Origin of the sequence: Buttiauxella cochleicola (genome assembly GCF_021282405.1) — a bacterium.
In the GTDB taxonomy this organism is placed as follows: domain Bacteria; phylum Pseudomonadota; class Gammaproteobacteria; order Enterobacterales; family Enterobacteriaceae; genus Buttiauxella; species Buttiauxella massiliensis.
The window spans coordinates 1-57,671 of sequence record NZ_JAJSOU010000011.1; the positions used below are offsets into that span (position 1 = coordinate 1).

At 50.3% G+C, this 57,671-nt stretch carries 53 protein-coding genes, 1 tRNA gene and 3 pseudogenes (1 of these 57 running past the window's edge); 21 read left to right on the forward strand and 36 right to left on the reverse strand.

The annotated features are described in order from the left end of the window. Positions 1–120: 120 nt before the first annotated feature. The 10 genes and pseudogenes from LVQ79_RS15180 to LVQ79_RS15225 all read right to left on the reverse strand — a co-directional run. Positions 121–873: pseudogene (locus LVQ79_RS15180) on the reverse strand (tyrosine-type recombinase/integrase); the annotation flags it as partial. 564 nt (positions 874–1,437) lie between these two features. Further along, entirely contained in the window at positions 1,438–1,758 is a 321-nt protein-coding gene (locus tag LVQ79_RS15185) for a TA system toxin CbtA family protein (protein WP_232865585.1), read from the reverse strand. 67 nt (positions 1,759–1,825) lie between these two features. Next, entirely contained in the window at positions 1,826–2,161 is a 336-nt protein-coding gene (locus LVQ79_RS15190; protein ID WP_232865586.1) for a type IV toxin-antitoxin system YeeU family antitoxin, read from the reverse strand. 13 nt (positions 2,162–2,174) lie between these two features. Then, positions 2,175–2,654 (reverse strand): RadC family protein, encoded by a 480-nt coding sequence (radC, locus tag LVQ79_RS15195; protein WP_232865587.1) that lies wholly within the window; start codon positions 2,652–2,654, stop codon positions 2,175–2,177. A gap of 406 nt (positions 2,655–3,060) precedes the next feature. Continuing rightward, positions 3,061–3,924: a ribokinase gene (locus LVQ79_RS15200; RefSeq protein WP_232865588.1), complete on the reverse strand. Its 864-nt coding sequence runs from the start codon at positions 3,922–3,924 to the stop codon at positions 3,061–3,063. A 1-nt stretch (position 3,925) separates the two neighbouring features. Further along, positions 3,926–4,783 (reverse strand): MurR/RpiR family transcriptional regulator, encoded by an 858-nt coding sequence (locus tag LVQ79_RS15205; RefSeq protein ID WP_134186396.1) that lies wholly within the window; start codon positions 4,781–4,783, stop codon positions 3,926–3,928. Then, positions 4,783–5,754, reverse strand: coding sequence for an ABC transporter permease (locus tag LVQ79_RS15210; protein WP_232865589.1), 972 nt, complete (start codon positions 5,752–5,754; stop codon positions 4,783–4,785). The genes LVQ79_RS15205 and LVQ79_RS15210 overlap by 1 nt, the downstream gene beginning before the upstream one ends. 31 nt (positions 5,755–5,785) lie before the next feature. Beyond that, positions 5,786–7,288 (reverse strand): sugar ABC transporter ATP-binding protein, encoded by a 1,503-nt coding sequence (locus tag LVQ79_RS15215; RefSeq protein ID WP_232865590.1) that lies wholly within the window; start codon positions 7,286–7,288, stop codon positions 5,786–5,788. A 20-nt stretch (positions 7,289–7,308) separates the two neighbouring features. Then, complete coding sequence (locus LVQ79_RS15220; RefSeq protein ID WP_134186390.1) at positions 7,309–8,349, reverse strand: sugar ABC transporter substrate-binding protein; 1,041 nt, start codon at positions 8,347–8,349, stop codon at positions 7,309–7,311. A gap of 50 nt (positions 8,350–8,399) precedes the next feature. After that, positions 8,400–9,380 carry a TIM barrel protein gene (locus LVQ79_RS15225; protein WP_134186387.1) on the reverse strand — a complete coding sequence of 327 codons (981 nt, stop codon included), beginning with the start codon at positions 9,378–9,380 and terminating at the stop codon, positions 8,400–8,402. Between the two features lie 259 nt (positions 9,381–9,639). Here LVQ79_RS15225 and LVQ79_RS22590 point away from each other — a divergent pair. Beyond that, positions 9,640–9,745: pseudogene (locus LVQ79_RS22590) on the forward strand (aldo/keto reductase); the annotation flags it as partial. Between the two features lie 131 nt (positions 9,746–9,876). Here the strand turns inward: LVQ79_RS22590 and LVQ79_RS15235 are convergent. The 7 genes from LVQ79_RS15235 to LVQ79_RS15265 all read right to left on the reverse strand — a co-directional run bounded on the left by LVQ79_RS15235 (position 9,877) and on the right by LVQ79_RS15265 (position 14,654). Continuing rightward, entirely contained in the window at positions 9,877–10,344 is a 468-nt protein-coding gene (locus LVQ79_RS15235; protein ID WP_232865591.1) for a YfjT/YkfB family phage-associated protein, read from the reverse strand. Between the two features lie 23 nt (positions 10,345–10,367). Further along, complete coding sequence (locus tag LVQ79_RS15240; protein ID WP_232865592.1) at positions 10,368–10,811, reverse strand: YfjS/YafY family lipoprotein; 444 nt, start codon at positions 10,809–10,811, stop codon at positions 10,368–10,370. Continuing rightward, positions 10,811–11,047, reverse strand: a complete 237-nt coding sequence (ypjK, locus tag LVQ79_RS15245) for a protein YpjK (RefSeq protein ID WP_042015432.1) — start codon at positions 11,045–11,047, stop codon at positions 10,811–10,813. The genes LVQ79_RS15240 and ypjK overlap by 1 nt, the downstream gene beginning before the upstream one ends. Positions 11,048–11,087: 40 nt before the next feature. Further along, complete coding sequence (locus LVQ79_RS15250; RefSeq protein ID WP_232865593.1) at positions 11,088–11,789, reverse strand: DeoR family transcriptional regulator; 702 nt, start codon at positions 11,787–11,789, stop codon at positions 11,088–11,090. 218 nt (positions 11,790–12,007) lie between these two features. After that, positions 12,008–12,829 (reverse strand): DUF932 domain-containing protein, encoded by an 822-nt coding sequence (locus LVQ79_RS15255; protein ID WP_232865702.1) that lies wholly within the window; start codon positions 12,827–12,829, stop codon positions 12,008–12,010. 91 nt (positions 12,830–12,920) lie between these two features. After that, entirely contained in the window at positions 12,921–13,784 is an 864-nt protein-coding gene (locus tag LVQ79_RS15260; RefSeq protein WP_232865594.1) for a GTPase family protein, read from the reverse strand. A gap of 117 nt (positions 13,785–13,901) precedes the next feature. After that, positions 13,902–14,654, reverse strand: a complete 753-nt coding sequence (locus LVQ79_RS15265) for a YagM family protein (RefSeq protein WP_232865595.1) — start codon at positions 14,652–14,654, stop codon at positions 13,902–13,904. A gap of 286 nt (positions 14,655–14,940) precedes the next feature. Here LVQ79_RS15265 and LVQ79_RS15270 point away from each other — a divergent pair, with 286 nt between their 5' ends. From LVQ79_RS15270 to queD, 4 genes and pseudogenes are all read left to right on the forward strand, one after another. Next, positions 14,941–15,519, forward strand: a complete 579-nt coding sequence (locus LVQ79_RS15270; RefSeq protein ID WP_153880691.1) for a YagK/YfjJ domain-containing protein — start codon at positions 14,941–14,943, stop codon at positions 15,517–15,519. 121 nt (positions 15,520–15,640) lie between these two features. Then, positions 15,641–15,847: a helix-turn-helix transcriptional regulator gene (locus LVQ79_RS15275; protein ID WP_232865596.1), complete on the forward strand. Its 207-nt coding sequence runs from the start codon at positions 15,641–15,643 to the stop codon at positions 15,845–15,847. 103 nt (positions 15,848–15,950) lie between these two features. Beyond that, positions 15,951–16,252 (forward strand): annotated as a pseudogene (locus LVQ79_RS15280) (DUF7828 domain-containing protein); the annotation flags it as partial. Positions 16,253–16,564: 312 nt separating this feature from the next. Next, the gene (gene queD, locus LVQ79_RS15285) at positions 16,565–16,927 is read left to right on the forward strand and encodes a 6-carboxytetrahydropterin synthase QueD (protein WP_232865597.1); all 363 of its coding nucleotides are present in this window, start codon (positions 16,565–16,567) and stop codon (positions 16,925–16,927) included. A gap of 35 nt (positions 16,928–16,962) precedes the next feature. On the opposite strand, the gene dpdD is transcribed toward queD, so the two are convergent. From dpdD to LVQ79_RS15355, 14 genes are all read right to left on the reverse strand, one after another. After that, complete coding sequence (dpdD, locus tag LVQ79_RS15290) at positions 16,963–19,134, reverse strand: protein DpdD (protein ID WP_232865598.1); 2,172 nt, start codon at positions 19,132–19,134, stop codon at positions 16,963–16,965. After that, on the reverse strand, positions 19,134–19,679 hold the full coding sequence (gene dpdK / locus LVQ79_RS15295) for a phospholipase D-like domain-containing protein DpdK (protein ID WP_232865599.1): 546 nt from the start codon (positions 19,677–19,679) through the stop codon (positions 19,134–19,136). The genes dpdD and dpdK overlap by 1 nt, the downstream gene beginning before the upstream one ends. Further along, entirely contained in the window at positions 19,676–24,190 is a 4,515-nt protein-coding gene (gene dpdJ / locus LVQ79_RS15300; RefSeq protein ID WP_232865600.1) for a protein DpdJ, read from the reverse strand. The genes dpdK and dpdJ overlap by 4 nt, the downstream gene beginning before the upstream one ends. Continuing rightward, complete coding sequence (gene dpdI / locus LVQ79_RS15305) at positions 24,190–24,927, reverse strand: protein DpdI (protein ID WP_232865601.1); 738 nt, start codon at positions 24,925–24,927, stop codon at positions 24,190–24,192. The genes dpdJ and dpdI overlap by 1 nt, the downstream gene beginning before the upstream one ends. Beyond that, positions 24,911–28,051: a protein DpdH gene (dpdH, locus tag LVQ79_RS15310; protein WP_370639861.1), complete on the reverse strand. Its 3,141-nt coding sequence runs from the start codon at positions 28,049–28,051 to the stop codon at positions 24,911–24,913. Before dpdH ends, dpdI begins: the two co-directional genes overlap by 17 nt. Positions 28,052–28,053: 2 nt before the next feature. Continuing rightward, a complete protein-coding gene (dpdG, locus tag LVQ79_RS15315; RefSeq protein WP_232865603.1) occupies positions 28,054–28,953 on the reverse strand; it encodes a protein DpdG in 900 nt (299 codons plus the stop codon). Further along, a complete protein-coding gene (dpdF, locus tag LVQ79_RS15320) occupies positions 28,953–31,403 on the reverse strand; it encodes a protein DpdF (RefSeq protein ID WP_232865604.1) in 2,451 nt (816 codons plus the stop codon). Before dpdF ends, dpdG begins: the two co-directional genes overlap by 1 nt. Before the next feature lie 12 nt (positions 31,404–31,415). Further along, complete coding sequence (gene dpdE, locus LVQ79_RS15325) at positions 31,416–34,466, reverse strand: protein DpdE (RefSeq protein ID WP_304502995.1); 3,051 nt, start codon at positions 34,464–34,466, stop codon at positions 31,416–31,418. A 307-nt stretch (positions 34,467–34,773) separates the two neighbouring features. Continuing rightward, entirely contained in the window at positions 34,774–35,901 is a 1,128-nt protein-coding gene (gene dbpB / locus LVQ79_RS15330) for a DGQHR domain-containing protein DpdB (protein ID WP_232865606.1), read from the reverse strand. Continuing rightward, a complete protein-coding gene (gene dpdA / locus LVQ79_RS15335) occupies positions 35,898–37,148 on the reverse strand; it encodes a tRNA-guanine transglycosylase DpdA (RefSeq protein WP_232865607.1) in 1,251 nt (416 codons plus the stop codon). The genes dbpB and dpdA overlap by 4 nt, the downstream gene beginning before the upstream one ends. Positions 37,149–37,220: 72 nt before the next feature. Next, a complete protein-coding gene (locus tag LVQ79_RS15340) occupies positions 37,221–38,177 on the reverse strand; it encodes a hypothetical protein (protein WP_232865608.1) in 957 nt (318 codons plus the stop codon). A 104-nt stretch (positions 38,178–38,281) separates the two neighbouring features. Then, positions 38,282–38,515, reverse strand: coding sequence for a hypothetical protein (locus LVQ79_RS15345; protein ID WP_232865609.1), 234 nt, complete (start codon positions 38,513–38,515; stop codon positions 38,282–38,284). Positions 38,516–38,635: 120 nt separating this feature from the next. Then, positions 38,636–39,880: a tyrosine-type recombinase/integrase gene (locus tag LVQ79_RS15350; RefSeq protein WP_232865610.1), complete on the reverse strand. Its 1,245-nt coding sequence runs from the start codon at positions 39,878–39,880 to the stop codon at positions 38,636–38,638. A gap of 186 nt (positions 39,881–40,066) precedes the next feature. Further along, positions 40,067–40,151 (reverse strand) — tRNA-Leu (locus tag LVQ79_RS15355). A gap of 249 nt (positions 40,152–40,400) precedes the next feature. On the opposite strand from LVQ79_RS15355, the gene LVQ79_RS15360 reads away from it, so the two are divergent. The 3 genes from LVQ79_RS15360 to sstT all read left to right on the forward strand — a co-directional run bounded on the left by LVQ79_RS15360 (position 40,401) and on the right by sstT (position 44,177). Beyond that, on the forward strand, positions 40,401–41,399 hold the full coding sequence (locus tag LVQ79_RS15360) for a Gfo/Idh/MocA family protein (RefSeq protein WP_232865611.1): 999 nt from the start codon (positions 40,401–40,403) through the stop codon (positions 41,397–41,399). Positions 41,400–41,667: 268 nt separating this feature from the next. Continuing rightward, positions 41,668–42,636 (forward strand): TerC family protein, encoded by a 969-nt coding sequence (locus LVQ79_RS15365; protein WP_232865612.1) that lies wholly within the window; start codon positions 41,668–41,670, stop codon positions 42,634–42,636. A 296-nt stretch (positions 42,637–42,932) separates the two neighbouring features. Further along, entirely contained in the window at positions 42,933–44,177 is a 1,245-nt protein-coding gene (sstT, locus tag LVQ79_RS15370; protein WP_232865613.1) for a serine/threonine transporter SstT, read from the forward strand. Positions 44,178–44,210: 33 nt separating this feature from the next. On the opposite strand, the gene LVQ79_RS15375 is transcribed toward sstT, so the two are convergent. From LVQ79_RS15375 to uxaC, 3 genes are all read right to left on the reverse strand, one after another. After that, positions 44,211–44,756 (reverse strand): YgjV family protein, encoded by a 546-nt coding sequence (locus LVQ79_RS15375; protein WP_064515943.1) that lies wholly within the window; start codon positions 44,754–44,756, stop codon positions 44,211–44,213. Between the two features lie 88 nt (positions 44,757–44,844). Continuing rightward, positions 44,845–46,332 carry a UxaA family hydrolase gene (locus tag LVQ79_RS15380; RefSeq protein WP_232865614.1) on the reverse strand — a complete coding sequence of 496 codons (1,488 nt, stop codon included), beginning with the start codon at positions 46,330–46,332 and terminating at the stop codon, positions 44,845–44,847. Positions 46,333–46,350: 18 nt separating this feature from the next. Continuing rightward, positions 46,351–47,760, reverse strand: a complete 1,410-nt coding sequence (uxaC, locus tag LVQ79_RS15385) for a glucuronate isomerase (RefSeq protein ID WP_232865615.1) — start codon at positions 47,758–47,760, stop codon at positions 46,351–46,353. Between the two features lie 490 nt (positions 47,761–48,250). Here uxaC and LVQ79_RS15390 point away from each other — a divergent pair, with 490 nt between their 5' ends. The 11 genes from LVQ79_RS15390 to LVQ79_RS15440 all read left to right on the forward strand — a co-directional run bounded on the left by LVQ79_RS15390 (position 48,251) and on the right by LVQ79_RS15440 (position 55,561). After that, positions 48,251–49,546 (forward strand): MFS transporter, encoded by a 1,296-nt coding sequence (locus tag LVQ79_RS15390; protein WP_232865616.1) that lies wholly within the window; start codon positions 48,251–48,253, stop codon positions 49,544–49,546. 126 nt (positions 49,547–49,672) lie between these two features. Continuing rightward, a complete protein-coding gene (gene exuR / locus LVQ79_RS15395; RefSeq protein WP_232865617.1) occupies positions 49,673–50,449 on the forward strand; it encodes a transcriptional regulator ExuR in 777 nt (258 codons plus the stop codon). A 338-nt stretch (positions 50,450–50,787) separates the two neighbouring features. Then, positions 50,788–51,450: a DedA family general envelope maintenance protein YqjA gene (gene yqjA / locus LVQ79_RS15400; RefSeq protein ID WP_034461333.1), complete on the forward strand. Its 663-nt coding sequence runs from the start codon at positions 50,788–50,790 to the stop codon at positions 51,448–51,450. Between the two features lie 11 nt (positions 51,451–51,461). Continuing rightward, positions 51,462–51,839 carry an EnvZ/OmpR regulon moderator MzrA gene (gene mzrA, locus LVQ79_RS15405; protein WP_034461332.1) on the forward strand — a complete coding sequence of 126 codons (378 nt, stop codon included), beginning with the start codon at positions 51,462–51,464 and terminating at the stop codon, positions 51,837–51,839. 170 nt (positions 51,840–52,009) lie between these two features. Continuing rightward, on the forward strand, positions 52,010–52,378 hold the full coding sequence (locus LVQ79_RS15410) for a DUF1090 domain-containing protein (RefSeq protein WP_232865618.1): 369 nt from the start codon (positions 52,010–52,012) through the stop codon (positions 52,376–52,378). Positions 52,379–52,413: 35 nt separating this feature from the next. Next, positions 52,414–52,719: an ElaB/YgaM/YqjD family protein gene (locus LVQ79_RS15415; RefSeq protein WP_034461328.1), complete on the forward strand. Its 306-nt coding sequence runs from the start codon at positions 52,414–52,416 to the stop codon at positions 52,717–52,719. Positions 52,720–52,721: 2 nt separating this feature from the next. Beyond that, positions 52,722–53,120, forward strand: coding sequence for a phage holin family protein (locus tag LVQ79_RS15420; RefSeq protein ID WP_064515930.1), 399 nt, complete (start codon positions 52,722–52,724; stop codon positions 53,118–53,120). Beyond that, positions 53,117–53,407 (forward strand): YqjK-like family protein, encoded by a 291-nt coding sequence (locus LVQ79_RS15425; protein WP_064515928.1) that lies wholly within the window; start codon positions 53,117–53,119, stop codon positions 53,405–53,407. The genes LVQ79_RS15420 and LVQ79_RS15425 overlap by 4 nt, the downstream gene beginning before the upstream one ends. Positions 53,408–53,607: 200 nt before the next feature. Then, positions 53,608–54,000 carry a DoxX family protein gene (locus LVQ79_RS15430; RefSeq protein WP_064515925.1) on the forward strand — a complete coding sequence of 131 codons (393 nt, stop codon included), beginning with the start codon at positions 53,608–53,610 and terminating at the stop codon, positions 53,998–54,000. Positions 54,001–54,079: 79 nt separating this feature from the next. Next, the gene (locus LVQ79_RS15435; protein ID WP_232865619.1) at positions 54,080–55,072 is read left to right on the forward strand and encodes a glutathione S-transferase family protein; all 993 of its coding nucleotides are present in this window, start codon (positions 54,080–54,082) and stop codon (positions 55,070–55,072) included. A 105-nt stretch (positions 55,073–55,177) separates the two neighbouring features. After that, a complete protein-coding gene (locus LVQ79_RS15440; protein ID WP_151993985.1) occupies positions 55,178–55,561 on the forward strand; it encodes a DUF805 domain-containing protein in 384 nt (127 codons plus the stop codon). A gap of 62 nt (positions 55,562–55,623) precedes the next feature. Here the strand turns inward: LVQ79_RS15440 and LVQ79_RS15445 are convergent, their stop codons facing one another. Next, positions 55,624–56,514 (reverse strand): LysR family transcriptional regulator, encoded by an 891-nt coding sequence (locus LVQ79_RS15445; RefSeq protein ID WP_034461321.1) that lies wholly within the window; start codon positions 56,512–56,514, stop codon positions 55,624–55,626. 106 nt (positions 56,515–56,620) lie between these two features. Here LVQ79_RS15445 and LVQ79_RS15450 point away from each other — a divergent pair, with 106 nt between their 5' ends. Then, positions 56,621–57,322 carry a pirin family protein gene (locus LVQ79_RS15450; RefSeq protein WP_232865620.1) on the forward strand — a complete coding sequence of 234 codons (702 nt, stop codon included), beginning with the start codon at positions 56,621–56,623 and terminating at the stop codon, positions 57,320–57,322. 33 nt (positions 57,323–57,355) lie between these two features. Beyond that, positions 57,356–57,535, forward strand: coding sequence for a protein YhaL (locus tag LVQ79_RS15455; RefSeq protein WP_232865621.1), 180 nt, complete (start codon positions 57,356–57,358; stop codon positions 57,533–57,535). 35 nt (positions 57,536–57,570) lie between these two features. Here LVQ79_RS15455 and LVQ79_RS15460 read toward each other — a convergent pair whose 3' ends face one another. Then, positions 57,571–57,671, reverse strand: the 3' portion of a protein-coding gene (locus LVQ79_RS15460; protein ID WP_232865622.1) for an AAA family ATPase. 997 nt of this gene lie beyond the right edge of the window; only the last 101 of its 1,098 coding nucleotides appear in the window; its start codon lies off the right edge, out of view; it ends in the stop codon at positions 57,571–57,573.

Below are 57,671 nucleotides of genomic sequence, written 5' to 3' on the forward strand. Positions count from 1 at the left end.
GTTTTAAGACCTTTAGCCAGTTCAGCCGCAAGGGCTTTAAGTTTCTTTTCGTCCATAATTTGCCTGTCTCCGTTGTTGGAGTGAACATATCAAAAACAGGCAGATACACAATTTTAATTACAGTCTCGTCCAGCGAGCAAAACGTAACTCGCTCGAACGGATGAAAACTAGTAACGTCAAATCCACAGCTAGCCGCGTTAATGGTCTGCCGGTGTAGTTATCAATACGATGGAGTAACTCAGGAATGCGGTTGAGATCTAGCGCAGCGCGATGCTTTCGTTTAGCTGTTGCGATCGCACCAGCGATCTCTTGTGCAGGATTGTAATCAATTAAGCCGTTCTGTACCGCAAAGCGCATTATTGCCGTTGTCCGCTGTTGAAGACGCGCAGCTACTTCAAGACGTCCTGACTTCTCCACGGCTTTAATTGGAACCAGTAAATCGCGAGTACCAATATCTACTAAATTTCGCTTCCCTACTGCGGCAAATAAATTGTCTTCCAGACTTTTCAACACTCGAGCACTGTGCGATGGAGACCACTTTTGATTGCTGGCATGCCAGTCTCTGGCGACCACTTCAAAAGTTATCGCCTCTTGCTCTTGTTCTACCTTAACAGCTTTCTTATTCTCACTGGGATCGACTCCATTAGTTAAATGCTTGCGGGCTTCTTCACGTCGTACCCTGGCATCAGCCAATGACACTTCAGGATATTTCCCCAATGCCAGCATCTTTTCTTTCCCGCCGAAGCGATAACGCAGCCGCCAATATTTAGAACCGTTCGGGTGAACCAGCAACACCATGCCGTCACCATCAGTCAGCTTATAAGCTTTTGCTTCCGGCTTAGCAGTACGAACCTTCACATCACTCAGAGCCATATTGAGTATCCTTTCAAGGGTTCTGTGTGGGTACAAACATTATCGAACCGGGATATACCCACATTTGTACCCGCATCAGTAAGTTGATGTAGATTGAATCAGGTTGACTTATGTTGACTGAAAAAGCGAGAGGAGCCTTGCGGGGACTGGATTTTAGGCATAAAAAAAGACCTCAGTTGAGGTCTATTTACATACTAATGGTGCGAAGGCCGGACTCGCACATAATAATTAATCCTTTGATTTAAAAGCAATAAAAAATAGCATTTAGATAATGTACCAACATCGATACCAACACATTAAATCGTTGATTTTGGGACTCGAATCGGGGCAAAAACCAAGGCGTTGATCCAACCAGATTCTAACATGATGACAGCATCCCCGATTAATGCTTCTCCAAAATATCATTCATCCGTTAGTTGAATTCGCTTAATACGTCGGGTTCTGTTTGCATCGTCAATCATCCATAAAAGCAAACACGCCTGCCGTAAGTGGCAGGCGCATTATGCGATGAATAAAAAGAGAGGAAAGTGCAGAGGTAAAAATCAGGAATGAGGCTCGAAGAATTTACGTATTCATTAATCCGGTAGCTCGCCTTGCTCTGAGAATATCGGTAGCGGTCAGGAATGGCGTCTGCTCCTGCCAGGTGAATCCCTTGCGGTCGGTGCGCACCAGCTCATAGCGTTCCACAAGGAAATTCACCGCATCAGCAAGCGTGATACCAGCCTCGATATGTTCCTCAATGGCCGCATCATCATGGAATGGCGTGTCGTTGAGTGTCAGGCCGTAATGCTGCTCCAGCAGATACGTTAACAGTTGTTGCCACACCTGGACGGGCGACAGGCGTGACGGAACCGGCACCGTGGCCGGTACAGTTGAGATTTGCATATGTTGAGTCTCTTAAATAAAGGAACGGAAGATTTGATGGCTTACAAAGCTAAGACGATGCTGAGGATCAGTCTTTAACCTGATTTGAGGGATAAATTGCGATATACACATACCCATGACTGCCCAGCGTATCTGCTTCACAGGTCAGCCCGTTACGATACAGCGTGACACAGTGCGCGTACCGGGGATTCAGCTCGCAGGAGAGCAGCATCAGCTCCAGATGTGCGACAAAATGTGGGAAGGCTTCATCCAGATGTCGGGCCTGCATCTCGCTGAATGAGCCGGTGAAACCAGCACGGTCCGCCAGAAAATGCAGACGATGGCCTTCCTGCACCAGCCGTGCTCCAAAACACGGTGTGATATCTCGTTTAAGCCCCCAGGTTTGGGTAGCGTCTTTGTTCATAATTTTATTCCTGTTAAAGAAGACCATGTTCGGCGAATGAGAATATTTGCCTACCGCCGACAATCAGGTGGTCGGGGACCCGGATCTCCACCAGCATCAACGCCTGTACCAGTCGTTGGGTGATGGCTTTGTCTGCCTGGCTCGGAGCAACCTCCCCTGAGGGGTGGTTATGGGCAAATATCACTGCTGCCGCGTTAAAGTACAGGGCGCGTTTCACCACCTCGCGGGGATGAACTTCAGTGTGACTGATAGTGCCGGTGAACAGCGTTTCATGGGCAAGCAGTTGGTTCTGGTTATTGAGGTACATCACGACAAATTCTTCCCGCTCAAGGGTACCCATCTTCAGCCTGAGCCAGTCGCGTGCGGCCTGTGTGGAGGTAAATGCCACACCCGGTTCGCGCAGGTGATGGTCTAGCAGACTCAGGGCACGTTTGATGGTGCGCAGTGAGGTCAACGGCAGTTCTGGCGTAAACAAGGTCAGTTGTTTCTCCATGGCAAAACTCCTAATCAATGGTAGTAAGGATGGCACTGGATTCGGTACGGAGACGTAATGGGTGTATTCGAGCAGGCAGATGGCAATACCTGTGCGAAATGCATGAGGAAACGAAGCCAGCAATGACCCAGTGACTCACACCCATTCACAGTGTTAAAAATAAAAAATCCCGCAATCCAGTGAGGATGCGGGAGAATGCATAGGGATAATATCTATCTGTAATTATTTAGAAAAATGGATATTTATCGAATTCTATAATGAGATTTATCACTACAAATACTTCTTGGATATGATCGTCCGCCTTGTGCTGTGAGTTCAACCCATGGATTCAATATTCAGTTTTTGGAAAATCTTGAAATGTAAGTGATGCAATAATGCGGTGTCCGGATTGACCACCGCACTAAAATTACTCGGTAATACGTGACACATGTTCCGCTGCAGCTTCATTCGCGCGTTGACAAGCTTGCGCCAGACTTTCACCTTGTGACAGTGCGTTGCACAACACGCCAACAAAACAATCCCCCGCTCCGTGAGTACTGACTAATACGACAGGAATCGCTGAAAGGGAGCTGGCGGGCTCGCCCTTCAACCCAAATGCCACACCGTGCTCACCGGCAGTAACCACCACTGCAGGAAAACGTTCGCACAATTTCTCCGTCGCGGTACGTGCAGAAGCCAAATCAGTCACGTCAATTCCGCTCAAATCCCGTGCTTCGACGCCGTTAACAACCAGAATATCGATGTTACTTTCCAATTCCTGGTTCATCATTCGCGCGGGAGCAGCATTCAGACACACCAGAACATCATGATGATGGGCTTGTTGTGCGGCGCGAACATTTACAGATTCAGGCACTTCATTTTGCAAAATGAGCAGTTGAGTCTGATCCCATAATGCTGAATCACAAAAAGTGCTTTCAGGAATATGATTGTTAGCGTTAGAAACCACCACTGCGCCATAATCTCCTTCGGCATCACTAATGGCGACACTCATTCCAGATGGAACCTGTTCAATGGTTGCCAGTCGACTGATATCAATGGCATTGTCCTTGAGGATATCGCTTAAAAATATTCCATTAGTATCAGCCCCAACCGCGCCTACAAAAGCCACCTGTGCGCCGGCCCTTGCAGCGGAAACAGCCTGGTTCCCACCTTTACCGCCGAATTTATAGTGGCAACCACTGCCAATAACGGTTTCACCTTTTTCCGGGCGATGGTGCGCCTGTAACATAATGTCGTAATGCAGACTGCCTGTGACTACTATTTTGCTCATGCTAGTACTCTCTTAAATCCTTGACCGCTTGCTGCGTTTTCATCAGGTTTCTTTCCGCTTTCTTCAAATCCTTTTTGGCGATAGCGACAAACAGCGCGTCCAGGATATTGAGCTGCGCAATACGCGATGCGGCATTTTCCCCGAGCAGATGCGATCCTTGTGATGTGGAGTTGAGCACCACATGCGAATTGTGCGCAATAGGTGACTCAGCATAGTTAGTAATGGCAATTGCTTTGGCACCGTTGCGGGTAGCCAGTTTAATCGGGTCATTCACGGCACGTGTGGCACCGGAGTGACTAATTGCAATAACCACATCATCGTCAGACAAAATAGCAGCAGACATCAGCATGGTATGAGCATCGTCATGCACTGACGATTTAATACCAATTTTCAGAAGCTTATGCGACAGGTCACGTGCGACGGTGGCCGAACCACCGACGGCGTACATATCGATATAGCGCGCTTTGAATATGATATCAGCCGCACGATCGAAAGCCGCAATATCGAGTATTGAACTGGTTTCCTCGATTGCCTGGATTGATGTCCGAAACACTTTTGCCAATAATTGTTCCGACGAATCCTCAGGCTCAATTTCCGCATGTAGATTAGCTACTTCAGAATGGTTGTAATAAATCAAACTGCTTCTGAAATCACGAAAACCGGAAAAGTTAAGTTTCTTGGCAAGTTTTACTACCATCGCCTCAGAAACATTATTCTCCTGAGCAATTTCTTTTAACGACGTTTGCTCAGATAAATTGGTTTTTAGCGTGATTGACTCCACAACCTTTTTCTCCAACGGAGTCAGATGGGGCAATCTCATACGAATTTGAGCACCAATCGCTCGTGGGTCCAGGTTCATTATTTGCCTCGTGTCGCTCTGTCAATCAACATCGCTATGATAATAATAAGGCCTGTAGCAAGCAATTGATAAAAAGCCTGGATATTCAACAATGTCAAACCATTACGCAATGCCCCGAGAATTATTGCCCCGATAATTGTACCGAGTACGCTACCTTTACCTCCCATTAATGAAGCACCACCAATCGCAGCCGCAGCAATAGCATCAAGCTCCCATAAATTTCCTAACGTAGGTTCAGCAGCCCCCAGGCGTCCAATTAAAATAAGTGCAGCGAGTGAAGCTAATACACCAGAAAGAACATATACAGTGACTTTTGTTCTTTTTACCGGCACGCCTGCCACACGTGCAGCTTCTTCATTCCCACCCACCGCAAGAATATACTCACCCAAAGGGGTCTTATTCATAACCACCCATAAAATAAGCGCAATGGCCACCACAATAATAATTGGCATGGGAATACCAAACACCAGTCCATTTATGACATTGCGGAACTCCACTGGAATACCAAATATTGGGTTACCATCGGTGAAAATCAGTGCAATAGCACGAAACAGTGACAAACCACCCAGAGTTACAATAAAGGGTTGTAAGCCAGCATAAGCGACAAGTGTTCCGCTGAATACTCCACATAATGCGCCGATACCTAACGTCGCCATTACGGCTAACGGAACCGGAACACCCGCGACCATCAGTGTAGCACCCAGCACTGCTGATAGTGCAGCTGCAGGGCCAACTGACAAGTCGATACCTCCTGAGATGATAACCAGCGTCATGCCGAGAGCGATAATGGCGTTAATTGACGACTGTTGCAGAATGTTAAGAAAATTGGGTAAAGTAAAAAATACCGGTGATAGAAAAGAGAAGGTGACAATAATAATTAATAAACCAATAAGCGTCCCGGCATCACGCACGTTAAATTTAAAATGTGATGTAACTGGGGTCGCTGGCTGTGTATTACCTTGTGTCATCATGATGAGTAACCTTAAAGATAAAAGGGAGAAATTAATTTTTTACGTCCAGATCGTTGATGGCGAATCGGGCAATATTTTCCTCTGTAATATCCTTGCCATGTAATTCTCTGGAAATTCTACCTTCGCGCATAACCAATACGCGGTCAGAGATGCGGATTATTTCTGTCATTTCAGATGAGACAACTATTATCGCCTTTCCCTGCTGAGCCAGCTTTTCAATCAGATTATAAATTTCTGATTTGGCACCAATATCGATACCTCGGGTAGGCTCATCAAAAAGAAATACTCTGGCGTCGGCGGCAACCCAGCGACCAATAATCACTTTTTGCTGATTGCCTCCGCTTAGTGTGCCAATCGGCTTTTCAATATTCAGCGGGCGTAACTTTAAGTCAGTCATTACATCAGTCGCGACCTGATTTAATTTACTTTTCTTAATCAGCCCACCTACAGTGAATTTTCGCATTGACGGTAGGGCGACATTCATTTTGACCGCACGTTCTTTAATGATGCCTTCCTTTTTGCGGTCTTCTGGTACCAGCCCGATACCAGCACGAATGGCATTAGCGATAGAGAGTTTTCCCAGCACTTCGCCTTCTATTGCTATCTGCCCACTGGTGGATTTATCGATACCGGCAATCAGCTTCAAAAGCTCAGTGCGTCCAGCTCCAACCAGTCCGGCAATGCCCAACACCTCGCCCGCGTTAACCTTAAAACTGGCATTGACGACGGCTTTATCTCGACCAAGGTTTTTGACTTCCAGCACCAGCTTTTCAGTAGCATAAGAATTGTGCTGTACCTTCTCAATTTTACGTCCCACCATTTTGGTGACGATGGTCTCTTCCGTTTCATCGCAAATGTTAACCACGCCGACCTGCCTGCCATCACGCATAATGGTTGCACGGTCGCAGACTTTAAAAATCTCATTCATTTTGTGCGACACGTAAATCAGCGCCACATTCATAGATTTGAGATCGGAAATCAGCTCCGCCAGCCGGTCAAATTCACGTGGTGTCAGGCTGGATGTTGGTTCATCCATGGCGATGATTTTCGCATCATCAAGCAGTGCGCGGGCAATTTCCACGATCTGCTGTTGGGATACTTTGAGATTCTTAATCGGTTCGTTGGGATCGATCGTGGGATCGAGGCGTTTAAGAATCGTCATCGCCCTTGCGTACTGGGCTTTCTTGTTAACGAACAAACCTTTGTATCTGGTTAATGGTCGGCCTAAAAACATATTCTGCGCAACGGAGAGTTCAGGAACGTGCTGCAATTCCTGGTGGATCATGGCAATACCAGCATGGCGCGCAGACAGCGGGCTTTTCATCTGAATAACCTGACCTTCAACACAGATCTCACCGCTATCCGCAGCCCTGACGCCGGACAGGATATTGAGCAATGTCGATTTCCCGGCGCCATTTTCGCCAATTAGCGCATGTACTTCCCCACGTTTAACTGAAAAATCAACGTCCTGAACAGCAATGGCATTGCCATAGGTTTTGGTGATACTGCGCATCGTTAAACAAAACTGTTCCATACACCCTCCGTTGCCTGGCTTTATTGCTGTTTCAGCAGTTCACGTAGTTTGTTGTTATCTTTGGTGGAGAATGCATCTGCATTTTCTTTAGTGATGAGCGCCTGCGGAGTTGAAACTACACGAGAGATTTTCTGCCCATCAATCAGACGCAGCATCACTTCCATGGCAACTTCGCCCGTCAACACCGGGAAGCTATCCACCGTGCCAGTCAACTCACCGCGCTTGATGGATGCATAAGCATCAGAAATGCCGTCAGTGCCGAAGACCGCAACCTGGGCAGATTTATTAACCGAGCGCACGGCTTCAACGACACCCAACGCCATGCCGTCGTTATTTGCGTAAAAGCCAATTAAATCAGGATGCTGTTGCAAAATAGTGGCGGCGGCATTATAGGCACGCTCGCGGCTCCAGTTTGCCGGAATACTGGCGACAAGCGTAAATTTACCGTTGGCGGTAATAGTCTCACGAAAACCGCTGGTGCGCTGGCCTGCGGCATATACACCCGGTTGCCCTTCGATAATGGCTACTTTGCCACCTTCAGGGTGGTGTTTGATGAACCAGTTCGCGACCCGGACACCGTTATCTTTCTGCACATTGCCCACATACCATGCAGCAGTTGGCATGACGGCATCGTTCACGTTGACGACAGGAATTCCTTTGCTTTTCGCGGTTTCCCAGGCAGGTTGCAGATTGGCATCAGTTTGCGGTGACACCAGCAGGCCATTAAAACCTTGAGAGAGAAGGGTTTCGGCAATTGAAAGCTGACCTAGCTGATCGTCTTCATTTGCCGCAGCCTGATAAGCGACGGTAAAACCATTTTTTTTCGCTACGTTTTTGTAGCCTTCACCCAGCGAGCGCCAGTATTCATTGGTTAATGTTTTCGATACGCCGCCAATTTTCAGCTTACTGTCGACGGCGGGCATCGGGCCATATTTGCTGGTAAGCTCTGTCCAGTCTGTACGATCAGGTTCGGTATCAGAATGCAGTGGTGGAAGTTCCGCTGCGTAAAGGCAAGAGCTGAATAAGGTAGAGGCGAGTACAGAGAGTAATTTTATTTTCATCTTTTGACCTTCAATGTTTTTGTAGGGGTAAAACACCGGTAGCTTACGAATCAGCGAGCCAGCATGATGTCATTCACTATTTGCTGTGATGTAACAGCATCCTGACGCGCGATCGCATCTGATAGCTCCGGGTTGTTGTTGAGTTTTTCACTCAGTTTTAAGAAACGTTTGACGGTCGCGATATTGGTTTCAGCTTCGCGTACCGGATCAAGACCACTAGCGTCCGGGAAGGTATCGAAGTAATACGCACCCTGATAACCATCGCGCTGCATTTGCCAGATAAATTCCAGTGTTGCGCGAGGATTGACTGAGCCAACCATCAGACCATCGTCACGTTTTCCCCAGCCGTCGTTCAGATCAAGACCCAATAAACGTGAGCGACGTGCAACCATTGCGGCGGCGTAAGCCGGGATTTCGTTGGCGAAAAGTACGTGTGCAAAATCAAGCGTAATGCCCAGATTTGGTGACCCCGCTTCTTCTACGGCTAACAGGCAGGTAGTGACGTTCGGGAAGATACTGTATGCGCGAGGTTCATTGGGCTTATATTCAATGCTGATATCAACATCCGGTGCGTATTCCGCTACTTCACGTACTGCGCTGACGGCATCTTCCCACATCTTTTTGTAATCAGCCTGGAAGCAGTAATCAAAGCCATCCTGACCCATCCAGAGTGTCATTAATTTGGCCCCAAACTCGCGCCCTGCATCAATACCTTGTTTAGTCAGCTCAATGGCTTTGCGGCGAATTTTTGCATCCGGGTGAGTAAAGGCACCGATTTTGAATTCAGGAGCATCCCAGCGCATTTGCATTCCGTTAACCGCAAGGCCAGCAGCTTCAATGGCCTGGCGCATGGTTTTAACGTCAGTTGTCATATGCTGGGGGTAGTTTAAATCCAGGTGAGTCAAGCCTTGCACCGTTCCGGCGCGTTCAATCATTTGCAGTACCGACGGTTTACCCTGCAAATCAGGCCAGTAAATATGTGGTCCGGAGGCAAAAGAGTTCAGGCGTGTAGCAAATTTCAATTCTGACATGGGAAGTCCTTCCTAAATTGAACTGTAAAGTACTTTCTTTCTTCACAATAATTCGTAAAGTAATGATTTACTATCATTGGGAGACTGCTTCCGCAAGTTAATTACGTTGTGGGGGAGGAATTTTGCGATGCTATTCACGAAATCAGAATGGCTGGGGGAGGCTTTGACGAGGCGTAAGGTTCGACTGAATATCTAAGTCTTATGATTTTTAAAAACTATAGGATATTAGTGCGAGAGATTCGTTATCGATGCTGTCGAAATGAGCTACGCCCCGGCCACAGATACACAACAGGCAATCGAGCTCATTCGTGTAGCGGTTGAACGTGGTGTTACTTTCGTCGGCGCAGCCGAAGTGTATGCCCCTAACGTCGATCATCTGATCGGAAGCTTGACCACCTTCGGTTTCAATATCGTTGTTGATTAAGCGACAAAAAAAAGAAAACCCCGGCAGCCTGGTGGCTGTCGGGGTTGGATTGCATGTCGAAAAATGAATGTATCAGTCGTTAGTGCAGTCCGCTAATGTTGGCAGGACCTTTTGTGCATTCTGCATATCAGGTTTAAACGTTCCAACTTTGCGGTCATTGACGTAGACCTCGAACTGCGAGGCCTTGCGAATATCCATGATAAAGCTGTACCAGGCGTTATCCCCGTTACGCCAGCCCAGGCTGGACGGAATGGCGTATTGTTGATGGTTCATCACCACCGTGATGTCGGTACCGTCATCATGCGAACTGACCGTTTTGTCTCCCGCGAGGGTAAGAAAAACCGAGTGCTGGTAGATACCGTTCTGGTCCAGATTGCCCGTACAGTTTATGGTAAACATCTTCCCACTGGCGTCCGTCACGCTGTATTCCGCATTGCCCTGGCCGTAACCCTGCTGCCAGAGTCCGGGAACCGCAGAAGCATTAAAGCTCGCGAGCAGTACGCCTGCCAGCGCAAACCGGCTGAGTGAACGTGTTTTCATTCCTGTCACCTTTATCTTTATTTTTATTCCTGATTATCAGGATTTGACGGTATCAGCAGCCGCCCCATCAGTTTGCCGTCATGGGAGTATTCGAAGTATTTTTCCTTCGAATACGGGTCCGTGACCTCGTGGTATTCCAGTTTGATATTGTCGGCAATACACAGCGCATTCATCAGCGGCTGCACGGTTTTTTCCTCCATATCCACCAGATAGTAGTAACTGCCACCCTCGCAACCTTCCGGCGACTGACGGGTACGTAAGACCTGCAGGGTGAGACCTGTGGAGAAGCCAATCTGTGCCCATTCCTCACTGACATCATCCTGGCGGCTGACCACGTCACTGAAGCGCGGAGGCGTGAGGTCCTTGAATTTGCTGATGGCTTTCAGGTCATCACTCCTGTCATCGCAGGCGCTCAGCAACAGGGTGGTGGCAACCAGTGCCAGCAGAGGGAGTGTTTTACGTTTCATTATTTTTTTCCTGAAATCAGACGAACGACTTTGGCAAAGACATAAATCCCCACGAAAATGCCTACCGGAACACCGACGAACGGCGTCAGCGCAACACTGGCGGCACCCGCTGCGCCACCGCCTGTCAGCAGTGCGGCAACGGTGCCAAGTGTCAGGGCCGTGAGGCTGTCAGACACCCCGGTTTTGTTCAGAATGATGACGATGACAACAATGGCGATAATGGCAATAACGGGCATAGGGCTCCTCCCTGTTGCCGGGTTGATAACAAAACCTGATCTATTCCGGTGGGCAGTCAGCCGGAACAAACGCAAGCAGTGACTGCTGGATAAAGCGAAAATGGGGTAAGGACTGAATGAACACTGGGTCTTCTGCCAGGCGGCACAGACTGTCATTACGGCGGAACGTCTCCTGCAGGGGCTGAACCAGATGGATTTCATCCAGGGTGAATACGGCGATATGTCCGTCGTGCTCACCCACCAGGTACCAGGCCTGCTGATGGATGAGCAACCGACAGGGAGCCAGTCGCTCACAGCGCTGTCCATCCGCAATCAGCATCACCCGCCTGCGCCCGGTAATAGCCTGAATCAACCGCCAGAAAGACAATGAGCCAGACGGTGAAGGGAGCGGACTGGCGGGCGATATCACGCAGGGAGACTCGTCACACATCAGCAGTGCGTTCACCAGGCGTCGGTCAAGGCCAGGGAAAAGCCCGGCCAGCCCGCTCCGGTGGGCAAAGATAAGCACATCTGGCACCATCTGCATCTCACTGCCAGCAGTACGTAAGCGGCAGTAGCCGGACTGATATTCCAGGTCCAGATACATCAGCCGCTCACGAAAATCCCGCCGCAGTGTGCGCACCGACACGCCAAACTCAGCGGCCAGTTTGCGTACGCTCAGCGTTTCCCCCGCCACCAGACGGCTGATTATCAGTGACAGCCTGACAGCCAGCCGGTCATGGCGGCGTTCTGCCTGTGTCATGAATGGTTCTCCGTGAAAGTTAACTGACTGAAAATGATGTGAATACTTTAAAGAGGGGTGCGGACAGGGTATGGACACTGCAGAAACTATTTTTCATTTCTGCAAAAGTCAGATGTGGTGGGGGTTACAGGTCATCTTCGAGGGAGTGGGATCTGTCAGTACGTTGCAATGCGGACAGGTGGTGTCCGATATTAACAACATGGCAACAAAGGTAATGACTACTGCAGTTGTGTAAGCAATGTTTCCGCCATCACCCACAGTGCCCGGTTAAGCTTCACATCCCCGTCAATGCCACGTACGGCACGGGTGTGCGTCCGCCCGCCTTTAACATTACGACCACTGAGTCCGCCCTTAATCAGGTTTTCCTGCACGCGCTGATAGGTAGTCCACAGGTCATTGCTCTCATCCTGCCAGCGGCGCGGGGAGAGTATCTGCGATTCGCTCACGGGCTGGTGGTCCTCACCAAAACGGTAGGTGAGCGCAGCCTTTGCCAGTGCCTGCTGCGCGGGAGGCGGCAACAGCAGAGACTTCATGGCATCCCGCTTTTCTTCCACCCGGTCAAAAATCCCCAGCACCTCATACGCTCCCTCAATCACCTGACTCACCACATCGCCTTTATGTGGTACCCGCACATCACCAAACGACTCGCCGCAGACGAGGCCGTTCTGACACACGGCACGGAATAACCCCGGCAGCATCTGATACGAACTGGTGCCATCGTGAGAGTTGAGCAGGATAATTTCCGGCACCTGCTTACCGGTAATCTGTCCTTCCCGACGCAGGCGAAGCATATGCTTTGTATGCTCCCGACGGCCGGGGTCACGCACCCGGGTCTGACAGGCAAAGAACGGCTGAAAGCCTTCCCGCTGCAGGCTATCGAGAAGGGAGATTGTCGGTATGTACGTGTATCGCTCACTGCGGGATTCGTGTTTGTCCTCGCTGAATACGCTGGGCACCACCCGAAATAACTCTTCACGGGTTAACGGACGGTCACGACGGATAAGGTTTGCTGCACCAAAGCGCGAAGCCAGACGGGTCATAGTTAAACTCCTCATTGCTGGAAAAATAGATACAGGAAAACCCCGTCGCATAAGCGACAGGGCTTGGGGAATCACAGGAAGGGTTAAATACTCAGAAGAAGAAATCCCAGACGGCGCGGGCCACGGACACCACTGTGGTGCGTACGGCCTGAATGATGGCACGCACCGGGGCGGGTATCAGGGGAAAAGCACTGACTGTATCAAGCACTACACCAACGGTTTCACCGAAATCGTCTCGGGCCTGCTCTTTTACCTGTTCAGTACGAAAGGGGCATTGTAGTTGCGCCACAACCGGGCTGCTGGCCTCGCGTGGCAGGCACTTAATCATCTGCTCTGCCATCACCCGTACTCCCCACTGCAGACGGACCGATATGGCACACACCGGATGCACAGGCTGGAACAGTTCGTGCAGCAGGCAGATTTTACGGCTGATATTTTGTTTCTGCTCTGTGGACAATTTATCTCCACCGCTGCCAGGCTCGGCTTTGTCCGACTGACTGATTACTAACAGCACCTTATGCCGGTATGCTTCACCAATCACCTGCTGGTAAAAATGCTCATCCGTTACCAGTGCCCGGTCATCGGCCTTAATCAGCCACAGCACCAGGTCAAGCCGGGGAAGCTGGTCTTGATACAGCGCAGCATACTCGTTATCACGTGCACCGCTTTCGCCTACACCGGGCAGGTCCACAATGGTCATAAAGCGCTCACCGACTTGCAGACGAAATCGCAAAGGATCACGGGTGCAGGCCGCCACATCGCTGACCGGTGATATACTCCCGGCAAACAAGGCATTACACAGGCTACTCTTCCCCGCCCCGGTTTTACCCATAATGCCGATCACTGGCTCATAATGGGTTAACTGATTAATCTGCTGCAATATACGTTCAGATACCCATTGCGGCAGGCCGGAAAGCGAATGGTTTAGTGGCTGTAAACCTCGTGGGTTATTCATGATTACTCCTGCAATAAATAAAACTAAAACGGCAGAACCGTGAAGTTCTGCCGTTATGCTGGTATGTTCATGAAAATGATATATATCTCAAAAAAATTGGAATGCGCTTAAATAGTATCACTTCCAACAATCGTAGGGATAGTTGACTATTGACTCAGATGGATATAACTGTTCTGTAGACGCTTTATTTATTTGTAAAGCAGCAATGAATATATAACCGTCTCTAAACCTCACAACAGGAACCCAAGAAAGATATGCCGCACTTAAGTGCTTTTTCTTTTTTTGCATGTATTCAGCAATTCCGTCATTGCAGAAATCAACAAGCTTCACATAGCACAAGGAATGCAAATCAAATAAATATTCATCAACTATAAATTTGGGTATTTCAATCTGTATTAATTCATATTTAAAATTTCTCCCGAGATTATTCTCGACGCATAAATATACATGTCGAACATCACCTTTTGATTCTGGCTCGAACAATTCAATATGTCCGCTTACTTTTTGACAAAACTCCTTTCGATATCCCTCCCACTCTTGACGAGGAGGCAGTGAAAACTCCATGACTGGTTTTGGAGAAATACTAAAAATGAGTTTTTTTGAAAGTAAATGCAAATGTTTTAATGTAATTTCGTCCTTTGTATTTTGGGTTTCGAAGTGACGAACCTCATGATAAAACAAGCTAAAAAGCCTGCTTTCAACCTCCTGAGTAATTCTATTTTGATATGTCACAAAATCAAGAATAGGTGCAGTGGAACGTAATAACTCACATATTACTTTCGAACGTGACGTGCCATTGGATTCGGCATACCTGTCGATTGAATCAATCGTTAAATTATCATCGGTGTTAAATGTTATTCTCTTTATCATAACTGTTATGCATTTAATTGATTATGCATAACAACCTATCACTAAGGCCCGTAAAACGCCAGATCGCACTGCAATACTTCAGATTTCGCGCACACATTTTTCCTGTGTAAGGCAACCAAACGAACCTGCGATAGAATCCGTGAAACCATCAGTCCTTACTGATTTAAGGTTAATTAGTATTATCACCCGGAGTTAACCATCCCCCTCCTGTAATCAATACTCATCCCTGTATAAAAAATACATCACACATCTATCTATTGAACCCCATTTAGTTTGAGGATAGATCATGAAAGAACCCTACAATGCTAACCCTAATTACCCTATGCATCGTTTACTTCTCGAAGATATAAACCACCACCTGGATGAAATGTTTGAGCGTTATTCCCGCTTACTGGCTTTTCGTATGGATTTTGGCTGGAAACAAGGAAGTGAACGCTCGCAGCGTAATCTCATGGATGAGATGGAGGGCGAGATACAGCACCTGATGGACGTGGTAATTGGCCGAAAGATGGTTATTGGGTACTACTGGGTAATTGAATACAGACAACGTAAGGGGCTACATGTACATGCCATGATTTATCTTGATGGGCAGAAGCATCGAAAATGTTATCCGACCTCGCGTGCGATAGGTGAAGAATGGCGCAGCTTAACAGACGATGAAGGTCTCTTTCATCTGTGTTCCAAGAAAAAGCATTTCGTTGCAAGCTCCGGAACAATAGTGGATCACCGCAATAGGCAAGCAGTTGATGAACTACGTTACGTAATCAGTTATTTAGCCAAATCTGAGCAAAAGTCACGAGGGGTTATTGCAGGGATGAATGCTATACCTCCCCGCAGCCGTAGAGGCAGGCCCAGGAAGGAATAGCGACAAGTAAATATTGAGCCGAAGTTTTTTTACAACAGAAGCCATTGATGTGGAGGAGCTGACGGTAATGATTAGTCTACTAACAGCTTCGGTTATTCATCCTTAGCCGGAACACATCATCATGTATACAAAACCTGCACTATTTGAAGATCAATTTGTTGATATGAAATTCATTACACAGTTCACTGGCCTGAGCGATAAATGGTTTTATAAGTTGATTCAGGATGGGGCCTTCCCTAAGCCGATTAAACTGGGCAGAGCATCCCGCTGGTTAAAAAGCGATCTGGAAGAATGGTTATATTACCGTATTTATGAATCGAGGAATTAACCTGTTCCAATTCCAACCTGATTTAAAATCGCAATATTAAATGTTAACACATCAGTTACCGGCCCTTCAGGGGCGGGTTACGTCTGCCTGCAGGAATCTGATTATGTTTGCAAAACCTTTTATCGCTCTCGATGGTAATGACCATCTGATCGGTGCCAAAATGGCGCAGACAATCCACTACGACCGCCATACCTAACATCTATATAACAGCGCACTGCAATACCATCCTGAATACGACACTGAACGCCCATGGTTTGGACATACCTAGCTGTAGCTTACAAGCAGCAGCCTCTATGTGAAGCCAGACGCCTGCAGCGTTTCCTCTCCAATGCCTCTCCCAAGGTCAGTAAAGTCGGCTGGCACTGTACACAATACGCCACTGACTCCTTTGGTAAACGTTATTGCCTCGCATGGCTAAACCGGAAACTTAAATCAGCCAACAGGAGGAGCATCATGAGAATGCTGAAATGCTTTCTTGCTACCAATCTTCAGAACCATTGCGTTAATGCATAAGAATCGGTCAATGTAGGACTTGAAAACAGGGAAAGCACATAATTTAGCTACACGCATATCTTGCATCATTGGGTCACAGCCAAAACCTGATTTGGATACGACCGAACTAATCTTGCCAATCCAATAGAATGTTAATAGCTAACACAGAAAAGCTGGGAAATCTTGCGTCTTATTGTTACTGTATAACAAAAAAATGAGGTCATCATGAAAACTACGTTATACAAAGATTTTACCTTTGAAGCCGCACACCGTCTTCCCAATGTTCCGGATGGCCATAAATGCGGCCGCTTACACGGACACTCTTTTGTCGTGCGCCTTGAGATTACCGGTGAAGTTGATAAACACACAGGCTGGATTATTGATTTCGCTGAACTCAAGGCCATTTTCAAGCCGACGCTAGATCGCCTGGATCATTACTATCTCAATGATATTCCTGGATTGGAGAATCCCACCAGCGAAGTGCTTGCTGAATGGATTTGGAATCAGATTAAGCCGCAACTCCCAATCCTTAGTGCAGTCGTCGTTAAAGAGACATGCTCTGCAGGCTGCATTTATCGCGGTGAATAACAGACAAGGAATAGCAGGTGCTATTCCTTGCTAAATCAGACCAGTTCGCGAATAAAGGCAGCAACCATGCTTGAGGCTCCCTTGCCTGCCGGATAAATAATATCCTCGCGGCAATTGGTCACCGTATAAAACGCCTGATGCTTTGAGCTACCGCTGGCGAAGATAAAATAGTCCGCTTTTCTGGCAGCATTAATCAGCGCATCCGTGGCCACATGATCATTGTTAAGCTCAATAGACAGCCCCGGATACAATTTCATCAACGCCTCTCTACCGCGCCGGGCTGCGGTTTCCGTCAGGCTATAAATCACCAGTTTTTTTCCGCTGAGATCGCGATGTAACGGAGAGGCTACGCCCGTTGGTGTGGTTTCCGTCGGGAAGGTATTGCCGGCGTTATTTCTCAGGTAGAGTCGCTCCACCATGCGAGCCAAAAGCTGCATGCTGTTGTCCAGCCTCTCCCAACGACGCACCAGCATCTCCTGAACGCCCACCCAGTAGCGTAACCGGCGAGCATCATCGCCACTCACCCGGTCATACAGAACCTCAGCAATATCAAGCGCGTACTCCACCGTGCGTGATGATTCATTCTTCGTGCACAGCTCCTCGATAGCGTCAAGCGCGTCAAGATACTCCTTGCGACTGAAGCTACCAGAAAGCAACATATCAAGGATCATACCGCCAAGTCGGACATCTTCAACGGAACTAACGCCTTCCAGCGCAAGCAGCGTCAGCCATTCTGACCATAAAGAGGAGGAAACGCTGACGCCATACTCATTAAGCCATTGCAGCACGTTAGGTAAACCGTCACGCAGCGCCTGACCCAGCATGCCAGTCGGTTGTTGGCCCAGCAGTTGCATCCACTGCTGCTCATCAAAGGTCGCAGGGAGCCAGTCCATATACTGTATCGTCAACTGCTGACGTAATGATTCATACTGCTGGCTGTCCGTAGCCTGCTGAACGTCAAGCAGCCAGTGATGCCAGCCATAGCCCTGCGGTTCACAGCGTTTCTTTAGCCCCAGCCAGGCGTCCCAGTACTTCGGAGTTGCCCGTAACGCCTGTTGCGTGACCTCTGGCATAGCGCTCATCCGAGCGAAAATTTCGCTCTCGCGCTCCACGTCCGCCATGAAGGCTTCGGCTAATAAGGCTATCGCATCGTCAACGCTCAACAACGTCACTACCGGGGCCTGGATCAGTTTCTGTTCGGCATCCTGCACAACGGCTGGCAGCGCGCTGGCACCATTGACCCAATGATCAACCTGCTTAAGCCACCCCTGCTGCAGGATAGGGCTAGCCGTTTGCCACCCATTAATGCCCAGCAGTGCCGCCCCCATCGCCCAAAGCTGCCAGTCCGGGAGGAAGTTGTCGTGATGGGCAAACCCCGGCTTTTTTTTGTACAGCGGCAACATATCAAGCGCCAGTCGGCGGGCACCATCCCTTAAATCCTCCGGGAAGTTCGCCTTCTGAATGGCATTCATCATGTAATGCCCGGTCGAACGCAAAAGCAGGCGCTGAATACGTTCAGGCACTCGCCCCTGAAGCAGCACGTCCAGGCGGGGGAAGGTCAGTATCGCTTCCCATTTCGCCGAGGCGGCCATCCCCTGGAGTTCGAGAAATAGCAGGTTCAGCGGCGACAGTGCCTGATTTCCCCGTAACTCCTGTAGGTAGAGCTCAGCGGCTTTTCCGTCATGGGCATGACAGGCGGTGTAAAAGTCGCGCAGGATACGCCCTGTCTGTCGGCTAATCAGCGTATTCAGCACCGGCCGTTGACGGTAGAGTTCCATGACCGTTTCCAGCATGGCATACACTCTTTTCGCCCGCTCACCCCGCAACTTCGCGGTCTCTTCTGCCGTTGTCACGGCAACCTGTAAAAAATGGAAAGACAGGATCCCATTCGGAGATCGCTCAAGCAGCAATTGTTCCCCTAGCTCGGTTGGGTGATACAGCGTTTTGATATCCGCACTCGTATCCGCAGAGCCCAACGCTGCCGTCAGCACCCGCCGCAATTCATCAAGACTGCGCCCGTTTTGCGCCAGGCCATAAAATATCGTCCGCCCCTTGCGGGCTGAAGGAATGATGCAGGGCATCTGCTGCGCGTTGGCCTTTTGGATTAGCGTATTGATTTGCGGCGTGTTGTACTCCCCGCGCATCGCCTTACCGAAATCCAGATATGTATCGTCAGCATAAAATTTTTCCAGCCAATCTGCCTGCATCAGAACGCTTCCTGTGATCCACTAAAATGGTACTGACTTTCGAATGCCGTTATCGCCTCGCCGATCATATGCGGATCGCAGCTCATTTCGACATACTCTTCGTTTCGATTCACACCGCTCCACGTAAAATTCATGGAGCCCTTCAGGAAGAAATGCGACGTTAACAGCCCTTTGGTATGCAGTTGGTCGCGTAGTTCCAGACGGTATTCCGCATGGCTATTGAGCCGATTTTCCAGCTCTTTCATAAAGCTGCGGTTTTGCGGTAAATCGCGCGTAACCAACGATAGTTGCGCCCCGTTATTGATGGCGCTGGCCAGCAACTCTATAAAGTCGACCTCGCGCCCTCCCCAGGCCGGCTCAATGCAGTCCCAGCTTCCGGCACGATTATCCAGTAGCATAAAGTTGCTCACCCAGGGAGATACCAGCCAGATAGGTTCAGGCTGCAGAATCAATCCCACCAGTTGCGCACTCAGCACCTCTCTAAGGACTCGCTGCCCAGTCGCACCATGGAGGAAAATCTGGCGCTGATTGGCTTTCATTGTCATTGCACCATCTCCGCGAGTTCAATACGTAATATCAACTTATCCTGCTCACGTCGGACCTCACCCAAGCGCGGATACAGCAAGAGGCCCAGATGATCGACGGCTTCAATCTGCACCGTCGTTATCACTTGATGGAGCTGGCTTAACTGCTCGCGAGGTAGAAGCAACTCTGCACGCCCGTGTTTACGCAGCGCGATATGTAACAATGCTAACCATTCTGGCCTATCGAGAGACAGTTTTTCAATGCGCTCGCTGAACAGCGCCCCCGCCAGCAGGCGTTCAGTCACCACGGCACGCGAGCAGAACATATTGTAGAAACCAAGCTCGGCCTGACGAATCGTGTACCCACGCGGCCAGAGTAGATTCTGATTCCGGCACTGTAAGCCAAAGATAACCGCCGCTTCTGAATCCACGCCTCGGGCCTTAACGGCTAGCGCGTGCGCCATCGTATTCAGCGTAAACTCAACGCCACACTGCGCTTCAAGCGAGGTCCACTCAGTCAGCAGTTGATGAAGCTGGTCATCAGTGTCATCCCCGCTGCCAGCCCTCAGCAGGCGAGAATACAGTACCGTAGTGAAGCTATGGGATAGACGGAAACCGCGGCGTGAAAGCTCCAGATGCAGCTTTTTATTCGCCTCTCGACGCGCGTCCATATTACTGGCCTCGCGCACGTCTCTTACTGCCTGGCGCAATGTCTCATCGGTTTGCAGCAGCGCCAGTACCATGCGCAGATCATAGTCGATCTGCTCATAGTCACTGGCAGAGAGATTTCGCACCAATACATTCAGGAAGGTGACGGGATCTTCCGCCCACTTTTGCTGCAGCCGGATCAGGATCCCACTGCCACCTGACTCAATTTCACAGAGCCAGATTTCCAGGATTTCTTCCCCGCTTCGAGAATCTTTAGACCAGAGGGAATCGGTCACCACCGCGCGTTCATCGACGTCAGGAAGGTGTGTGCTCAACGTCTGTTGGACACCGGCTGCCAGGGTATCCGCCAGTACCTGGCGCGCCCAGTCAACAAAGCCCTCGAGCTCAGCTACCGGCTTCCATAGGGCGTCGGCGCAATCGAGCAGCGACTGCTGGATCTCCGGACGAATCAGCAGTTCACGTAGGTTAAGTTGCAGCGCCTGATCGCTACCGTTGGCGTTGTTGGTATCAGGCTGGAACAGGCTCGCGGGAATATCGACGAGCCTGTCCATCCCTTGCGCTGTCCCCATGACCCGCAGCGCTGAGACAACGGAGGTACTGCTTCCCGTCGCCAGCGTTTCGGCCAGCAGCGTCATAAAGCATTCAATCACCCAATCAGCCTTAAAACTGTCGAACTCAAATTCCGGAAGTTGTCTGACATTATGCTGGAAATAAACCGGCCGCAGGCCACGCAGAATATCGTCCTGCTGTAGCAAGCTCAGGACATTTTCATTCGGGAGGAGAAAACGCAGGCGCATGGCGTCGACCCACTGTCGACTTCCTACCCCGACCTTTTCCCCCTCTTTCACCCAGCTAAATTCAACGTGGGCCCGATCGCGATTCTGGAAGCGTATCGATGCCTGCGATGCCGTGGAAAAACGCACGAGCTCCAGCGGAGTCATATGCTGATGGTTGAAAAAGGTAACGTCAGAGAGCGTGCCTTTCCAGGCACCTTTGGGTACCCCATCCGGATGGGCAATATGGGGGTTGATTAAGCTCAGCGCCCACTGCAACTGAGCGTTACTTTTATCCGTCAGTTTGCGGATATCCGCACGTGTCGCCAGCACCTTCGCGGGTTTAATGACCGTGATCATCTTCCCCTGGTGTTCCACCGTACACTCTTCCTGATAGCTGTCGCCAAATGCCTCCGCTACCGGGAAATCAACGTACTGACGGCCATCGGTCGCGACCGGCACGTAGGTTTCAGGCACCAACCAGTCGGTACTACTGTTTGATCTAATCGCATAACGCTTTGACAGTCGTCCCGGGGCAAACTCTCGCATTCCTTGCCAGAAAGAGAGCGTTTCCCACTGTTCAACATTATCGCGGCCGCGCATCAGACGAATATCCAGTTCCGGCAGATTCAGTTCACTAAACAGGTTTTGCGGAATAAATTCCGGCGCGGGAGAGGTCGTTTTATACTGCTCACCGTCGCCATCTGCCTGTGGTGCGCGCAGGGCCGCCCACTCAACGCCATTCACCGCCCAGTGTGACTTCAGGTTGCGTAAGATGGTCGGGAGAAACTCCAGCATAATCGAACGCGGCGGGCTCCAGAGAATGCTCTGAATGGCATTTTCGGGCAGTTGCAGCGCATCCTGCATATAGCGAATCAGTTCATTCTGCTTTCTGCCACCCTTTAGCACCTCTTCAATCAGGGTAATCAGTGGGGTGTAATAACTTTTAAATTTCTGCGAATCGCGCTCCGGTTTCCTGAGCATGCCGCAGACATCCTTAAATGACCCGGTCTTGCTAATCCAGTCGAGCGTCGCCATCGCCGCCTGCATCTTCTGTACATGTTGGTTACCCAGCGGCAGCCCCTGGCGTTTAATCTCAGGGTTCATCAACCCTTCGTAGCGCTGGAATGCGACTCGGTCGCGGCCAAACTCAGAAAGCACCACTAGCATCCACGGGCGCATGCCGCGAGGGCGACCGGCACGCCCTTTACGCTGCAGATAAGAGGCTACATCGTTCGGCGCCTTATGCTGCAAAACGGCACCGACCAGAGGATCGTTATACCCCACTTCCAGCGATGAAGTGGCAACCACGACATCCGCCTGCGCATTGACCCCGGAGTCCTGGCTTGACGTACGTGAAATCACCTTGTTCTGAGAGAGGTCATGGCCGATATCCATCGCCGCTTTCCAGTTCTGCCCCAGTTCGGTCTTTGAACGTTCATCGCTTTTGAAATCGTACGGATTACGCAGCGCCGCCAGCGGGGCGTGATCGATACGTGGAGGGATCGTCGTTTCCCAGCCTTCCGCATCGCTAAGGTCGTGATAGAGGCGGTTATTACCGTCGAGGGTATCGGTAAAAATAAAGGTTTTCGTGCCCCACGTGCCTCTGGATTTATCCGCATCGCAGTCCAGCATGCGGGACATCAGCATCGTGGCCTGAATGGTGGTAGACAGTAACGCCGTCTCAGATACCGGATCGCCGCGCAGCGCCAGCAGGTACTCGGCCCCCTCTTCGATCATGTCATCCGGTTCAGGTTCGATAAGGGCCACCTCTTCTTCGGGCGCCCCCACCAGATTCGCGAAGAAATGCTGAGCATCCGCTAGGGTAGCGGATAGCCCCACGAAGTGCGGCAGGCAGTCCGTACGCTGCATCCAGCGGCGCAACAACAGCGCCGTTTGCGCTCCAGTCGTCCCGCTGTAGGTATGAACTTCATCGAGCAATACCAGCGTCGGCCCCTGCCCTTCCCCTACGCCAAACAGATGGTTGCTCCAGCCGGAGTTCATCTGAAGGTTGAGCATTTCCGTGGTGGTAAACAGAATATCAGGCCCGTTGCCTTTGGCCTGTTGGGTACTACGGGTGAGCAGGATCTCGCTGTCATCTAGCTGATGCTGGCATTGGGTACAGGTCAGCACTTCATGAAGAGAGAAGATATCATCACGCCGCCATTCCAGTGCACCACCGCATTGCTGCTGCGGGTCTTGCGGGTGGGGCTGCTGGCATTTCATCAGCCCGAAGGGAAGGCCTGATTTGCCTTTGACGTCTTTTCTGCTCCATTCCGCCTTCACCGGCGTATCGCCAAAGAATGCGGCAATACGGATCTTTCGCCCCGCATTGGCCTGCATGTATCCATCCAGCTTACGGCACTGGGCAAACGTCTCAGCGAACTGATCTTTAAGCAACTCTGTTCGTGGGTAGATCGCCAGAATACGCACCTTGCACGCAGAATTACGGCAGATCTCATCCGCAAGGCTGGTGAGCGCAGGAAGATAGAACGACAGGGTTTTACCACTCCCCGTACCGGCACAGACGATGGTCGCACTGGCGGTTTTGCTGTTGCCCTGATGCATGCGCCAGTGCTGGATGATGCGCTCGGTTGAGCGAGCCTGAAACCTCGCCAGCCGAAACGGCTTCGCGGATGCCAGCGCCTGCCGCATGATCTCGCACATACGCGGGCTCAGTTTCAGCCGCGTCTTCCAGTCGGCGATCAATGCTTCCGGTTCAGCAACGCGCTGCGGATAGCTACGCGGACGGCGAATAAAGCGATAGTCAGAGACCAGCGTTTTACTCTCTTCTAGAGACTGGCGGGGCATCCACTGGCGGAGGTTGCACAGAAGATGTACCGTTTCCCCCATGCGGGTACGCCAGACCGGCCGACCGCTAATATGGGGCGCCTGAATCAGCATGCCAGTATCCAGTAAACCTTCCAGCCCCTTTTCAGGATCGTCATCAGGCGCTATCCGAGCAATAATCTCCAGCAACTCCTCGAGATTAAAAAACCCGCCGGTATCACCCCATACCAGCAGCGCATTTTCCTGTTCTTCCAGCGCATCCAGCACGCGATGCAGCAGAGATAGTTCGATTTCCTCCATCAAATAACTCTCTTACGGGTAACGTTGAAGGACTGGAGCAGCGCTTTTTCTTTTAGCCAGGACAACACCTCTGGCGTCAGCAGCGCCAGTGAGGCCTGATGTTGTTTATCGAGAGCATCGAAGAATCGCAGAACATCCTCAGGAGCGTCGAATACCATCCCCTTTTTCAGTTCAACCATCTCGTCGGAATACCCCTGCAGCTTTTTGACTACCGCCAAGCTATCCGGTGCGCTGGTTTTCTGGCGATTAAAGTTATCAAGGGCGTTACGGTAGTCAGTGTACGCCATGGTGTAACCAAGCGTTTTCTGCTGCTCAAGAAATACTGGCGCAAGCACCGCGCGCGCTTCCAGATCCGCCACAAACGCCGCCCAAGCCAGCCCTACTTTCTCGCTAATACGGTCATGTACACCCGACAGGTGAACCAGCAATTCGCCCAGACCGTTCTGTTCGATGCGCTCTCCGCTCTCTTTGAAACTTGCGGTCAAGGCCTGCAGTTCGGCTCGAACGCCAAAAAATGTCGCAGCGTTCTCTTGAAAATCAAGCTGCTCCTGTAATTCTGGCAATGTTTTCAGCACCTTCAGCTGAGCGCAGCCTTTCTGCAGCGGTTCGGCGACATCCAACAACCTATCCCGGATCGCTCGGTACTGTTCGTAAACATCCTGCATGGATTGAAGCTGTTCTTTTAACTGGTACTGCTCCCGTAATCCGGCAAGCTGTGTCTTAATCGTTGTCATCATGTTTCCCCGCGGCCTGCTGCAACTCCTCCAGAACCAGATCAAGTTCCTGCAACGTGCTGTCAATCCGAGCCCGACATTCGCTAATCCGGTGCCCGCCGTGGCTATTGTTGTAGGCGGCGATCGCGCCGAATACCCGTTTATACATCAGTTGCCAGCACTGCATCGCGATCATTAGCCGGGTAATTAAAGCGCCGTCCAGTTCACAAATTAGCTGCCATTGACGTTGAGTATCTTCAGATTGCGTAATGCCTCGCAATTTAGTAATGGTCTGCCATGCGCCGCCTTCGGTGAGCCCGGTAAGGGAGTCCATCAGGGTGAGGCTGTCAGGCGTCATATCGGCAGGATAGTCACCGCTGTCCGCCAGTGACTTCACTTGCTGGGTCATACCGCTGATGAGGTCAGAAAAATCATCCGCGTTTTCACAGTCCGCGAATAGCTCAGCCACGCCCACCTCCGAACGAATTTCAGACAGTGACTTTTTCACGACCGACGCCAGGCTGCTGTCCGGTTTCGCTTTCATCGCCGTTTGCAGCGCGGTGTGCAACACATCGCCTTCCAGCGCATGATCATTTAGCGCCACCAGCGACAACCAGTTGGCCTGAGCTTCATCCCACCGCGCAAGGGCGTCCTTGCGGAGTTCGATAATCGATGGCGTCAGGCCGGTGCGGAACTGTTTTTTCAGCACGGAGCTTTTTTGCAGCAGTCGCCCCAGCATCTCGGTCACCCCACCGTTGGTTTTCATTCCCAGCGAGCGAGCCAGCTTAAGGTGTTCGCCCAGCAGCAGCGACAGATCGTTGCGCTTATGCTTAACCAACTCCGCCAGCGCATAGGTAACCCAGCGATCGCAGAAGCTCTGGATAACCAGATAGTCCGCTTTCCCCTGCTGATAGCTCCAGTCTTCGTTTTTTCCCTTTGTTTCCCGGTAGTAGCCAAAGCGGGCAAGTGCCATTGCGGCATCCGTCAGGATCACGGAACGTTTTTCGTATTCCGATTGCGGAATAAATTTCACCACGTGTACGCCACGGTTACCCTGTGCTTCGGGCAGTTCGATATTCACAAACCCCGTATTGCCTACATAAAGCGTTGGCCGTGTGCTTGTCCCCGCCCAGGAGAAAACGGCACGTTTCTCAAAGAAATAGGCTAAGGTAGCACGGATAAAGCGCGCGGAATCTCCATCCAGCGTAACCCCTTTGAGCATCCAATCACCCACCGCGGCATCCAACGCTCTGATCGCCAACGAGTCCTTATCCTCGGGCACCGCTTGAGGCGCGGGGATCGGCTTCTCTACGACAATTTTCTTTTCCTTAACCTCTTGTTTATGGACACTTGGCGGTTCAGACGGACCTTCCCCCACGGGCTCACTCTTGGTGTTTTCCAACACCTGAGCCAGATCGGCTAAATCAAAAGTACGAGCGACATCAGACGACAGCGCGCTGCTCAGGGTCGGTCCGGAATTCGCCGGGTATCCCCACAGAGCGACCATGGACTCCGCGCGTTCAACATCCACCAGGCCCTGACGAAAGAGCCAGCTTCGCAGCCCAGCAGGTGCGGCAATATCGGCCAGACGTGCCGGCGGGAAATGCCCCTCTTCGGCGTCACGGCGACAATGCTGCAGCACCCGCAGCAGCAACTGGTTGATGATCTGCCGGGGGTTGAATTTCAATTCATTGCGATCGTCACGACAGAAGCTTTCCGCCAGCGCATGAATAGCGCGCGCATTGAAAGGGAACAGAGAGAATCCTTGGCTGCTGCGGCCAAAAACTTCAACAATTTCATCGCCATCGGCGGTTGCTTCCCAGTCTGGCGGCCAGTGTGATTTATCCTCGGTTTTGTCCCAGCGCTTCAGTAAGGCTTCGCTGCCAAAACGGGCTGCGTTGATATAGCGACCGCAAAAATCGACGATGCGCTGCCGGGTCTCTTCGCGACCGCCGGCAACTTCTTCAATCACCCACTCGCCTTTTGCGCGGTCCAGCATCCCCTGACGACGGCGAGCATAGCCCTGATAACCATCGGTGACCGCAATAGCGGAACATACCGGGCAGAGCACCGCTTTACCGTCACGGATACCTTCCCTCTCTAGGCTGTCGATCAGCACATCTTCAATGGCCGTGATCAGCGACATGTCCTCAACCAGCACCATCAACGTCATCTGCTTTTCATGCAGCGCTTCACGGATTTGGGTGAACAGATCGGAAAAAGTGCGTCCCCGGAAGTTGAAAAGCTGGTTGAATAGCGCCTGCGTCGCTTTTCCCAGCACCAGATTCAGGATCTCCGAAGCATCTTTACGCCCATCCTCATGGGTGTTGAGGCGGCTTTTCTGGATGTACTGACGCGCCGGTAAGCTGAGGTCATTGATGTTAAAGCTGAAGTCCAGATCGCTGGCCTGAAGTTGCTGCTCCCCTTCGTCCAGATCGTTGCTGTTTGCGCCATTGGTCAGGCGACTGGCAAGACGGAACAGGCAGTGCTCGTCTTTTAGCAAAAACTGTTTGAAATAGGCGTCATTGATCAGCGTCGCCAGCGCTTTATCTTCAGCATGCACGTGAATTTTCTGCAGGCGGACAGCTTCTGGCTTCATCATATGCTGCTGCTCAGCCGAATAGCCTTGCATCCGTTTTTTGAGCGCTTCCATATCCAGCTTGTTGCGCTCATGGAGGTTACGCAACTCCTGGCCCATCAGCATCAGCAGCCACTCGGCAATCTCGCGAGGCGTGCGCTTTTCCGACACTTTGTTGATATCTTCCCGGGCTTCATCAAAAATCTGCCCTTCCAGCCCTTTGAGCATCAGCGTCAGCACTTCGCGCAGGCTGGCGCTTTTGGGAATACGCACAATATGCCATTGGTTGTCTTTATATTCCGGACGCAGGCGCAGCTTGGCGTCGAGCCAGCGAATAATATGCGACTTGCCGACGCCGGCCTTGCCCACAATAGGGATAGGACGCGGGGTCGCGAGGAAATGGTTTAACAGATCCTCTTCCTTGCCGTACCCTTGCCTGTTGCCGTCTTTATCCATGCGCAGCAGGCGAACCGGTTGGTGCACAGCCAGCAGCGTATGTTCCGCCAACTCTTCCGCCTCGGTGCGGATACAGTCGATAATATTTTGCGAGGAGGGCCAGTATTCCATCATCTTCATTTTCGTGCCTCCCCGAGGCTAACCGTACTGATACGGCGCTGAGAGCCGTCCGTGTCTTGCAGTATCCAGTCATCAGGATCATCAGATAGGGTGTTGAAAGTTAACTGCATGGTCAGTTCAAGGCGCAGTAACGCCTGACTCAGCGACGCGCTGATGATACGCCCCTCCAGCGGCTGCCAGTTTTCGACGATAATCAGCGGTTCAACGAGCTCACGATATTTTCCTCGGTCCAGCATCGGTAAATGCTCCGCCAGCCGATCAAGGAACTGCTGAATTGGTGTGGCTGGGGCTAGCTGCAAATTATCCAGCACCCCTTCAATCGCACGCGTAGGGTCCATCACCCAGCCATCCAGATACGGTTCGGTAAAGCCGAGGAAGTAGGCGTAGTCGAGGAACGGCTCCGCTTCGTTACTGATGTTCAGATTGCGTCGGCCCGCGCCAGCCATTTTATCATTAATCATCGGCCCGACCGCCGTTGGCACAGCGTCTTTAGTCAGCGGTTCATTGCCGCGCAAGGTATATTTATCCTGCGCCAGCACCGAGGTCACGCTCATTAAAAATGGCTGGCCTCGGGTTCCTGTCAGCAGCGGTACCGTCTTTTCAGTGATGATGAGGGTGCGCAGCACGCGGCTGGGCAGGTCGCGTTCGCTGCACAGCGGCGACTGCTGGCTAAGGCCGGCTTCTTCCACCTTCCATAGCCCCTCTTTAGCCCAGAACGAAATTTCAGCAGGCAGCCTTTTGCTGGCCCCGGTGGATCCAGGCAGCATCTCCGGTCTGAGCAGATCAACCAATGCCGCCTTAGCGACCGGCTCTCCCATTCGTCTGTTCAGCACACGATCGATCATACACAGTAGACGAATCTGGCTTCCTGGGGCGGCGTTGTTTGTAATTGCCACTAGAAAATGCTCCTCTGAAATTGTTCTAACGTCACGGCGCCCTGATCGACTTCCCACCAGCGGCGACCACGATACCCCGGCTCCTGCAGTTGTTCAGGGGCGACGATAATTCGGTTGATGCTGGCAAAAATATCCAGCTCAGGCAGCGCTTCCCCGGGAAGAACCAGCACCAGTTCGTGCCAGCTGTTGTTCTCTTCATCAGGCGCCAGCGAGCACCAGAACGGTAACCCGGCGGGCAGCACCGCGCTCAGCAGGCTCAGCGTACTCTGGCTTGCCCGGATCGCCTGTACCTGATGACCGGCCAGCAGGCGCGCAATCCAGTCAGTCCACTGGCGCAACAGCAGTCGGGTGGTCAGGGTGGTCTGATAGCGAACGCGCCGATCGTTTCCGACTGCCGCATGCTGCGCATTGCCGACAACATGAGAAACTCGCCCAAGCGTTGGGGTAAACGGCGGCCGCCCCTGCGCACGGCATGCAGGGCACCCGCCACAGGCCTGCTCGGGAACGTAGCCGTCAAGGGTATAAAACTCGGCTAACTGCTGGCACAGCGGGTTAGACAGATCGTTTAACCATTCGCTCAGCACGCTAAAGCCGCGCTGGCGCATGGAGAGTTCATGTGCACGATGCGCCTGAATGCCGGCTTGCCACTGCGTTTCGTCGAGATGCCCATCACGGCGAACGGAAACCTGAATACGGCTGAAATAGTTGTCGAACCAGGACTGTACCTTCTCATCATCACGCTCGTCCGCGCTGATGGTGCTCAAGTCGGGCGCGGGATAGGCGATATCGATAAACCCGGCTCGCTGCATCAACAGCAGTGTACGCAGGTTCCAGTCGACGTTGCCCTGTGAATCCATACGGATATCGTGGTGCTTAGCCCATAATGGCACGGTAAAGAGGCCTGGCCGGTGCTTCTCACGCAGTTGGTGCATTTTTGACCAGCGCAAGAACCCCTTACCGGCACCAATCAATTTGGTGCGGTTTAAGGTACGCGCCACCCGCAACTGCTGATGGTGGAAAATAATCTGGGCAACCGAAGCGTTGCCGTCACGCCCGCCACGACCACTCTCCTGATAGAGGCGATCGAGGTTCTCCGGCACCGCCACGTGCAGCACCGTACGGACATTGCTTTTATCCATGCCTACGCCGAAGGCCGACGTGGCGATCATGATATCTAGCGCATCGTCACGCCAGGCATGAATAAGCCCTTCACGTTCGTGCATCGGAGTTGCGCCGTGAAACAAACCGCAGCGGCGGTAGCCACGTTCACGCAGGTACTGATGCCAGAACTTCGCCTGTTCCACTTCAGTGGTGTAAATAATCATCGGCGCCGGCAGACGAGCGATGGCCGCTTCCACCTGAACGAGATAATCGTCATAGTCCGCGGCTTCGCTGACAAACCAGGCGGGCTCCGGGCGCAAAAAGCTACCGTTAATATCAATAACGGCGTCCGGACGTGAACTCGCAAACAGCGCTTTTAACGTATCCTGCGTACTTTGGCTGAAGGTCGCAGACAGCAGAACAACTTTGATTGGATCCGGTGAGGTCGCCATCAGCGACTTAACCAGCGGGGCCAGCAACTGGAACTCTGGGCGGAATTCCGCCCCCCACTGATCGATCAGGTGCGCTTCGTCCACCATCACCGCGCCTAGCAGGCCGCGCTGGGCCAGCGAAAAGAGCAGCAGCAGCAGCCCACCGGTTGCAGCCTCCGGGGAGCAAAACAGCACCCGCTGCTCGCCCGCGGCCAGTCGCGCTTTCATCTCACTGCGAGCCTCGGGGCCAAGCCCACTATGCCAGACATAACTCCCGCCGTGGTCCTGGCCTGCCCGCTGCATCACCTCTTTAGCCCGCAGCGCTTGTTCAATCGCCAACGCCACGGTAGGGACAATAACCAGCGTCAGGTGCCGGCGGGGGGATGTCAGCATCTGGGCATGGATAACAAAGGTTTTCCCCGCCCCGGTAGGCAGATTCACCAACAGCGTCTTATCCTGCGGGCTAGTCAGTACCGCACGCACCGCCTGCTGCTGCCCGACGGAGGTGTAGTGCGTGTAACGCGGGTCATTGAGTACGGTGGGGAGAATCGTGTCCAGGGGAGGAGACTCAAGAAAACGGCGCTTTTCTCCTTGCCATGCCGCGAGCAAATTCGCATCCAGTGCTTCAGCACCACGCTCCAGCAGGAGTTCGCCGGGATAATCCCGATGCCGGCACAGCCCAAAGCGGCTCAGTACGGCATTATCCGTTAGATGCCGATACGGGAGCATTAACGGAACCAGCCCGTTCACCCGAGCGCACTGCAAAGCATCATAGAATGCATGCAGGCGGTCGCTATTTCCGGCCTGGGCATCACCCAGACAGAACAGGAGGCGGGTAAAGAATTGCCCACTAATCCCGTCTTTTTCATCGTGCTCGCCGTTCAGCACCGCACGGAGTTGTAGCCACTGAGTATCCATTTACACGTCCGTTTACAACATATCTCGGGTACAAAGCACTATCGCTTTCATTGCCAGCAGCTGATGGCGCACTGATTGATCGCCGTAGGATTGCTGCAGCTGCTGGTAGGCCTGCTCTTTCACGGCAAGGACGGTGGCCTTCCAGTTGAATGGATCAAACCAGTCCGGCATTTGCGTCCACACCTCTTCACGCAGGTTGATATCCTGGAACAGTACGTTGCCGTCCTCATCGTACGGCTTATCCAGCAGAGAAACGACAATCTGTGGTTCCGCGCGGTTCCCGCTGTCATCCAGCCAGAATTGATTCACCACCGGACTGAAGCGCTCATCGCCGCTGCGCTGCGCCGTCAGAGAATCATCACCGTCGTTCTGCGCTTCGGTTAACCACTGGAAATGGAAATAGGTACGCGGTTGCTTCAGGGGAAGCGAGGTCAGCACCCGCAGCAGCGCCATCGTAGCGCCACGCGGATCGGCCTGCATTAGCTGCCATACCGTTTCCACGAATGGCTGACCATAGCGTAATGGATACACCAGCTTGTGGCTGCTCGCCTCCGTGCGCGACAGGCTCATCATCGCCGTCGAAGGCGGGTACCCTTCCGAAAAATCGAGCCCCACCAGGCAATTGTCGACAAAGGTTTTCACATCGACCAGCGTCTGACGCTGGTTCGGTCCGCGTTCAAAGCACAGGCGGAAACCACCCTCTTCATATTTCTCACGCTTGAAGCCCAGCGCGTTGCGTATCCACCTCAGCATATCGGCGGCCTGGGCATCGGCATCTTCTTCTTTATCCGCCAGTTGCTCGGAGAACTCACGGGCCGCAATCACCTCATGCTCCATCGACAGCAGGTTCTCCTGCGCCAATACCCGCTTACGTTCCTGATTAACAAAACCGTCTTCACCGGCCAGATGTGCGATTTTCTCACGGAACACCGAAGGCCCCTGGCTGGCGTAGTCTCGCCAGACGGCATCGAGTTGTTCCGTCAGAACAAACTGCAGGCTGGCAACGCTGCGTTTGAACAGGCCGGTGCCCTCATCCAGCAGCGTTAGCCAGTCGGCGGTCAGGCCGTCTCGCTCCGGCAATAGCACCAGACTTTTCACCGCCTTAACGTGAAGGTTTCCGCAGTAACGGTTAAAGCGCCCCAGTCGCTGCTCAAACCGGTTGAAGTCGCGGCTTACGCTGTAGTGAATGGCCAATCGACGTTTGCCGTGCAGGTTGAGTCCATCTTCACCCCGTTTATCACAAATCAGCACCTGCCAGGTGTCATCCAGCAATTCCGTTTGCATACGCACCTCAGGCGTATGACGAAGGACCTGCCAGGGTGCCTGAATCGCCAGTTTGGTGGCTAGGTGTGCGGCTTCCGGGTTTTCACTGCAGAAGATCACCGCCTTACCCTCTGGGTTGGTTTCAAACCAGCGGGTTAAGGACGTCATTAACGCCGTATCTTTTGCACGTTGCTCCTGCTGAGCCATCTCAATAATTTGTTCGAGGAAACTGAATTCTTCGTCGCTACCGGCACCAATGGTCTGGCACTCTTTGGCGCGACGAGATAGCGTCAGCGGACTGAGAAACAGCGCATCTACCCAGTCAGCCAACGTATCCGCATTCAGATGTCGATAACGTTCAGGGTTGCGCAGAGAAGCCTCGCGGTAGGCTTCAAGGATTTCATCCTGCGTGACCTGCTCGGCGCTGACCGGCCAGGTGACTTTTTCCAGACCGTCCAGCCCAGGGAACAGGCAGATGAGCGAAGGATCTTCACGACGGTTGCGCAGCAGGCGGTGAAACAGACGATAGTGTTCTCCGATCCAGTAGCGTAGCGCCAGGATGCTTTCCGTTCGTTCTTCACTTTCGTCAGTCGCAAAGAAGTCCACGTGCGGGCGTAACGCGTCGATCAACGCCTGTAAACGGGCATCGTCCGCGAACAAATCGCTCAATTCATTCAGACTTTCTTCCAGCATCATGTTCGGCGTTTCTGGCGTCAGGGCGCTGTAGATCCCACCTAACCGCTCACGCTCGGACACGCGTTGCATAAATTTCTCGATGCCCACTTGGTTGAGTTGCCATGCCTGTGGGCTGATACAGTGTAGCATCGCCAAGAAGGTACGTTCATTACCGTGCATGGGCGTACCGGACAATAACAGCACAATGCGCGCCTGATGGCACAATGCAGCCATCGTCTCATATTGCGCATTTTCTCCAGCATTCTCAGACCATGCCAGACGGGCCATTTGATGGGCTTCATCAATGACCATTAATGTGGGTTTCCAGTCAAGTTGGTCGTCACTGTGGATATCTTCGGGACGGCAAAGACGAATTTGCGGATGGCGTCCATCGCTCATCACTTCCTGCAGCGCGAAGCGATCTTTCAGTTCTTGCATCCACTGGCCATGTAATACTTGGGGCACGGCCACCAGCACGCGCGCTTCGAATTTACATTCCAGAATGTGCTCGCGAATGACTAACCCCGCTTCGATGGTTTTGCCAAGCCCCACTTCGTCTGCCAGTAAATATTTGGGGTTCTGGTCCTGCAGTATGCGACGCACAACCGCAATCTGATGTGGCTCGACCTCAATGCGACTGCTGATCAACGAAGACATAGACCGGCATGCTGCACGCTGCTTAATCCACGCGCTGACAAATCGCTCTCGCAGGGGATAAAAAAACGGAGCATCATTTGAACGGGCGGCAAGAAAATGGGCAGGGTTCATTGCTAAGCCCTGCCCATAATTGGGATAGAAAATGTCCGCAAGATCTACTACCACACCCTGCCCAGAACGGATGATCAGCAGATGTTTATTCTCTGGTCTAGGTCCACCATAGCGTCCGCGACACCACAATCCACTCTCCACTGAATGGAAGTAGACTGTACTTTCTTCATATATTTTGGCAGGCGATAGAGTACAAACTTCCGCCATCTGCCGGTTGACCTCGTTTTCAAGAGGCGAAACGAACCAAGCAATTTCAGCCGTTTCAGCTGAATACAAATGTAGAATTTTAGCAATCCCACTAAACAATGGAGAAGTAACCAGATCACCTTCTGATAATGTACTGGGTTTTGTAGTCATTGTATTTTTTCGGTAATGAAGGGAATAACTCTAGCGTTACAAAAAAACTGAAAAACATAACGCATAGAAAAGTAATATACGCCAATAATAGGCAGGATCAATTATAAACAGAAATGGGCTAGGGTTAGGATTTAAGAAGGATGTGTGTGATATTGTTCACAGTCGTAAATACTAATAATAATTTAACCCATTAAAATCAATAAGATATATCAATGTTAATCTCAAATTAATTGCACAGTGGGATTATTTCATTATATACAAAAAAGCCCCTTATTAACAATAAGAGGCCTAAAATTTAACTTATGTACTAAATTCCAGCATTGACATTTTTTATATAATTGGTCACTAAATAATCCGTCACCAACGATATATCTTTAGACAGATTCTGTAATTCATTCCACTTGCGGGTAATTGGTTGCCCATCAATATCTTTTCCGAAGTCCCAAACACCACTACTCCACGCACACAAATGCTTGATCGTGTTTAACTCATCAACAAAACGCTTCATTGGAGGGATTTCAGTCCAACCCGGCTCACCTTGGTATTCTTGGTGAACTTGATCAATTTCGTCCATCAGACTTCCCAAAGCCAAAATACCCACGCCATGCAGCAAACGGGAGTAACGCGGTTTTTTATCCCAATCTGCAGTAAATACGACCTCAACTGCAGACCAGAAGTTATTCAATAATTTGACCATTTTCGCTTCATCACCCAGCCCAGTAGCAGGATCTCTGAAACGGTAAAGTGCTCCTTCACGCAAGCTAGCATCGATCATTTTGATCATAGAGTTATCGGCAATCACTCCATCTGGGTTGGTCGCTGTCTTAATACGCCCCGATAGTGGCCCCTCTCCAAAGTTAAGACGTTGAGTCAAAAGAGATGGGAATTTACGCAATTGAAGATCCGAAGGTAGACGTCCATGAGTGTGCGGAGCCAATTCGTAAAGCAGGGTTTTCGGTAACGGCTTGGTTGAGTTCACTAACATAAACTGCTCACGCTGCTCTTCAGCATCGTTTGCGATGAATGCTGAAACCGGCATCATAAACGACTCAATATCAGCATCACGCAAAGCTGCTGTACGTTGTTGTCCATCAACAATAAAACCTGGTTTTTCGTAATCGTCATCTTCCGAGAAAGGAATTACTAAGTGCCCGATATCACTATTCTCAGTCAGTGGTTCGAAATGAACCCGCTTATCAAAAGCAATAATGACTGGATTAGGGATCATGGGGTTAGCGCTTTCAATATAGCGCTGAATCTCGCGAATATGATTGCGAACCTCAGGCCGTTGATAACCAATCAAGCTTTCTTCACCACGGCGAATTCTGGAAATCGCCGCAATTTTGCTAATCTGTTTACCTTCGATCGCTAGGCTGAACAATTGCCTTTCCTCTCCCTGCTTAATTCGCAAGGCAGGAACACGATATTGACTCATGACAATTCCTCTGAGCGTGATGATAATGTGCGCTGTAAACGGCTGTACAGCACCTGAATATTATGGAAACCACGACGCCTGTTACGTTCAGCCCCGCGGAAAATAATTACGTTAATACCAATTGATTTGCATATGTTGCATTGACACTGCTTCCAGGGTTGCTCACCAAGAGTTCGCTCATAGTCAGCCCGCATTTTCTCTGCGTCTTTTTCACCAGCATGCAAACGTTCATAGGCCATTACAGTTTCTAATGTTTGTGACAAAGGCATCAACCCTTTGTCGTACTCAAATAAAGCGTACAGAGCATCTTTTTCTAAATGGCGAGCCATATCCTGATCGATCACACCCGATTTTATTTTACGGCTTAGACTCGGATTTGCATCGAACTGCGGCACGCGAACTGCTGTATAGGCCGGTCCATCAGGCGTATGGTAGTTATTTTTACGATCTTTAAATGCTTGCTGAAGTGGTGTTGTGGAGTCGATGCTGGTGACCCCCATGCTTATAAAATCACCAAAGCTCTCTGGTCGTGCAATGCCCAATAGATGCACCTGTGTATTACTTTTAACCAGAGGCTTTATTTCTTCCAATGTTTCAAGTATTTGTGTCGTTTTAAGGGGTACCATACCCCCCATAGTAATATTCTTATATCCCATTGCTAGCAGTGCTTCTACGGACTGCCGATATGAATGCTTACTCCAACCATGTGCGACGCCAAAGGGCTGAAAACAACTGCCTTTTGCTTTGACGAGGAACTCATGAGCCAGAGTCAACGTTATATCTTGGCGACGACGACATTCAGCCAAAACATCACCGGTAAAAAACTCACCCGGTTTTTCATACCCAAAGACAATGTGGTCAAGCGATACACCGTAGTTAAAACGAGATGTCTCGTAAAACTCAATGACTTCTTCAACACGGTAGGGCGGGACTTCCTGATTAACGTAGGTAAATGCACCACAGTCACCCATAGTCTCCATTCTCTCGGGCAAGCGAAAGAAGTGCTTCATGCCATTACGGAAATAGCGAAGTCTTTGAGCACGAGTGTATTTACTTTCACCGCCCCCAAGTCCATCCACTACCGCTTTTGAAACCAGCATTCCATCATATGGATGAGGGAAAACTTCATGTGGGTAATGATCATCACGCTGGCGTACGCGATGCTCGTTGCGAGTTTCTCGTACGAAGTCGAAACTTGGATCGATAAAATCCTGACTATCCGGGAAAAAGTATTTTAGCTTCGACAACCTACTCTCCTGTGACGCTATTGTCTGGTCTCAAAAAACGCGGGATTCTATCACAAATCTACGGTGCGGACATTAAGCATTACGGGCACTGAGAGTCTTAAACAACGTTCGAAAACGCTTCTCTTCAAAAGAATTTCCAGAATCACGAAATGCACGTAATGCCTTAGTAGCACTGATTTCTGGCTGTTGCTGCAAGAGATTCAATATATATTTACTTACGTCGTCTGGACTCCGTCTAATACCCTTGCTAACCTCTCTTTCCGGAAGGGAAATAAAATGTTCTGTTAGTTTGACCGAAAGAATACTCAAATCACTTAACTGCTTGAGTAGAAATAATTTAATAAAATACTGAGCCAGGCTTATATTAAGCATTAGCATATTACAGCTCAAAAAATCAGCTATTTTCTTATCACTCTTTAATAAATACTCATTTAATCTAATATTTATTTTACCTGATGTGATTATTAACACCTGCTTTATTGGGCTACTCAAATATTCCAGACCATTAATAATATCAAGCTCAATTGCATTGATATAATCTGGGGAACCACAAATGATAAAATAGTCTCGTGGTTTTTCCTTCATCAACCCAGTTATTGATGTTGGGTGTTCAGATTTTAAAACAGACCTCTCAGTAATTTCTTTCCACCATGTTCGATGGAAGGACTTCCCATGAAAATCATTAGAAAACAAAGGAATGGACTCTTGGTAGCCCGTTGAAAATGTTGCCTGGTAAGGTACAACTTTATCCTTACAATGTAATAGCCCAAGACCTGCAGAAAGAACCCATAAATCAACAGGATATTGATTACAAATTGATTTTGCAGTTGCCCAGTGCCCACCCTTATAAAGATCTTGAACATGAATAAATGCAGATTTTGAAATAGCTTCTTTTGTGGCACTACACCAAGATTGAATAAGAACATTCGAAGGTGTTTTCCCAGAAGAATATTCACTTAAATTCAGTGAATTATAACCATTTCCATGCTTGCCATTTGTGCATGTCGTTATCAGATTGATATGGCTCACAACCTACCCTCAAAAAAATTCCCGTACAAAGCTCTCACAGAAATGGCCTTGAGGCAAGAAACGCCTAACTCATCCCAGAAAAATTTCTGGGATGAGTTAGATAGTCAATGAGGAATGTATTCGAAGTATTCATCTTGGATATGCGTACAGTTCGGGCATCTCCTCAGCAATCCTTTCTCCTCAAGAGAAAGACAAAAACTACGACACTCATCAAGAAGATCTTGAGGGCTTTGTATATTTTCATTTGAAATCAATGCCCTAGCCAAGGTGTCATAACTAAACCCTCCTGTAGACCTGGAAACAATACCCATAGCAATCTGCATATCGAAACTTTTCATAACGCACCTCCGTATCATCGGCATGCTTGGTTTATAAAAAAGTGTTGTGGTTGATGCAAGTAAGAGCTTAACTTTTAATCATAGACTTAATACTTTTAATCCCGATTGTGATTATAAAGATCATCTCGAAAAATCATAAGGACTGATACATTTCTCCCTATTCACATCCAGATAATCAGCCCACCACTGTAGCATTAGCCTGCGCTCGTCCAGATGCTCGGCCTTATGAATATACGCCGCACGCACAGAGTTACGCTCCATATGGCTCATCTGCCGTTCCACCGCATCCCTCGACCACAATCCCGATTCAATCAGCGAACTACAAGCCATTGTCCTGAAACCATGGCCACAGACTTCAACCTGTGTGTCATATCCCATCACTCGCAAAGATTTGTTCACCGTGTTCTCACTCATCGGTTTGCGAGGATTGTGATCGCCAATAAAGATCAGTTCATGATCGCCACTGAAAGTCTTAATCTGCTCGAGAATCGACAGAGCCTGTCTGGAAAGCGGTACCAGATGAGGCGTACGCATTTTTGAGCCTCGCTGCGAGTGCTTTACTCCTTCGATAGCTTCTCGCTCGGCTGGAATTGTCCACATAGATGTTTCGAAATCGATCTCTGACCAACGGGCAAAACGTAGTTCACTGGAACGAATAAAGACAAGGAGGGTTAGCTCAACGGCAAGGCGAGTTAAAGGCCTACCGGTATAGCTGTCAATTCGTTGAAGAAGCTCGGGGATACGTTTCAGTTCAAGAGCTGCTCGATGCTGTCTGTTACTTGAAGCAACGGCACCCACCATCTCCTGCGCAGGATTATAGTCAAGCAAACCGCTCTGTACGGCATAACGCATAATTGCAGTAGTTCGCTGTTGTAGCCGGGAAGCCACTTCAAGTCGCCCCGACTGTTCTACAGCTTTAATCGGAGCTAACAGGTCCCGAGTTTTTAGCTCGGAAATATTACGCTTACCGATGGTTGGAAAGAGGTTGTCCTCCAGGCTTTTTAACACTCGTCGGCTATGTTCTTCCGACCACTTTTTATTTGTGGCGTGCCACTCAACAGCAAGCTCCTCAAAAGTGCGTGCTTCTTCCTGTTCAACCTTATCATTTTTCTTTTTATCTCCCGGGTCGATACCGTTTGCCAAAAGCTTACGAGCATCATCACGACGCGCTCTGGCATCTGCAAGAGACACATCAGGATATACGCCTAAAGCCAGCATCTTTTGCTTCCCGGCAAAGCGGTACTGCAGACGCCAGTATCTTGAACCATTGGGGTGGACGAGAAGATGCATACCGTTGCCATCGGTCAGCTTATATTGCTTATCCGTTGGTTTAGCTGTTCTGACTTTGATATCTGTTAGAGCCATGCTTATCCCCTCCCTGTTGGTACAAGCATTATCGAACCGGAAATACCATCATCTGTACCAACATCTGTTGGTAGATGTGCGTTGAAGTCGGTTGACCTTGAGAGAGTTAATATAGCGAGAAAGGTAGGTAAATGCTGGATTTTAGGCATAAAAAAAGACCTCAGTTGAGGTCTATTTACATACATATGGTGCCGAAGGCCGGACTCGAACCGGCACGTCTTTCAACGGTTGATTTTGAATCAACTGCGTCTACCGATTTCGCCACTTCGGCACGAAGAGGTATGCGGAAAACGTTGGGGATTATACCTGTCACAGACCGCCTTGCAAGCCCCATTCTACCATTTACGTTCTAAGTGCTGAAAAAAACAGCGCATCATCAGTTGGTTGTACTCATAAGCCTTAATAAAGGCTTATGAGTACAACCAAAAGCCAACAAAATCTGCAACTCCCAACACTGGTTTTCCCAATACATCGTGATAGTCTTTCAAACACACCCCGCCTTCGGAGATAGCACCCGTTTATGATACGCCTCGCTGTTATTGGAACTAACTGGATCACCCGTCAGTTCGTCGATGCTGCCCACGAAAGTGGCAAATATAAACTCACCGCGGTCTACTCCCGCTCGCTGGAACAGGCACAAAGTTTTGCTAGTGACTATCCGGTGGAACATCTGTTTACCGATCTGAATGCGATGGCAAAGAGTGATGCCATTGATGCGGTTTACATCGCAAGCCCGAACTCCCTGCACTCCCCGCAAACGTTACTGTTCCTCAGCCATAAAAAACATGTGATTTGCGAGAAGCCGCTGGCATCTAATTTGCGTGAAGTGGAAGCGGCGATTGCCTGCGCGCGTGAAAATCAGGTCGTGCTGTTCGAGGCCTTCAAAACCGCCAGTCTGCCGAACTTTATCGCGCTGCAACAGGCGTTGCCGAAGGTTGGCAAGATCCGCAAAGTGCTGCTCAACTATTGCCAGTATTCCTCGCGCTATCAGCGTTATCTCGATGGTGAGAATCCAAATACCTTTAATCCAGCGTTCTCAAACGGCTCGATTATGGATATCGGTTTTTACACGCTGGCGTCGGCGGTGGCGCTGTGGGGCGAGCCGTATTCGGTGCGCGCAACGGCCAGTCTGCTGGAAAGCGGTGTCGATGCGCACGGTTCGGTACAGATGAATTACGGTGATTTTGATGTGAATCTGCTGCATTCAAAAGTGAGCGATTCAACCATTCCAAGCGAGATTCAGGGCGAAGCCGGTTCGTTAGTTATCGAGAAGATTTCTGAATGCCAGCGCATTACCTTTATTCCACGCGGCGGCAAACCACAGGATCTGACGCTGCCACAGCATATTAATACTATGCTTTATGAAGCCGAAGTCTTTGCTCGTCTGGTCAATGACAACGAAGTTAACCATCCAGGGTTGATCACCTCACGCTCCACAGCATTACTGAGTACGGAGATTCGCACACAAACGGGCGTGAAATTCCCGGCGGATGATGTCTCTACTCAGCAACCGGCGTAAAGGTATGTAAAAGCCGGGTATCAGCATGTTGACGGATTGTAGCATCCGTAATATTTTGTTACCCGCAAAGGGGAGTAACTTCATTGTCGGTTAATCGTCATTACGGTGTGAAAGCACCCGGTTACCGAGCAATACGAATGGCTTTTTATACAAAAAACCATTCCGTGTTGTAAGTGAGACCTTGCCGGAAGGCGAGATCCCTGTTGCAAGCATTAGCGGCTGGCGTCTTCCGACGTTGGCCGTTTTTGTTTTTATAGGAATAATTTTTATGAATAGTGTCGGCACTCCATTACTGTGGGGCGGTTTTGCCGTCGTGGTCGTCATCATGCTGGCTATCGACCTCCTTCTTCAGGGGCGTAAAGGCTCGCACACCATGTCCATGAAGCAGGCGGCCGTCTGGTCCCTGGTCTGGGTTTCGCTTTCGCTGCTATTTAACGCAGCCTTCTGGTGGTATCTCACCGGGACAGCAGGCCGTGAAGTGGCGGATACGCAAGCTCTCGCCTTCCTTACCGGTTATCTGATTGAAAAAGCGCTGGCGGTGGATAACGTCTTCGTCTGGCTGATGCTGTTCAGCTACTTCGCCGTGCCTGCGGCTTTGCAGCGCCGTGTGCTGGTTTACGGCGTGCTGGGCGCGATTGTGCTGCGTACCATTATGATCTTCGCGGGCAGTTGGCTAATTTCTCAGTTCGAGTGGCTGCTGTACGTATTCGGCGCGTTCCTGCTGTTCACCGGTATCAAAATGGCGCTGGCGAAAGAAGATGAAGGCGGCATTGGTGACAAACCGCTGGTGCGCTGGATCCGCAGTCACTTGCGCATGACGGATAAAATCGAAGGCGAGCACTTCTTTATTCGTAAGAACGGTATTTTGTTTGCAACGCCGCTGCTGCTGGTGCTGATTCTGGTTGAACTGAGCGACGTGATTTTCGCGGTCGACAGTATCCCGGCTATTTTCGCTGTGACGACCGACCCGTTCATCGTGCTGACGTCGAACCTGTTTGCCATCCTCGGCCTGCGCGCGATGTATTTCCTGTTGGCAGGCGTGGCAGAACGCTTCAGCATGCTGAAGTACGGTTTGTCGGTGATTCTGGTGTTTATCGGCGTGAAGATGATGATTGTCGATTTCTACCACATCCCAATCGCAATTTCGCTTGGCGTGGTGGGCGGTATTCTGGCGTTCACTCTGATTCTTAACGCTATCGTGAACTACCGTAACGATCAGAAAAAGCTCGCGAAGTAAGATTTTTGTCAGATGGCGCTATCGCTTATCCGACCTACGAAACCCTTCAAACCCCGTCTATGGCGGGGTTTTTCTTTTTATAGCGCCAACTGCATGAAGTGTTGCTAATGTCACATATTTGTTAATATTTAGTTATAAAATCTAGCCTGTACCGAAATAATCAGTGATTACTACTTACTACCCTGCGACATTTCCTTATACTCGACCAGGCAAACACATTTCTTTACATCCGGTCAAAAAAGTACCTCAGAGTACCGACACAGGATGGGACGACATACAACACAGGAAGGTTATTCATGTCTATACAATCTCCGGGTTTACTACAACGCCTGGCACAGGGCAGTCTGGTCAAACAAATTCTGATCGGACTGGTGCTCGGTATCGCACTAGCGGCAATTTCGAAACCAGCAGCAATCGCTGTCGGTCTGCTCGGGACATTATTCGTTGGGGCACTGAAAGCTGTCGCACCGGTGCTGGTTCTGATGCTGGTGATGGCGTCTATCGCCAATCATAAGCACGGCCAGAAAACCAGCATCCGTCCGATTCTGGTGCTCTACCTTCTGGGTACGTTCACCGCTGCATTGACTGCTGTCGTGGTCAGTTTTGCATTCCCTTCCACGCTGCACCTGGTCACTGGTGCGACTGATATCACTCCGCCGTCAGGCATTGTAGAAGTGTTGCGCGGCCTGCTGATGAGCATGGTTTCCAACCCCATTGATGCATTGCTTAAAGCGAACTACATCGGGATTCTGGTGTGGGCTGTTGGTCTGGGCTTTGCTCTGCGCCACGGTAACGAAAGCACCAAAAACCTGATTAACGATGTGTCCGACGCGGTGACGTTCATCGTGCGCGTGGTGATTCGTTTTGCGCCGATTGGTATCTTCGGCCTGGTGGCATCAACGCTGGCAACTACCGGCTTCGAGACATTGTGGAGCTACGCGCAACTGCTGCTGGTGCTGGTTGGCTGTATGTTCGGCGTGGCGCTGGTTATTAACCCGCTGCTGGTGTTCATCAAGATTCGTCGCAACCCGTACCCGCTGGTGTTCGCCTGCCTGCGTGAAAGTGGCGTGACCGCCTTCTTTACCCGTAGTTCTGCGGCCAACATTCCGGTGAACATGGCGCTGTGCGAGAAGCTGAATCTGGATCGCGATACTTATTCCGTTTCAATCCCACTGGGCGCAACCATCAACATGGCTGGCGCGGCGATCACCATTACCGTGCTGACTCTGGCGGCGGTGAATACTCTGGGTGTGCCGGTTGATTTACCAACCGCGCTGCTGCTGAGTGTTGTGGCGTCGTTGTGTGCTTGCGGGGCGTCTGGTGTGGCGGGGGGATCTTTGCTGCTTATCCCACTGGCATGCGGCATGTTCGGTATTCCGAATGAGATTGCCATGCAGGTCGTCGCAGTCGGCTTTATCATCGGCGTGTTGCAGGATTCTTGCGAAACCGCACTGAACTCCTCTACCGACGTGCTGTTTACAGCTGCGGCTTGCCAGGCCGAAGATGCACGTCTGGCAGACAATAATCCGTTACGCGGTTAATTCTCAAAGCTCCCTGCCCTTCGAGGCGGGGAGTTATCCCTCTTGTTGTTGAACCTCTTTTTCGACCTTAAACGGGTCAATGCCCCGCCTTTGCATCCGCCAGAAGCGAATAATATTCAGGCCGTTCATCACCAGAAAACTCCCTTCGATTAACGTTCCGCCAATCGACCCTAGCCAGAAATTATGTGTCACCCAACAAGCCGTGGAGCACCACATTACGCAGCGAGTGGTCAGCCCTTTGCAGCGAAATAATGCCCAGGTACTAGCCACGGTTCCGGCAATCGGTAGCAGCTCCATCGCATGGTTAAATTTAGCCAGCCCCAGGCCCAGCGTTAAGGCAATGAAAATGCTCATCACCCACAGGCTGCGGGTACGCAGGGAGATAACGGTACGGATTGCGTTAAGTTCGGCGCTCATACCCGCCGGGCTTGCACCCATCAGGAAGAAGTGAATACCGATGATGGCGCTGTAACCCGCCAGTTGTAGCTTGAAGCGCCGCTCGTCGCGGTTAATGAACGTGGTAATACCAACCACAAAGGCGAGAACCCCGACGCCCTGGGCAACCCAATACGCGGTCATGACAAATCCTTGTGAGTAAAAACGAGGCGAAAAAAAACGGCATTTCGAATATCAAAATGCCGTTTCATGGTAGCACTTGAAACGCTACTTACAACGTGACGCCACTTTTAAAGATGGCCAACTCGCGGAAATCATTACGCTCGTTGCAGGTTTTCTTGCCGTTAGCGATATCAACAATAGTGTCGATAAACTCGGTCAACAATGTATTCATATCGCTGCCGTGCAGCAGTTTGCCTGCGTCAAAATCAATCCAGTGTGGCTTTTTAGTGGCCAGCTCACTGTTGGTTGCGATTTTAACTGTTGGCACAAAACCGCCGTATGGTGTGCCACGACCGGTGCTGAACAGCACCATATGGCAACCTGCACCAGCCAATGCACTGGTGGCAACCGCATCGTTACCAGGCGCACTTAACAAGTTCAGGCCAGGCGTTTTCAGGCGCTCGCCATAACGCAGCACATCGACAACCTCGCTCTCACCGGCTTTTTGCGTACAGCCGAGGGATTTTTCTTCGAGCGTGGTGATACCGCCAGCTTTGTTCCCTGGTGATGGGTTCTCGTAGATCGGCTGGTTGTGTTCGATGAAGTACTGTTTGAAGTCGTTCACCATGGTGACGGTTTTTTCAAACGTTGCTTCATCGCGGCAATGGCTCATCAGGATGCGTTCTGCGCCAAACATTTCCGGGACTTCTGTCAGCACAGTGGTGCCGCCGTTAGCCACCATATAGTCGGAGAAACGACCGAGCATTGGGTTCGCCGTAATACCGGACAAACCGTCTGAACCGCCGCACTCCAGGCCAAACTTCAGCTCGCTGATTTTGCCTGGTTCACGCTTGTCGTTACGCATCACTTCGTACAGGGCCTGAAGTTGCTCAAGCCCTGCTTCCACTTCGTCATCCTGCTGCTGGCAAACCATAAACTTCACGCGGGACTCATCGAACTCACCCAGCGTTTCACGGAAGGCGCTCACCTGGTTGTTTTCACAACCGAGACCAATCACCAGTACCGCACCCGCATTTGGGTGATGCACCATGTTTTGCAGCATGGTGCGGGTGTTAACGTGATCTTCACCCAACTGCGAACAACCGAACGGATGGCTGAACAGGAACACGCCGTCGATATCTTCGGCGTCGTTGTTCTGTTTCAGGAAACGGTTCTGGATCTGACGCGCGATGCCGTTTACACAGCCCACGGTTGGCAGGATCCACAACTCATTACGCACGCCTACTGAGCCGTTTTCACGACGGTAAACGCTCACATCGCGGTCTGCAGCCTGGCTTGCCAGAGACTGGAAATCAGGTTGATAGCTATACTCATCCAGATCGTTCAGATTCGTACGCGTATTGTGTGAGTGAATGTGCTCGCCGGCTTCAATCGTCGCCAAAGCATGGCCAATTGGTAAACCGTATTTAACGACGTTCTCACCTTGCGCAATGGTAACCAGCGCAAATTTATGGCCACGAAGCACCGGCTGGCGCAGAGTCACCTCTACACCTTCAACGGTAACCACTTCACCTTCAGCCAGGTCCACTAACGCAACAGCGACGTTATCTTGCGTATGGATCTTAATGTATTGCATATCAACCTCAGAGCCTGATTAGTTCAGTTCAATGCCAAAGTAGTCTCGGGCGTTGTTAAAGCAGATGTTTTCCACCATTTGGCCCAGCAGCTTGATATCAGCTGGAGCTTCGCCCGCTTCAACCCAACGGCCAATCATCTGGCACAGGATGCGACGGAAGTATTCGTGGCGGGTGTATGACAGGAAGCTACGGCTGTCAGTCAGCATGCCAACGAAACGGCTTAACAGACCCAGCTGCGCCAGCTGCGTCATTTGACGCTCCATGCCATCTTTCTGGTCGTTGAACCACCAACCTGAACCAAACTGCATTTTTCCTGGCATACCTTCGCCCTGGAAGTTGCCAATCATGGTGCCCAGCACTTCGTTATCGCGTGGGTTCAGGCAATACAGAATTGTTTTTGGCAGTTCGTTGTTTTCGTTTTGCTTGCTGAGCAGGCGAGAAAGTTCTTCAGCCATTGGACGGTCGTTGATGGAGTCAAAGCCCACATCAGGTCCCAGCAGTTTGAACTGGCGCAGGTTGTTATTACGCAGCGCACCAATGTGGTACTGCTGAACCCAACCGCGACGGGTATATTCCGCAGCCAGCCAAACCAGAACCGCAGTTTTGAACTGTGCAACTTCGTGCTCGCTTGGGGTTTCACCGGAAAGACGACGAGCCAGAATGCCGTCCAGAGTCGCTTCATCTGCTTCTGCAAACAGAACAACGTCCAGTGCGTGGTCGGAAACTTTACAACCGTGTTCAGCAAAGTGATCCAGACGCTTGTTCAGTGCAGTTTGCAGATCGGAGAAACGACGAATGTCGGTATCAGACACTTCAGCCAGTTTGCCCATGTATTCAGCAAAAGTAGCTTGTTCAATGTTGAAGGCTTTATCCGGGCGCCAGCTTGGCAGCACTTTGGTTTCAAACGCATCGAGCGCGATTTGGCGGTGGAAACGCAGATCGTCAATTGGGTCATCAGTCGTACCGACCATTTTCACGTTCATCTGCTTCATGATGCCGCGCGCAGAGAAGTTGTCCTGAGCCAGCAACTCATTACATTCGTTCCAGATTTCATCAGCAGTTGTTGGAGACAACAGTTTGCCTGTGATACCGAATGGACGACGCAGTTCGAGGTGAGTCCAGTGATACAGCGGGTTACCGATAGTGTGCGGAACAGTTGCAGCCCAGGCATCGAACTTCTCGCGGTCAGACGCATCACCTGTACACAGACGCTCCTCCACACCGTTAGCACGCATGCCGCGCCACTTGTAGTGATCACCTTTTAACCAGATGTCATACAGGTTTTTGAAGCGGTAATCTTCAGCGACTTGCTGTGGCTGTAAGTGGCAGTGATAGTCGAAAATAGGCTGGTCGGCTGCAAACTCATGATACAAACGGCGGGCAAATTCGGTATCAAGCAGAAAATCTTCAGTCATAAACTGGGCCATTGTAGGGTTCCTCTGTTCATAGCAGTTCGATGCTTGCGCATAATGCAAATAAAGTTATCACACCAATTTCTGGAGGCCGAGTGGATTTTTGTGGTATTCGTCACAAAAACCACACTTTTATTGTTAATATTGTGTTTAAAACAAAGCCGCATCCCGCGCCAGTTCTGGCTTGAAAGCCCCTACCCCCTTGGAGTGAGCTGATCGACACTTTTGTGATATCACTCAACTTTTAAAGCTGTATGACAAGTTATCTTTCTGCCGTCGCAATACAGACGTAATGGAATTACTTCAGACGCTGACATCAATAACAGCGCATCACGGTACGGAAACCGGAATTGCCACAGGCAGTTTTTTACATATGGCAAGGTACGGGTCGTACCGGGTGATACCCCCGGATATGAACCCCTTAATAGATCAAACGCTCTGGCAGCAGTGCCGGACGTACGGCCGCATGATGTGCGGTTGTTTATAAGACGGGATGAAATTCGAAATGCGAAAGATTCAAGGCTTGCGCTGGTACATGATTGCCCTGGTAACCATGGGTACAATTCTGGGTTACCTGACACGTAACACTATTGCTGCTGCTGCGCCAACATTGATGGAAGAGCTGCATATTTCCACTCAGCAATATTCCTACATCATCGCGGCTTACTCAGCTTGCTACACCATCATGCAGCCTGTCGCAGGTTATGTGCTTGATGTACTGGGTACGAAAGTGGGCTACGCATTCTTTGCTGTCGCATGGGCAATTTTCTGTGGTGCTACTGCACTTGCAGGAAGCTGGGGTGGCCTGGCAATCGCTCGTGGTGCCGTTGGTGCTGCTGAAGCGGCCATGATTCCAGCTGGCCTGAAAGCCAGTAGCGAATGGTTCCCAGCTAAAGAGCGTTCAATCGCCGTGGGTTACTTCAACGTGGGTTCCTCTATCGGCGGCATGATTGCTCCACCATTAGTGGTTTGGGCGATTGTGATGCACAGCTGGCAGATGGCGTTCATCATCTCCGGTGTCCTGAGCTTTGCATGGGCAATGTGCTGGTTGATTTTCTACAAACACCCACGTGACCAGAAACGCCTGTCTGAAGAAGAACGTGAATACATCATCGGTGGCCAGGAAGCGCATCACCAGACTGACAACAGCAAAAAAATGAGCGCCTGGAAAATCCTGCAGAACCGTCAGTTCTGGGGTATTGCTCTGCCACGTTTCCTTGCTGAACCAGCCTGGGGTACTTTCAACGCCTGGATCCCACTGTTCATGTTTAAAGCTTATGGTTTTGACCTGAAACACATTGCGATGTTTGCCTGGATGCCAATGCTGTTTGCTGACCTGGGATGTATTGTTGGCGGCTACCTGCCACCATTCTTCCAGCGCGTATTCGGTGTGAACCTGATTGTTTCCCGTAAACTGGTAGTGACCATGGGCGCGATTCTGATGATTGCTCCAGGGACTATTGGCCTGTTCACTAGCCCGTATGTTGCAATCGCTCTGCTGTGTGTTGGCGGCTTTGCTCACCAGTCACTGTCTGGCGCTCTGATCACTCTGTCTTCTGACGTGTTCGGTCGTAACGAAGTGGCGACGGCGAATGGTTTGACCGGTATGGCAGCCTGGACTGCGAGCACCCTGTTTGCTCTGGTTGTGGGCGCACTGGCTGATACACTTGGCTTCAGCCCACTGTTCGCTGCACTGGCAGTATTCGATATCCTCGGTGCTATCGTTATCTGGACAGTGCTGCAAAACAAACCAATCAGTGAGTTGAACGACTCGCAAAAACCGAAGCAAGCAATAGCATAATCGGTGTCTCAAATTTGTTTACAAAGCCGCCCACGGGCGGCTTTTGTGTATCTAGAATGTGGAGCCGAACTTTGAAAAGTGGTATAACAAATAAGGTTACCCGCAGGACCTTTCCCGGAGCTACAGATGGAAGTTATGGAACCACGTCGTCTTTATCAGCAATTGGCCGCTGAACTTAAACAACGCATCGAAAACGGTGTTTATCTGGTTGGGGAAAAACTCCCGGCAGAGCGCTTTATTGCTGAAGAAAAGAACGTGAGCCGCACTGTGGTTCGTGAAGCGATTATTATGCTGGAAGTGGAAGGCTACGTTGAAGTGCGTAAAGGCTCCGGAATCCATGTTATTGCGAACCAGGCTAAATACTCTAACCTGCCTGATGACCAGTTTGAATTTGCCAGTTTCGGGCCGTTTGAGCTGTTACAGGCTCGCCAGCTTATTGAAAGTAACATCGCGGAATTCGCGGCGACTCAAGTGACTAAGCAAGATATCGTCAAGCTGATGGAAATTCAGGAAATGGCGCGTAATGAGCACAATTTCCAGGATTCAGAATGGGACCTTCATTTCCATACTCAGGTTGCTCTAGCTTCACAAAATAGCGCCCTTGCAGCCATCGTAGAAAAAATGTGGAGCCAACGCATCCATAACCCATACTGGAAAAAACTTCACGAGCATATTGATAAGCGCACCGCTGATAACTGGTGTGAAGATCATGACCAAATTCTTAAAGCACTGATTCGCAAAGATCCTCATGCTGCTAAAGTGGCAATGTGGCAGCACCTGGAAAACACCAAACAGATGTTATTTGATGCAACCAGCGATGATTTCGAATTCAATGCCGATCGCTACTTATTTGCAGATAACCCGGTTATTCATCTCGATACTGCCGCAAACGGTCAAAAATAGTCATTTTCCCGCGCGAGGGTAAGCAAACCAACCAATAGTGTCAGCGTTTGTAAATACCCTCGCCAGCCCCCCTACGACTCATCAAAATCAATCCTCAACAAAGCACAAATACTGTGACGCATTAGACAGAGCTTTGTTACAATTAGATGCAATTTCACTGTCGGTGTTAGCTTTGCTAACAACCTGCCCGGTCGCATTCACACGGAGTTGTGGCGAACCTGGGTAACGAGCGGTGGATTGTAGGCGGCTACTACACAAGCATAACCACACAGAATAAAGCCGCACTCTACTTATCTGACTTTGATCAGCGGTCTTAACCGATGTGCCAGGAACACTGAATGGAACTTCTCTCGCAACTGTTGAACGCTCTCTGGAGCCAGGATTTTGAAACGCTCGCCAATCCAGGAATGATTGGCATGCTTTATTTCGTCTTGTTCATGATTTTATTCCTTGAAAACGGCTTGCTGCCAGCAGCCTTCCTGCCCGGCGATAGTTTGTTAGTTTTGGTCGGTGTGCTGATTGCCAAAGGGGCAATGGGTTTTCCGGAAACCGTTTTACTGTTAACCACCGCGGCCAGCCTCGGCTGCTGGCTTAGTTATATTCAGGGGCGTTGGCTTGGTAACACGCGAATCGTGCAGAACTGGTTATCGCATCTTCCCGCGCATTATCATCAGCGTGCGCACAACCTGTTCCATAAACATGGCTTATCGGCATTGCTGATTGGTCGCTTCATTGCTTTTGTTCGTACCCTGTTACCAACTATTGCTGGTTTATCTGGTCTGAATAATGCGCGCTTCCAGTTCTTCAACTGGATGAGCGGCCTGTTATGGGTACTAATCCTCACCACGCTAGGATATCTGCTCGGTAAAACGCCGGTATTCCTGAAATATGAAGATGCATTGATGTCCTGCCTGATGCTGCTACCAGTCGTGTTACTGGTAATTGGTCTGATCGGTTCGTTGATTGTGCTTTGGCGTAAAAAATACGGTAACCGCAGTTAAGAGGGATAACGATGAAAACACATTTTTTTCGTGGCCTAAGGGCCACGATGTTGATTGGCGCAATTGCCGCAGCCTCAATACTAATATGGTCTGGAATGCAGCGCACTGAGTCCACACTTGAGATTCGCTCCAGCCAACAAGGCATCAGCATGCCTGACGGGTTTTATGTCTGGCACCACCTTGATGCCAACGGTATTCGCTTTAAAAGTATTACGCCTGACAACAATTCGTTATTGATAAAGTTTGATTCGAGTGCGCAAAGCGAGGCTGCTAAAGCCGTGTTATATAAAACGCTGCCACATGGCTACGTCATCGCTCAGCAAGATGAAGATGACAGTGCCAGCACATGGCTTACGCGTGTGCTTAACGAAAATATCCGCATCGGTTAACCCTTTCCTGCAATCCTAATTTGCTAATGGGGATTGGGTTTTTACTCAATTCCTGACTATGCTTGTTTTTACTTAAACCGCTACAAATCATCACATTCGTTTAATTTCTGGACTTTTTGTATGCTTAACCTTGCGGGTAAACGTACATTCACAATGGAAGGTTTTTTATCATGAACTATCGTACCGTATTGGCTATCGCCCTATTGTCTCTGACGTCCGCAGCGCATGCGAGCTCGCTGTGCAATGAAAAGGAGCAGGATATTCAGCGAGAAATTGGCTATGCGGAGAAACACCAGAATCAAAGCCGTGTCGATGGGCTTAACAAAGCGTTGAAAGAAGTTCGCTCTAACTGCACCGATAGCAGTTTACGCGCGGCTCACAAGAAAAAAATCAACGAACAAAAAGCTGAAATCACCGAGCGGAAAGCAGATCTTAAGGAAGCTCGCGAAAAAGGCGATGCTGATAAAATTTCAAAACGGGAACAGAAACTGGCTGAAGCTGAACACGAGCTGAAAACTTTGCAGGCTCGTGATTACTAAGTTCAAGGATCAACCTCAAACACCTGGAGAGAACCATGTCAAAAGATACCACATCAGAACATTTGCGCGCTGAGTTGAAATCCCTGGCAGATACCCTTGAAGAGGTGCTGAGTGCATCGACGGATAAGTCAAAGTCCGAACTTGAAAAGCTACGTGGCAAGGCTGAAAAAGCACTGAAAGAAAGCCGTGTACGCCTGGGTGATACAGGTGATGTTATTGCTAAACAAACCCGTGAAGCTGCCGCGAAAGCTGACGACTATGTGCGTGAAAACCCATGGACTGGTGTTGGCATTGGGGCGGCGATTGGCGTCGTACTCGGTGTCCTGCTGACGCGTCGTTAATTATGCCTGAATCCCATCAACCTCAAGGTCCAGGTAAAGGCGTCCTTGGCATTGGCCAGCGCCTTGTCACTATCATCGTTGGGATGGTGGAAACACGTGTGCGGCTTGCAGTGGTAGAGCTGGAAGAGGAGAAAGCACATCTCATCCAGTTACTACTGATGCTTGGGTTAACCATGCTGTTTGCTGCATTTGGCTTAATGAGTCTTGTGGTGCTGGTTTTCTGGGCCGTCGAGCCGCAATACCGCCTGAACGCCATGATCGCGACAACAGTCGTTCTGTTGGGTCTGGCTTTCATCGGTGGTATCTGGACTCTACGTAAATCGCGTCAATCCACCTTGCTGCGCCATACCCGTCGCGAGCTCGAAAATGACCGCTCGTTGCTGGAAGATGACAAATTATGAGCAAACGCGAGCTAGATAAACGCAAAGCATTTTTACTCAGTCAGATTCAGCAACAACGGCTGGATTTAAGTGCAAGCAAGCGCGACTGGCTTGAAGTGACAGCGACTTATGACAGAAGCTGGAACACATTGATTAGCTTACGCCGGTACGCAGTTGTCGCCAGCAGCGTTATGGCTATCTGGACAGTGCGCCACCCAAGCTTCCTGATGCGCTGGGCAAGGCGCGGGCTAGGCGCCTGGAGTACGTGGCGCCTGATTCGCAACACAATACAGCCACAATCGCATTAGTATCCAACGCCGCCTTATTCAGGCGGCGTTTTTATTAATCAGTAATATTGAAAAACATCGACAGTTTTCCTTGCTAACAATCCCTTAACGTCACGTCTATTATCCTCCCCATCAACCGCAGTCACCGGTAACTACCGGAAACTGCAAAGACAAACATCCCTGGGCTGATAGCACCCACAAGAGATTCGCTGGAGAGTAAAATGAAAAAATTAGATGATGCAGGTGTTCTGTTAGCTCGTGTCCTGATGCCGATTCTGTTCATCGTTGCAGGTTGGGGCAAAATTAACGGTTATGCCGGCACTCAACAATATATGGAAGCGATGGGTGTTCCTGGGTTCTTATTGCCATTGACCATTCTGCTTGAGTTTGGCGGCGGCCTGGCGATTCTGTTCGGTTTCTTTACTCGTACCACCGCAATTATCACTGCAGTGTTCACGATTCTGACAGCGTTCTTGTTCCACGGTGATTTCAGCCAGGGCATGAACTCAACCATGTTTATGAAGAACTTCACCATCGCCGGTGGTTACCTGTTACTGGCTATCTTCGGACCAGGTGCATACAGCATCGACCGTATTCTGAAGAAAAACTGGTAAGGCTTCTATACTGATTAGAAGTAAAAGCGAAGGTTAATACCTTCGCTTTTTTGTTTTTAAGGCTCACGAGGAGAATGAAATGGGACAATTAATTGATGGCGTCTGGCACGATGTCTGGTACGACACCAAATCCACTGGCGGCAGTTTCAAACGCTCAGAGTCAGCGTTTCGCAGCTGGCTGACGGCGGATGGTGAACCCGGCCCAACCGGTAAAGGTGGTTTTGCTGCCGAGAAAGATCGCTACCATCTCTATGTTTCCCTCGCCTGCCCATGGGCTCATCGCACATTAATCATGCGTGCGTTAAAAGGCCTCGAATCATTAATCTCTGTTTCTGTGGTTCACCCGCTCATGTTGCAGGATGGCTGGACGTTTGATGATAACTTCCCAAACGCTACCGGTGATGGCTTATATCAGCATGAATATCTTTATCAGCTCTATTTACAAGCTGACTCTGATTACACCGGGCGCGTTACCGTACCTGTTTTATGGGATAAGAAAACGCAGACTATCGTCAGCAACGAATCCGCTGAAATCATCCGTATGCTCAATATCGCGTTTGATGCGCAGGGTGCTCGCGCTGGGGATTATTACCCGACTGCATTACGTAGCCAGATTGATGAGCTAAATAGCTGGATTTACGACAGCATTAATAACGGCGTTTATAAAGCAGGCTTTGCTACCTCTCAAGAAGCTTACGATGAAGCCGTCACCAAAGTATTCGAGTCACTGGCACGCGTTGAGCAGATCCTCGGGCAGCATCGATATTTAACCGGCGACCAGCTTACCGAAGCGGATATTCGTTTGTGGACCACACTGGTACGTTTCGACCCGGTCTATGTCACCCACTTCAAATGCGATAAACATCGTATTAGTGATTACCTGAATGTGTACGGATTCTTGCGTGATATCTACCAAATGCCGGGCATCGCTGAAACTGTCGACTTCGGGCATATCCGCCACCACTACTACCGCAGCCACAAAACCATTAACCCTACCGGGATTATTTCCATTGGCCCCGCTCAGGATTTGAATGAGCCTCACGGGCGCGACGAACGGTTTAACAAGGGTTGATAAAATTCATATGAACTATGATTTACGTAAAATCTATTCACGGCTATTCTTGAAATAGATCGCTTACAGATCAAGTGATTGATAAAAAATCAAGGCGGGCTACAAATGGATTGGTATTTCAAAGTTTTAAAAAATTATCTTGGCTTTAGTGGACGTGCACGTCGCAAAGAGTTCTGGATGTTCATCCTGGTCAACCTTGTGCTCACCGTGGTTTTAAGCATTCTGGATAAGATGTTAGGGCTACGGATTGCGGGGGATGAAGGTCTGCTGACGACGGTTTACGGCGTACTGATTTTCCTGCCTTACTGGGCCGTACAGTTTCGACGCCTACACGATACTGACCGTTCAGCCTGGTGGCTGTTACTGCTGTTAATACCGTTGGTGGGCTGGTTGATTATTCTGGCGTTTAATTGCCAGAACGGCACGCCAGGCGAAAATGAGTACGGCGCGGATCCAAAACGCCTGGATGCACGATTCGTTAGTGAATAATAATTTATACCCAACAAACTCACTTAAAAAGGGTGGAGCAGCGCAAAAGCTGCCCACTCTTTTCATTTCAATAATTTTGGAATTTCACGCAAGCACCAGGCTTTTGCTTCGCCCATGCTATCGCGTCGCCACGCCATGATAATGTCAATTTCATTGGTGTATTCAGGGCTCACCACACGTAGCCGTCCTTCAGCAATATCCTGCTCGACCATCGGATAAGGCATCGTCGCTACACCCAACCCGGCCAGTAATGCCTGGCGCTTATCTTCCATGCTACTTACTGTAAGACGCGGCTGTTTATCCAGTAGCTGCACGGTCAGCACAGGACGTTCCCGTGCGGTATCAGCGACCGCGATACCGCGATACTTCACGCGCGTCACCTCGGATAGCGGCTCCGGTTCATTATGAATCGGGTGATCTGGTGCTGCGACATAAACGCTCATCACCTTATATAACTTGCGTGAGTTAATCTCAGATGAAGAACGGAAATGCATATCCGGAGCAATCACAATATCCGCCCGACCTTGCTCTAAACGCTCCCATGAACCGGCCAGTACTTCAGTAATAATCGACAGCTGCGTGTCAGCTTTACCGGCAAGTTTTTCCACCAGCGGATACAGCTTCGCCGTCGGCACCAGAGCCTCTGTAACAATAGTAAGATGCGTTTCCCAACCACGTGCCAGTGCTTCGGCGTCAGTGGTAAGTTTTTCAGCCGCTTCGAGCAAAACTCGCCCGCGCTCGAGCAACATCCGCCCGACATTAGTAAATTTTGTACGATGTCCTGAACGGTCAAACAGCACGACATCCAGTTCTTCTTCCAGCTTCTGCATGGTGTAACTCAGTGCCGACGGCACTCGCCCCAACTCATCAGCAGCAGCGGCAAAACTCCCACGCCTATCAATTGCGTCCATGACCCGCAATGCCTCTAGCGTCAATGCTCTCTCTTTAGCCATCTCGTTCTCATTCAGGAAATTTGAACATACCAAGCAGATTAACTGGCTAACAATGCAGCGTCCAGAGCTTTACCATGGGTACAGTGTAAAAAGAGGTCAAGAAATTATGATTACGCCAAGAACTGCCAAACAATGCGGGAAAGCGGACTATGGATGGCTCCAGGCCCGCTATACGTTTTCCTTCGGTCACTATTTCGACCCGAAATTGTTGGGCTATGCTTCGTTGCGCGTACTCAACCAGGAAGTGTTAGCCCCGGGGGCGTCATTCCAGCCACGCACCTATCCGAAGGTTGATATTCTCAATTTGATTCTGGAAGGCGAAGCGGAATACCGTGACAGCGAGGGCAACCACGTTCAGGCTAAAGCCGGGGAAGCACTGCTCATTTCCACCCAACCAGGGCTGAGTTACAGCGAGCATAACCTGAGTAAAGAGCACTCTCTGACGCGCATGCAGCTATGGCTTGATGCTTGCCCGGAGCGCGAAAATCCGCTGGTTCAGAAAATCACGCTTACAGATGGGTCAAAACAATTACTGGCCTCCCCGGATGGCAGTAAAGAGAGCTTACAACTGCGCCAACAAGTATGGATTCATCAGATTGAACTGGAGAAAGGCCAGCAGTTGAGCTTCCAGTTGCATGGGCCGCGAGCTTATTTACAATCAATTCACGGTACGGTTCACGCTGTAACGTCTGCTGAAGAAAAAGAAGGGCTTACCTGTGGTGACGGCGCTTTTATCCGTGACGAGGCTAACATTACGCTGGTCGCAGATACCCCATTGCGAGCATTGCTGATAGATTTACCGGTCTGACCAGTGTCGACAATGGATAAACAGGAGTCATCAGTGAGTAAGAAATCAACAGCAAAACGAAACGAGAAGAAAGTACTACAACCTGCTGTTGCAGCAACTGTTGTGGCAACGAATCCGCAAGCTGAAATGAGCTATGACGATATGCTGACCGAGCTGGAAGCGATTGTTAGCGAAGCTGATTTACGTCTGGCAGAAGAAGAAGGCACTCTCTAATCTCCTTCCCCGGCTAGCACCGGGGAATTTTCCCCTCAGGAAAGACGGTTTACAAAAGTTTCCCCATTCTCAATCCCCAACTGATAAAGCGTAAACGGCGTATGTTTTTCAATAAATGTGGCCAATTCTGGCGAAT

Bases quoted from the DNA above. Each gene is read 5' to 3' on its own strand.
- radC (WP_232865587.1), bottom strand. From the start codon at position 2,654: ATGGAGAAACAACTGACCTTGTTTACGCCAGAACTGCCGTTGACCTCA.
- LVQ79_RS15375 (WP_064515943.1), bottom strand. From the start codon at position 44,756: ATGACCGCGTATTGGGTTGCCCAGGGCGTCGGGGTTCTCGCCTTTGTG.
- yqjA (WP_034461333.1), top strand. From the start codon at position 50,788: ATGGAACTTCTCTCGCAACTGTTGAACGCTCTCTGGAGCCAGGATTTT.
- LVQ79_RS15190 (WP_232865586.1), bottom strand. From the start codon at position 2,161: ATGAACAAAGACGCTACCCAAACCTGGGGGCTTAAACGAGATATCACA.
- exuR (WP_232865617.1), top strand. From the start codon at position 49,673: ATGGAAGTTATGGAACCACGTCGTCTTTATCAGCAATTGGCCGCTGAA.
- LVQ79_RS15225 (WP_134186387.1), bottom strand. From the start codon at position 9,380: ATGTCAGAATTGAAATTTGCTACACGCCTGAACTCTTTTGCCTCCGGA.
- uxaC (WP_232865615.1), bottom strand. From the start codon at position 47,760: ATGGCCCAGTTTATGACTGAAGATTTTCTGCTTGATACCGAATTTGCC.
- LVQ79_RS15200 (WP_232865588.1), bottom strand. From the start codon at position 3,924: ATGAGCAAAATAGTAGTCACAGGCAGTCTGCATTACGACATTATGTTA.
- LVQ79_RS15350 (WP_232865610.1), bottom strand. From the start codon at position 39,880: ATGGCTCTAACAGATATCAAAGTCAGAACAGCTAAACCAACGGATAAG.
- dbpB (WP_232865606.1), bottom strand. From the start codon at position 35,901: ATGAGTCAATATCGTGTTCCTGCCTTGCGAATTAAGCAGGGAGAGGAA.
- LVQ79_RS15440 (WP_151993985.1), top strand. From the start codon at position 55,178: ATGGATTGGTATTTCAAAGTTTTAAAAAATTATCTTGGCTTTAGTGGA.
- LVQ79_RS15360 (WP_232865611.1), top strand. From the start codon at position 40,401: ATGATACGCCTCGCTGTTATTGGAACTAACTGGATCACCCGTCAGTTC.
- LVQ79_RS15390 (WP_232865616.1), top strand. From the start codon at position 48,251: ATGCGAAAGATTCAAGGCTTGCGCTGGTACATGATTGCCCTGGTAACC.
- LVQ79_RS15365 (WP_232865612.1), top strand. From the start codon at position 41,668: ATGAATAGTGTCGGCACTCCATTACTGTGGGGCGGTTTTGCCGTCGTG.
- LVQ79_RS15205 (WP_134186396.1), bottom strand. From the start codon at position 4,783: ATGAACCTGGACCCACGAGCGATTGGTGCTCAAATTCGTATGAGATTG.
- LVQ79_RS15415 (WP_034461328.1), top strand. From the start codon at position 52,414: ATGTCAAAAGATACCACATCAGAACATTTGCGCGCTGAGTTGAAATCC.
- dpdI (WP_232865601.1), bottom strand. From the start codon at position 24,927: ATGATGACAACGATTAAGACACAGCTTGCCGGATTACGGGAGCAGTAC.
- LVQ79_RS15240 (WP_232865592.1), bottom strand. From the start codon at position 10,811: ATGAAACGTAAAACACTCCCTCTGCTGGCACTGGTTGCCACCACCCTG.
- dpdH (WP_370639861.1), bottom strand. From the start codon at position 28,051: ATGATGGAATACTGGCCCTCCTCGCAAAATATTATCGACTGTATCCGC.
- LVQ79_RS15250 (WP_232865593.1), bottom strand. From the start codon at position 11,789: ATGACACAGGCAGAACGCCGCCATGACCGGCTGGCTGTCAGGCTGTCA.
- LVQ79_RS15410 (WP_232865618.1), top strand. From the start codon at position 52,010: ATGAACTATCGTACCGTATTGGCTATCGCCCTATTGTCTCTGACGTCC.
- dpdJ (WP_232865600.1), bottom strand. From the start codon at position 24,190: ATGGAGGAAATCGAACTATCTCTGCTGCATCGCGTGCTGGATGCGCTG.
- LVQ79_RS15255 (WP_232865702.1), bottom strand. From the start codon at position 12,829: ATGACCCGTCTGGCTTCGCGCTTTGGTGCAGCAAACCTTATCCGTCGT.
- LVQ79_RS15215 (WP_232865590.1), bottom strand. From the start codon at position 7,288: ATGGAACAGTTTTGTTTAACGATGCGCAGTATCACCAAAACCTATGGC.
- LVQ79_RS15270 (WP_153880691.1), top strand. From the start codon at position 14,941: ATGAAAGAACCCTACAATGCTAACCCTAATTACCCTATGCATCGTTTA.
- mzrA (WP_034461332.1), top strand. From the start codon at position 51,462: ATGAAAACACATTTTTTTCGTGGCCTAAGGGCCACGATGTTGATTGGC.
- LVQ79_RS15420 (WP_064515930.1), top strand. From the start codon at position 52,722: ATGCCTGAATCCCATCAACCTCAAGGTCCAGGTAAAGGCGTCCTTGGC.
- LVQ79_RS15185 (WP_232865585.1), bottom strand. From the start codon at position 1,758: ATGCAAATCTCAACTGTACCGGCCACGGTGCCGGTTCCGTCACGCCTG.
- LVQ79_RS15430 (WP_064515925.1), top strand. From the start codon at position 53,608: ATGAAAAAATTAGATGATGCAGGTGTTCTGTTAGCTCGTGTCCTGATG.
- LVQ79_RS15450 (WP_232865620.1), top strand. From the start codon at position 56,621: ATGATTACGCCAAGAACTGCCAAACAATGCGGGAAAGCGGACTATGGA.
- ypjK (WP_042015432.1), bottom strand. From the start codon at position 11,047: ATGCCCGTTATTGCCATTATCGCCATTGTTGTCATCGTCATCATTCTG.
- LVQ79_RS15445 (WP_034461321.1), bottom strand. From the start codon at position 56,514: ATGGCTAAAGAGAGAGCATTGACGCTAGAGGCATTGCGGGTCATGGAC.
- dpdK (WP_232865599.1), bottom strand. From the start codon at position 19,679: ATGACAATGAAAGCCAATCAGCGCCAGATTTTCCTCCATGGTGCGACT.
- LVQ79_RS15220 (WP_134186390.1), bottom strand. From the start codon at position 8,349: ATGAAAATAAAATTACTCTCTGTACTCGCCTCTACCTTATTCAGCTCT.
- dpdD (WP_232865598.1), bottom strand. From the start codon at position 19,134: ATGCAGGCAGATTGGCTGGAAAAATTTTATGCTGACGATACATATCTG.
- LVQ79_RS15235 (WP_232865591.1), bottom strand. From the start codon at position 10,344: ATGAAAACACGTTCACTCAGCCGGTTTGCGCTGGCAGGCGTACTGCTC.
- LVQ79_RS15380 (WP_232865614.1), bottom strand. From the start codon at position 46,332: ATGCAATACATTAAGATCCATACGCAAGATAACGTCGCTGTTGCGTTA.
- LVQ79_RS15425 (WP_064515928.1), top strand. From the start codon at position 53,117: ATGAGCAAACGCGAGCTAGATAAACGCAAAGCATTTTTACTCAGTCAG.
- dpdF (WP_232865604.1), bottom strand. From the start codon at position 31,403: ATGGATACTCAGTGGCTACAACTCCGTGCGGTGCTGAACGGCGAGCAC.
- LVQ79_RS15210 (WP_232865589.1), bottom strand. From the start codon at position 5,754: ATGATGACACAAGGTAATACACAGCCAGCGACCCCAGTTACATCACAT.
- LVQ79_RS15260 (WP_232865594.1), bottom strand. From the start codon at position 13,784: ATGAATAACCCACGAGGTTTACAGCCACTAAACCATTCGCTTTCCGGC.
- dpdE (WP_304502995.1), bottom strand. From the start codon at position 34,466: ATGACTACAAAACCCAGTACATTATCAGAAGGTGATCTGGTTACTTCT.
- queD (WP_232865597.1), top strand. From the start codon at position 16,565: ATGAAAACTACGTTATACAAAGATTTTACCTTTGAAGCCGCACACCGT.
- sstT (WP_232865613.1), top strand. From the start codon at position 42,933: ATGTCTATACAATCTCCGGGTTTACTACAACGCCTGGCACAGGGCAGT.
- LVQ79_RS15275 (WP_232865596.1), top strand. From the start codon at position 15,641: ATGTATACAAAACCTGCACTATTTGAAGATCAATTTGTTGATATGAAA.
- LVQ79_RS15435 (WP_232865619.1), top strand. From the start codon at position 54,080: ATGGGACAATTAATTGATGGCGTCTGGCACGATGTCTGGTACGACACC.
- LVQ79_RS15345 (WP_232865609.1), bottom strand. From the start codon at position 38,515: ATGAAAAGTTTCGATATGCAGATTGCTATGGGTATTGTTTCCAGGTCT.
- LVQ79_RS15265 (WP_232865595.1), bottom strand. From the start codon at position 14,654: ATGATAAAGAGAATAACATTTAACACCGATGATAATTTAACGATTGAT.